The organism is Nocardiopsis sp. M1B1 (genome assembly GCF_052466615.1).
In genome coordinates, this window is the sequence record NZ_CP196194.1 from 2,181,349 (window position 1) to 2,237,794 (window position 56,446).

The following is a 56,446-nucleotide window of genomic DNA, read 5'->3' on the forward strand; positions in this document are numbered from 1 at the left end:
GCTGGAGCTGGAGACCGTGTCCACCCTGGACGCCCTCTACGACGCGGTCGCCCGCGCCGCCGCGACGCTGCCCGAGGACACCTGGATCGTCGGCTCCGGCTACGACGACGCCCTGCTCGGAGCCCACCCCGACCGCCACGGCCTCGACCGGGCCGGAGGCGGGCGACCCGTCTGGCTCAAGCACCGCTCCGGCCACATGTGCACCGTCAGCAGCGCGGTCCTGCGCCAGGCCGGGATCGACACCGCCGTGTCCGACACCGCCACGGCCGACCCGGACGGGGGAGTGATCGTCCGCGACGGCGCGGGCGCCCCCACCGGCCTGCTCCAGGAGCGCGCGCAGGAACTGGTGACCGCGCTGGTCATGCCCTACCCGGTGACCGAACTCGCCGACGCGCTCGCGCGCGCCTCCCGGGTCTACGCCTCCGAGGGCCTCACCCACGTCGTGGAGGCGGGCATCGGGCGCGGGCTGATCGGTCGCACCCCCGTGGAGGCCGCCGCCTACCAGCTCGCCCGCGACCGGGGCGAGCTGCTTCCCCGGGTCGAGCTCATGGTCGCCGCCGACAACATGCACCCGCTGGGCGGGCACGCCGACGACGGGATCGACACCGGCATCGACCTGGGGCTGCGCACCGGCTTCGGCGACGACCGGCTGCGTCTCGGGCCGATGAAGATCTGGCTCGACGGGTCCCTCATCGGCCGCACCGCCGCCGTCACCGAACCGCTCTGCGGGCACGGACACGGCGTGTACCAGAACTCCCCGGAGGAGATGCGCGCGCTGGTCGTGGCCGCCCACCGGGCCGGATGGCGCGTGGCCGCGCACGCCATCGGCGACGACGCCGTCGACGTCGCCCTGGAGGCGTTCGCCGAGGCCCAGCGCGCGCTGCCGCGCCCCGACGTGCGCCACCGCATCGAGCACGCGGGCGTGGTGCGCCCGGACCAGCTGCCCCGCATCGCCGAGGCGGGCCTGGTCCCCGTGCCCCAGCCCCGGTTCCTGTACGCCCTGGGCGACGGCATGGCCGCCGCCGTGGGCCCGGACCGCGTGCCCTGGCTCTACCGGCACCGGTCCTTCCTCGACCACGGGCTGCGCGTCCCGGGCAGCTCGGACCGGCCGGTCGCCCCGGGGGCGCCGCTCCTGGGCATGGAGTCGATGGTGGAGCGTGTGACCGCCTCGGGGACCGTTCTGGCCGCCGACGAGCGTGTCAGCGCCGAACAGGCCCTGCGGGCCTACACGATGGACGCGGCCTGGGCCAGCCACGACGAGCACCGCAGGGGCAGCCTGACCCCGGGCAAGCTCGCCGACCTGGTGGTCCTGGACCGCGACCCCGTGGACACCGCGGAGGAGGGCATCGGCACGATCCGCGTCCTGGCGACCCTCGTCGGCGGGGAGTGCGTGCACGGGGCGGACGTTCTCGACGGTCTGACCTGACCCGGCCCGGCCGGACCGAAGCGGTCCGGCCCGAACCGGCCTGACACGGCTGCCGGCCCGGTCCCACCCGGCCGGGCCCCGCCCGTGTCCGACGGGCGGCACCGGGCGAACGCCCGCCCGGCCCCGTCCCATCCCCTGAACACCGCGCCGCCGCCGGCGCGGACAGCGAATAGGAGAAACCAACCATGAGTGACCTCGACCCAGAGGCGACCGAGGAGCGCCCGGCACGCGGCGGGCCGGTGGTGAGCGGTCGCGAGGCGGGCCGGATCGCTTTCGCGGCCTTCGTCGGAACCGCGCTGGAGTGGTACGACTACTTCCTCTTCGGCACGGCCGCCGCGCTCGTGTTCAACCGGCTGTACTTCACGACGCTGGACGCCACGGCCGCCACCCTGGCCGCGTTCGCCACCTTCGGCGTCGGCTTCGTCGCGCGTCCGCTGGGCGCGGTGCTGTTCGGCTGGATGGGCGACCGGATCGGACGGCGACCAGCGCTGCTGATCACCGTGGTCTCCATCGGTGTGGCCACCGGCCTCATCGGCCTGCTGCCCGACTTCGCCTCGATCGGCATCGCCGCTCCGCTGCTGCTGGCCCTGCTCCGGCTCGTGCAGGGCGTCGCGGTCGGCGGCGAGTGGGGCGGCGCGGTGACCATCGCCGTCGAGCACGCCCCGCCGGAGAAGCGCGGGCGCTACGCGGCCCTGCCGCAGATCGGGTCACCCGTGGGCACCCTGCTCTCCTCGGGCGCGTTCTCGCTGGTCCTGCTCCTGCCCGCCGACCAGTTCGACTCCTGGGGCTGGCGCCTGCCGTTCCTGGCGGCCTTCCCGCTGCTGCTGGTCGCGGTCTACATCCGCCAGAAGGTGGAGGAGTCGCCGGTCTTCGAGGAGATGGAGAAGCAGGAGGCGCGCTCCAAGGTCCCCGCGATCGACGTGTTCCGCCACGCGTGGGGCAGGCTCCTCATCGCGATCGCGTCCGCCATGCTGGGCGTCGGCGGCTTCTACGTCATGACGACGTTCGCCATCAGCTACGGAACCGACACCCTCGGGCTGTCGCGCAGCCTCATGGTCAACGCCACCCTGGTCGCCGCGGTGGTGCAGATCGGCGTGATCGTCTACTTCGGGCGCCTGGCCGAGAAGCTCGGCCCCGGACGCGTCACCATGTGGGGCGGTATCGCCACGGCGGTGATCGCCTTCCCGGTGTTCTGGCTGATCGACACGGCCTCGCCGGTGCTCGTGGTGCTGGCGGTGGCCGGCGGCGTGGGCTTCCTGTCCATCGCCTACGCGGTCTCCGGCGCGCTGCTCACCGAGCTGTTCCCGGCGAACCTGCGCTACAGCGGCGTCGCGCTGGCCTACAACCTGGCCGGTGCCCTGAGCGGCTTCCTGCCGTTCATCGCGACGGCCCTGCTGGAGAGCGCGGGCGGCCGGTCCTGGATCGCCTCGGCGCTGTTCCTGGGGATCGCCCTGATCACGGCGGTCGGCGGCTTCTACGGCGAGCGGCTGCGCGTGCGCGACGACGTGGTGGTGCGCTGACACCGCGGGGAGGAACGCGACGGGCGGTGACCGGGGGGCTCCCCGGACACCGCCCGTTCCGCCGTCCGGGCCCGTTCCGCGCCGCGCACGGGGAGCCGGCGGGTACCGCGCCGCCCGATGGCGGGGGCGGCCGTCCTTCCCGGCGCCGGGGCTCCGTGTCCGGTGCTTCGCCCCGGACGCGGCGAGGGGCCCGCGCGACGCGCGCGGACCCCTCGCCGTCCTCCGGCTCAGCGGCCGGGCGGTGCGCTCACGCGCGTCCGGGCGTGTAGGACCCGTCGGAGGCCAGCTCGCCCGCGCCGAGCCGCCGGACCACGTCGGTGAGCACCGCCAGGCCCGCGACCAGGTCGGCGTCCTCGGTGTACTCGCCCTCGTTGTGGGACACGCCCCCGACCGAGGGCACGAAGAGCATGACCGTGGGCACGCGCTCCTTCATGTTGATCGAGTCGTGCCCGGCCACGGTCATGACCTCGTCGCTGCTCAGCCCCAGGCTCCGGGCGCTGGCGCGGGCCAGGGCCACGCCCTCGGGCTGGTAGGGATTGACGCCCCAGGCGTGGGAGAGGGTCTGCTCCACGGTGACGGAGGCCGCCGCCTCGATGCGGGCGACCTGCTCCTGGAGCAGCCGGTCGGCCTCGGCGAGCACCTCCTCGTCGTGCGAGCGCAGGTCGAGCAGCAGCTCGACGCGCGAGGGCACCACCACCGGCGAGTTCGGGTAGACGTCGAGCTGCCCCACGGCCGTGTGCAGGACCCCGGGGAACCGGTCGGCCAGCTCGCGCGCGGCCACGACCAGCATGGAGGCGCCCACGAGCGCGTCGCGGCGGTCGGCCATCACGGTCGCCCCCGAGTGCGCCTGCTCCCCGTGGACGGTGATCGCGTACTTGCGCGCGGCCCAGCTCGCGCTGACCAGGCCGATCGTGGTGGAGGACTCCTCCAGGACGCGTCCCTGCTCGATGTGGATCTCGGCGCAGAAGGCGGCCTCGGGGCCGTCGCCCTCGCCCAGGAAGCCCGTCGGGGCCAGGGCCTCGGCCACCGTGACCCCGTCCGCGTCGCGCGCGGCCAGCGCCGTCTCCAGCGGGAGCGCGCCGGTGTAGACGGCGCTGCCCATCATGGAGGGCGTGAAGCGCGAGCCCTCCTCGTTGAACCAGTTCACGACCGCGAGGTTGTACACGGGCGCGGGGGCTCCGGCGGCGGAGCCCTGCTCGGCGATCCGGAAGACGGCGTGGGCGGCGGCCAGCACGCCGTAGGCCCCGTCGTAGCGCCCCGCCGTGGGCTGGGAGTCCATGTGCGAGCCGACGACCACGTAGGGGGCGCCCGGCACCCGCTCCAGCAGGCCGAACTGGTTGCCGACGCGGTCGTAGACCACTCGCAGCCCCCGCTCGGTCAGCAGACCCTCCAGCCACCGCCGCTGGGCGATGTCGGGCCCGGTGGCGGCCTGCCGGTCGACGCCCCCCGACGGCGTGGCGCCGAAGGCGCTCATGGCCCGGAAGTCCTCCAGGAAGCGGGCGTCGGCGGATGCCGCGTCCTGCGACGGGCCCTGTTCGTGTGCGGTCAATTCGGTGTTCCTCTCGGAGAACGTCGGGTCGCGGGGGGCCGAGCGTGGGCCACGTCCATCCTCGCCACGCGCCCCGCGCCGCTCAATCGTCATCCACACAAGATTCCCCGGGGGTGCTGTGCATGTGCACATAGACTCGGTACCGGATGCCGGATGCCGGATGCCGAGCCCCGCACGCAGGGCCCCGCACGCCGAGCCCCGCTCACCGGAAGCCGGAAGCCGTCGAGACGCACGAAGGGAGGCGGCCGTGACGGACCCTGCGGAGCAGGTCCCGCCCGCCGACGAGCCCCGATCCTGGGCGGGCATGGTCGAACTGCTCGCCGAGGACCGGGAGAACCTCGTCGAGGACTTCCTCCAGCGCCTGGCGGCCCTGGGCAACTACACCGACGGCATGGTCCCCGACTCCGACCTGCGCCAGAGCGCCACGGAGACCTTCGACATGCTCACCCGGCGGATCGCCGGAGTGCCCCTGCCCGACCACCTGCGCGACCTCTCCACACGCCTGGGCGTGCGCCGGGCCCGCCAGGGCGTGGCGCGCGAGCACCTGCTGGAGGCGGTCCGGCTCGACTTCCGCGTGCTCTGGGCGGGTCTGGTGCGCGCGGGCGGGCCCGGGTCCTCGCAGATCCTCGTGCTGCACGCCGAGGAGATCCTCACCACGGTCGAGCAGTACATCAGCGACGTGCAGGCCGCCTTCCTGGAGGAGCGGGCCGCGCTGGAACGCGACTCCCGGGCGGCGGCGGCCCAGGCGTTCTCCCGGCTGCTCAACTCGGGGAGCCGGGCCGCCGCCGTGGCCTCCGAGGTGGCGGGCACCCTGGGGCTCCCCGAGCACGGGACCTTCGACGTGGCCTTCGTCGTGCCGCCCCCGGAGCGGGAGCAGCGGCCCGCGGCCCGGGTCCGCGAACGCGGCGGTGGGCTGGCGTGGGAGTTCGACGACGGCGTCGCCCTGGTGCGCGAGACCGCCCGGACGCCGTGGCCGGACCTGCCCTCGGGGGCCTCGGGGGGACTGGTCGCGCGGGTGCGTGGGCTGGCGGCGGTCCCGGCCTCCGTCGAGGCGGCCCGGGTCCTGTCCGGCTACGCCCCGACCGGCGGCGGGTTCGTGCGGGAGGAGGACGTCTGGTCCGCCATCGCCCACGACCAGCTGCGCGGCCTTATCCCCGGTTTCGGACGCGACCGGGTGGAGCGCTTCGAGCGGCTGGACGGGGACAGCAGGGCGCGGCTGCTGGAGACGCTGACCCACTACGCCGCGACGGGATCGGTCAAGGCCACCGCCGAGGCCCTGTACTGCCACCGCAACACGGTGGTCAACCGGCTCCAGGCCTTCCGCGAGACCACCGGCCTGGACCTGACCGTCCCGGCCGAGGCGGCCCAGGCCCTGGTGCTGTTCTCGGGGCGTTAGCGCAAGGATCGGCCGCGCACAGAGCACGTGCGGCCCGGGAGGGGTTCCGGGCCGCACGTGGCAACCTCCGTGCTCTGGCGCTCGTACTCCGACGCTGTCTGGGGGGTTGTTCCGAGGGAGGCGTGTGGGGACGCCGTTACTTCACGCTCACCGCCGTGAAGACCTCGGCCTTGTCTCCGTCCTCCTCCACGGTCTTTCCGGTGGAGGCGAAGTCGAAGGAGGCGTCCTCACGCTTGAACCGGTAGCTCTTCTTTGGGGAGGCCACCTTGGTGAAGGTCCCGTCGAGGTCGCGGATGCCGACGAAATCGACGGTGTCGGGCACGACCAGCTTGATGCGCTTCATGCTCGGCTGGATGATCCGCATGCTTCCTCTTTCTTTCTCGGTACTCCTCCTGTGTGACGGCAGCACTCTCCGTCTGGTGTCCAGGTCATTCCCCATAACGGAACGATAAAAATCAGGACAGCGATTTTCGTGTGTCCCGTGTCGCTCCGGCGGTGCGCGCCGAACCCGGGTGAACGTGGCGAAAGGAGTGTGTGAACTGCGGGAACACCCTCTGGAGGTCGGTGCGGGGCCGAGTCCCGAATCGGGCGATCTACCCAGGGCCACAAAGGGGCTTCTTTCCCGACCGAAATCCTCCAGGGAGGGCGTCCGCGGCGTACGGGCCCTCAGCCGCCCGTGTTGAGCCACCAGACGGAGAGGTTGAGCGCGGTCGCGAACACCGTCCAGGCCCAGTAGGGCACCAGCAGGGCCGCCGCCCAACGGGACCGGCGGGCGAACAGCACGATGGTCGCCGTCAGCGCCACCACCAGCAGGCAGATGTCGACCAGGGCCACCCCGCGCAGACCGGCGGCGAAGAACAGCGGGGTCCACGCCGCGTTCAGTGCGAGCTGGACGAAGTAGAGCGTCAGCTCGGTGCGGGCGCCGCGCCAGCCGTTGCGGCGCCAGACCAGCCAGCCCGACACGGCGATCATGGCGTACAGCGTGGTCCACACCGGGCCGAACACCCAGGAGGGCGGGGCCCACGAGGGCTGGCGCAGGGCGGCGTACTCCGCGGCGGTGCTGGTGCTGGAGAGCACCCCGACGAGCGCGGCGGCGGTGACGGCGGCGGCGAACCCGACCAGGCCCAGCAGGGACGCGCGGGTGGAGGGGGTGTGCGAGGCGGTTGCGGCGGTCATGGCTTCTCCCCGGGGTCGGCGGTCGGCTTCTGGTCGGTGCGGGCGCCCGGTCCGCGACCGTGTGCCCGTACCGCTACCTCCGTTCTTCCCTCACTAAACAAGTATCTTGGAAAGCGTGAAGAAAAAGAACCGGGAACGCGGCCGCGCCGCGAAGGCGCTGGGGATCGCCGCTCTCGCCCTGACGCTCCTGCTCGTCCTCGCGGTCGGCGGCTTCGCCGTCTGGGCGCTCAACCCCTACCAGGCGGAACCGCGGGCGCTGCGCGAGGCCGTCGCCGCCCCCGGCGTCGAGGTGGACGTGACCGACGACGCCGTGGTCGTCAGCTCCACCCACGCCCCGCCCGAGGCCGGAGTCGTCTTCTACCCGGGCGCGCGCGTCGCACCCGAGGCCTACGCCGCGCCCTGGGCGCTGGTCGCCGCCGACACCGCCGTGCGGGTGGTCATCCCGAGGATGCCGCTGAACTTCGCGGTGTTCGACACCGACCGGGCCGACCGCGCCATCGCCGACCACGGTGACGGAGTCGACGCGTGGTACGTGGGCGGGCACTCGCTGGGCGGCGCGATGGCCGCCTCCCACCTCGGCGCACGCACGGACGACACGGTCGTCGGACTGGTCCTGTGGGGCTCCTACGCCGCGGAGGGCGCGGGCCTGGCCGGGCGCGAGGACCTCGCCGTCATCTCGGTCTCGGGCAGCCGCGACGGCCTGTCCGATCCGGCGACGGTCGAGGAGAACCGCCCGAACCTGCCGCCCGACGCGCACACGCACCAGGTCCAGGGGATGAACCACGCCCAGTTCGGCGCCTACGGGGACCAGTCGGGGGACCTGCCCGCCGCCATCGGCGACGCCGAGGCCCACCGCCGCCTCGCCGAGGTGACGGGCGGCTTCCTGGGCCGGTAGGCCCCGCACGTGCCAGGAGTCCGTACCCCCGAGGCGGTACGGACTCCTGGCACGAGGGGGATACTCGCCTCACGCGGCGGCGGAGCGGGAGCCGCGCACCAGCACCACGGCGGCCAACAGGGCGTCCTCCGCCTCCTCCAGCGCGGCCTGGACGTGGTGTCCGTCCGGAGCCGAGTGCACCGCGATGAGCGCGTGCGCCGCGCACATCGCCGCCTCGGCCGCCGCACCCGGCCGTGAGGGGTCCGGGTCGGTCGCCCACTGCCAGTCGCTGACGGTCCGCTCCATCCTGCGGTACAGCAGGGCCTGACCCACCTCCCGGTCCTGTACCGCGTGGGCCCAGGCGTTCGGCGCTCCCTCGGCGGGGCGCACCGATTCCGGACCGGCCTGGATCTCCGCCGCGGCGATCAGGCTCTGCGCGAGCGCGGGCACGTCCTCCTCGTGCGCGCCGCCGCTGCGGTGCATGGGATCGAACACGGGAGGGAGTCCCAGAGCGGTCAGCGCGCGCACGATCGGTCCGGGGTCGCCGATACCCTGCGTCATCTCAACCTCCGGCTGTCTGCTTCGGCACATCTCCAGCCCTCTACCCAGTCATCGGCTACTTCCCGAACGCATTCCCAGCGTTTTCGTCGAAAAACTCGGATGAGTGCTACGGAGGTGCAACGACACGGCCCCGGGTCGGGTTCCTACTGTCCGTCGCGAATCACGCGGGTTCCGGGGATGCCGGGGCCCTCCACCCGAGCCGACCCCGGGGAGTGGAGACCGCGGGAGGGGGAGGCTCACCCGGTGAGGAAGCCGCCCAGGGCCGCGGCCAGCTCCTCGGGGGCCTCCTCGGCGACGTGGTGGCCCGAGTCGATGCCGTGGCCGCGGACGTCGTCCGCCCAGGACCGCCAGACACGCAGCGGGTCGCCGTACAGCTCCTCCAGGTCGTCCCGCAGCGACCACAGGACCAGCGCGGGACAGCGGACGCGGACCCCGGCGGCGCGGTCGGCCTCCTCGTGGGCCCTGTCGACGGTCAGACCGGCGCGGTAGTCCTCCAGCATCGCCCGCACCACTTCGGGGTCGCGCACCGCCCGCCGCCACTCCTCGTGGTTCTCCCGGCCCATGCTCTCCGGGTCGCCGGTGTACCAGCGGTCGGGGTCGGCGTTGATGACGCGCTCGGGGACCTCCGGCTGGGCGAAGAAGAACCAGTGCCACCACCGCGTGGCGAACTCGGGCGTGATCCGGGACAGGTGCTCGCTGATGGGCAGGCAGTCGATGAGCGCCACCCGGGAGACCAGTTCGGGGTGGTCCAGGGTCAATCGCAGGGCCACGTAGCTGCCCCGGTCGTGGCCGACGAGCGCGAACCGGTCGTGGCCCAGCAGGCGCATCACCGCCGCCATGTCCGCGGCGACCGCGCGTTTGGAGTGGTTGGCGTGGTCCGGCGAGGGCGCGGGTCCGCGCGAGCGCCCGTAGCCCCGCAGGTCGGCGCAGACCACGGTGAAGCCCCGTTGGACGAGGAGGGGCGCGACGCGGTGCCAGGTCGCCGAGGTGCGGGGGTGGCCGTGCAGCAGCAGCACGGCCGGTCCCCGGCCGCCGTGGCGCACGAAGACGGTCGCGTCGCCGAGCGGGACGTACTGGGAGGTGAAGCCCTCGAACATCGCCCCAGTATCCCCGCCGCCGCCCCGCCGGTACAGGGCCCGGCGCGGACGGGAGCGGGGCAGGACGGAGAAGGGGCCGCCGGGGCGGAGGGGAAGGGCCGCCCCTGTTGGGGCGGCCCGGCGGATCGGGACCGCGTTACGATCGCGGTCCCGGAACGCGGCGGACCCGGCCGGGCGTTCCGCTCAGTCCTCGGCGTTGATCCTCGCCACGAGCGCTTCGAGCTCGTCCAGCCCCGTCGGGCCGAAGCTCGCCAGGCGGCGGATCGGGATCGAGGCCATCATCCGCGCCATGTCCATCCCCATGGCGTTGTCGGAGCCCTCGGCCGCCGCCGGAGGTGTGAAGGCCTGGGCGAGGAGGGCCGCCGCCCCGGGGTCGGCCATGACCTCGCCCAGCGTGGAGTCGAGCGTCACCGGCAGGCGCAGCGCGTCGCCCTCGACGGCGACCGCCGCCGTGGCCCGCAGGTCGCGGCTCGAAGCGCCCGCCGACACCACGTACTCGCCGCCCTCGACCACCCAGCGGTCGGCCCGCACCTCCCAGTACGCCAGGTCCTCGCGCGGCAGCAGGACGCTGACGCGCTCGCTGCTGCCGGGCTCCAGGGTCACGCCCGTGAAGCCCTTCAGCTCACGCGGCGCCCGCGACACGGCCGAGTCGGGCTTGGCGACGTAGAACTGCACGACCTCGCGTCCGGCCCGGTCCCCGGTGTTGGTCACGGTCAGGTGCGCGGTGATCCCGGCGCCGTCCTGCTCCAGTTCGAGGTCGGAGTAGGCGAAGCTCGTGTACGACAGGCCGTGCCCGAAGGGGAAGGCCACCTCCATGTCGCGGGCGTCGTACCAGCGGTAGCCCACGTACAGGCCCTCGCCGTAGAGAACCGCGGAGTTCTCCCCGGGGAAGTTGAGGTAGGCAGGGGTGTCCTGCAACCGGACCGGCACCGTCTCGCCGAGCCGCCCGGACGGGTTGACCCGGCCGAACAGCACGTCGGCGACCGCGCCGCCGCCCGCCTGGCCCAGGAGGGCCCCGTCCAGGACCGCGGGGGCCAGGTCGGCGACCGGGGCGAGCCGCAGCACGCCTCCGTGGGAGAGCACCACGACCGTGCGGGGCTGCGCCCGCACGACGGCAGCGAGCAGGTCGAGCTGTTCGGCGGGGAGTTCGATGTGCTCCCGGTCGAAGCCCTCGGACTCCTGGTGCTCGGCCAGGCCCAGGAAGACCACGGCGGTGTCCGCGTCGGTCGCGGCGCGCACCGCCTCCTCGCGCAGCTCCGTGGCGTCGCCCGGCTCCGCGTCTCCCCGCGCGTCGGCGGCGTACCCGGCGGCGAAGGCGACCGCGCCGGAACCGGCCAGGGCGCGGATCTCCTCCAGCGGGACGTCCACGCGCGTGGGGTTCACGTGGGAGCTGCCGCCGCCCTGGTAGCGCGGGTTCCGGGCGAAGCCGCCGATCACCGCGACGGACCCGCCCGGCGCGAGCGGCAGGAGCGCGCCGTCGTTCTTGAGCAGGACGACGCACCGCGACGCCACCTCGCGGGCGAGGGCGTGGTGGGCCTCGACCTCCCGTGCGCCGACCTCCGGGGTGGGTGCGGAGTCCGCCGCGCGGTCCCGGCGGGAGCCGCGCGCCCTGGCGGCCAGTGCGGCCACGCGGGAGGCGGCCGTGTCCACGTCCTGCGCCGAGCAGGCCCCGTCCTCCACGGCCGCGAGGAGCCGCGCGTCGCTCGCGCCGCCGTCACCGGGCATCTCCAGGTCCAGCCCGGCGGCGACCGCGGCGGGTCGGTCCTGCACCGCGCCCCAGTCGCTCACGACCACGCCGTCGAAGCCCCACTCCTGGCGCAGCACCGTGGTGAGCAGCCAGTGGTTCTCCGAGGCGTAGACGCCGTTGATGCGGTTGTAGGAGCACATCACGGTCCACGGGGCGGACGTGCGCACGACCTTCTGGAAGGCGCGCAGGTAGATCTCGCGCAGCGTGCGCGGGTCGACGTCGGAGCTGGAGCGCATCCGGTCGTGCTCGGCGTTGTTGGCGGCGAAGTGCTTGAGCGAGGCGCCCACGCCGGTGCTCTGGAGGCCGCTCACCCAGGCGCCGCCCAGGACGCCGGTGAGGACGGGGTCCTCGGAGAAGTACTCGAAGTTGCGCCCGCCGCGCGGGTCGCGCTTGATGTTGATCCCCGGGCCCAGGAGCACGTCCACGCCCAGTGCCCCGGCCTCGGCGCCCAGGGCCGCGCCCACCCGTGCGACCAGGTCGGGGTCCCAGCTCTGGGACAGGCCGACGGCGGGCGGGAAGCAGGTCGCGGGCAGGCTCTCGGACAGGCCCAGGTGGTCGGTGGCACCGGCCTGTCGGCGCACGCCGTGCGGCCCGTCGGTGAGCACGAGCGAGGGGACGTCCCCCACGGCCTTGGTCGTCCAGAAGTCGGCGCCGCTGCTCAGCGAGGCCTTCTCCGCCGGTGTGAGCCCGCTGAGGTCGGGATTCGGGTCGTGGGTCATGGGTGCTCGCTCCTGTCCGGGGGAACGCGGGTCGGTGGCGCGTCCGTGCGAAAACAGTACGCCATGCGGTTTTCGCGCGGCAAGTGCTACAGTCGCGCCATGGCACGACGAGGCTCCTACGCGAAGGGTGTGGCCAAGCGCGGGGAGATCCTCGACGCGGCGCTCGCCGTCATCGGACGCGACGGGTACAGCCGCGCGACGGTGCGCGAGATCGCCGACGCGGTCGGACTCAGCCAGAACGGCCTGCTGCACCACTTCGGGAGCAAGGAACGGCTCTTCGTCGAGGTGCTGCGCCACCGCGACGAACTCGACGTGCTGGTCTACGGGGAGGGTGCGCGGCAGCGCTCCGGCGCCGACGACGGGCCTCCCGGGGCCGTCGGCGAGCGTCCTGAGGCCGCCGACGAGCGCCCCGGCATCGGAGAGTCGCTGGTCCGGCTGGTCCGGCACAACGCCGAGGTGCCCGGCCTCGTGCAGCTGTACTCGCGCCTGTCCACGGAGGCCGCCGAGGAGGGGCACCCCGCCCACGGCTTCTTCCGAGAGCGCTACGCCACGGGACGCGAGGCCATCGCGGCGGAGATCCGGCGCCTCCAGGAGGAGGGGAAGCTTCCGGCCGAGCACGACGCCGACCGCCTGGCGGTCCTGGGCCTGGCCCTCATGGACGGCCTCCAGGTGCAGTGGGCCTACGACTCCGGCGTGGACATGGCCGACCACATGGCTTACTTCCTCGGCCTCGTCGGCCTGCGGTCCGCCGGGCCGGACCCGGAGCGGGAGGGGCGGGTCTCCGGGGGCGCGGCCCCTGACGGCCCGGTTCCCGGGGGCTCCACCGCCGAGGGGTGAGCCGGGCCCGTTCCGTTCGGGTCGGGGCGTCCGCCCGCGGATGCCGGGGCGGCTCCGCCCGAAGCGCGGGCCGGTCGTACGCGGGCGGGCCGCGGCGCCGGGACCGCGCGCCGGGGCTCGGCGGCCTCAGTCCGACGCGCCGCCTAGTGAGTACCCGTCCTCCTCGGTCCAGGGAACCTCGGCGTCCTCGACCCGCACGCTCCAGCGCGCGTTCGGCAGGGCCCAGCGCAGCCGGGTGAGCGCCCCCAGGTAGTGCCGCAGCTGGCACAGGAGCGGTTCTACTCCGCAGGAGTGGTGCGGCAGCTTGCTGGAGCCCGCCAGCACCTCGCCCTCCGACAGGTGGCGGCCGTCGTACAGGAAGAGTCCCTCGAACACCTCCTCCGGCCGCCGGTGCGTCTCGGGCACCTCGCCCGCGGCGTGCCACCGGGGCAGCAGTGCGGCGGCCTCCTCCATGAGCGCCCGCTCGCCCTCGGCGAGCGCCTCGGCGGCCAGGGCGTGCTCGTGCGCGTCCAGGGGGGTGGCGCGCGTGGCGCTGTAGTGGAGCGAGACGCCCATGGTCCTGCCTCCGTGGCGGGGGGTGAGTGTGCGGGACCGAGCGTAGGGCCGTGCGCCGACGTTCGGGTCCTCCGGGGGCGGCCGCAGCTTGCCCGTAGACCTCAGGGGAGCGGATTCCGGTGCGGTTCGGGAGTTTTTGAGGTGATACGGGGGCGACCGTGGTACGGTTATGAAAATCATTTCCATGCAGTCTGTGTCACATGACCGGAGGCCCGTGACGTGTCTGGAGGCAGGCGACGGCGCCGCGCGCCGGGGGCGGCGGGCACGCCGTTCACCGTGAGGACCGACCGGACGGCTGCCTGAGATGCCCCGGGTGTCCCAGTACGACGACGTCGTCCTCAAGGCCCTGGGGCGGAGCACGCGCTTCCGCAGCTGCCAGGAGATCCACCTCGCCCTCTCCGGAGGGCGCTCCCGCGCCCGCAGGCCGCCCAGCCTGTCCACCGTCTACCGCACGCTCCACCGTCTGGCGGAGGAGGGCGTCCTCGACACCCTCCACTCGCCCGAGGGGGAGCGCCTCTACCGGCTGTGCAGGACCTCCTCCCGGCACCACCACCTGCTGTGCCGGGTCTGCGGGCGGGTGGAGGACATCGCGCAGGCGGACGAGCTGGGGAGTGTCGTCGAACGCATCCGCGAGGACAGCGGTTACGGCTCCCTGGACTACTCCTTCGAGCTGTCGGGCGTGTGTCCGGGCTGCACCTAGGCACCGCTCTTCGGGCCCGCGCCCTCCGGACACGTGCTCTCGGCCCCGCGCCCCGGTCCGCGCCCGGGCGTCCGCACCGTTCCGACGGGTGGGGGCCGGTGCGGGCGACGGGCGACGGGCCCGCGCACGACCGCCTGAGCCGCACCCCCGCCGCACGGGACTACGCGATCGTCCCGGCGGCGGGGGTGCTCCCCGGCCCCCGGCCCAGCACCCCCGACCACGCCGCAGAACCCGGAGGACACCATTTCCGCCATCGACGACCACTCACCGGAGACCGGGTCCTTCGACCCCGTCGGCCACCGGCACAGGGTCACCAGCACACCCGCTCCACGCGCGACGACGAACGGCCCGGACACCGCGCACGGCCCCGTCGTCGACGAGTACGACCGGGAGGCCTCCGGCGTCGAGCGCCTCGCCGAGGAGTCCGGCCTGTCCGTGCGGCGCCTGCCCGGGACCGGCCGCGAGGCCGACCCGGTGACCGGGGTGCTGGTCCGTTGAGCACCGCACAGGACACCGCACCGCGCGCGCAGGCCGCGCCGGAGACGGGGACCGAGCGCACGCCCTCCCCGCTCGACGTCCTCCTGGAGCCGGTCAGGGGACGCGTCCGCGCGGCCGTGGCCCTCCAGGGCCTGGCCGGCGCGCTCGGCCTCGTCCCCCTGATCTGTCTGGCCGAGGCCGCGGCGGCGCTGCTGGCCGACGGGCCGACCGACGCCGCCCTGGTGTGGACGCTGGTCGCGGTCGCGCTGGCCGGAGCGGTCGCCGCCCTGGCCGCGGGCACCGCCTCCACCCTGGTCGGGCACCTGGCCGACAACGACATGCAGCTGTCCGTGCGGCGCGCCCTGGCCCGCCACCTGGGGCGGGTCCCGCTGGGCTGGTTCTCCGGCCGCGGCTCGGGCCGGGTCAAGAAGGCCCTGCACGACGACATCGAGGACGTCCACTCCCTGGTCGCCCACACCCTGCCCGACCTGGCCGCCGTCGTGGCGGTCCCCGTGGTCGCCCTGGCCTACCTCGCCTCCGTGGACTGGCGCCTGACCCTGGTCGCGGTGCTGCCCGTGGTCGCGGGCGTGCTGCTGTTCGCGCGGGCCATGGCCGGGTCCATGAAGAAGATGGCCGAGTACGCCGAGGCGATGGGCGCGGTCAACACCGCGGCCGTGGAGTTCGCGGACGGCATCCAGGTGGTCAAGCACTTCGGCGGGCACCGAAGGGCCCACGAGCGCTTCACCCGGGCCGCCGACGCCTTCGCGGACTTCTTCGTCTCCTGGTCGCGCGCCACCACCCCGGCCACGGTCGCCTCCTTCCTGGCGCTGTCGGCGCCCACGGTCACCGTCACCGTCGTGGTGGCGGGGGCGGGCTTCACCGTCCTGGGCTGGAGCGAGCCCGTCTCGGTGGTGGCCTTCGCCCTGCTGGCCCCGGCGCTGTGCGCGCCGGTGAACGTGATCGGCGCGCGGGTGCAGCAGATCCAGACGGCGCGGGCCGCCGCCGGGCGGGTCCGCGACCTGCTCGCCACCCCGCCCCTGCCCGAGGGCTCCGGCGGGGGACCGCGGGGCGCCCGCGTGGTCTTCGACGGGGTGCGCTTCGCCTACCCGGCCCAGGGCGGCGCCGAGGGGAGCGGGGCGGGCGAGGAGGTCCTGCGCGGCGTGGACCTGGTCCTGGAGCCGGGCACCGTGACCGCCCTGGTCGGCCCGTCCGGCGCGGGCAAGACCACCCTGGCCACCCTGCCCGCGCGCTTCGCCGACGTCACCGCGGGCGCGGTCACCGTGGGCGGGGCGGACGTGCGCGACATCCCCGCCGAGGAGCTGTACCGCACGGTCGGCTTCGTGTTCCAGGACGTGCGGCTGCTGCGGGAGACCGTGGCCGACAACATCGCCATGGGCCGCCCCGGGGCGACCCGGCGGGAGGTGGAGGAGGCCGCCCGCGCCGCCCGCGTCGCCGAACGGATCGAGGCGCTGCCGCGCGGCTACGACTCCGTGGTGGGCGAGGACGCCGACCTGTCCGGCGGCGAGGCCCAGCGGGTCTCCATCGCCCGCGCCCTGCTCGCCGACACCCCCGTGCTGGTGCTGGACGAGGCCACCGCGGCCGTGGACCCGGTGTCGGAGGCGGATATCCAGGACGCCCTGAGCGGACTGGCCCGGGGCCGCACGGTCCTGGTGATCGCGCACCGGCTGAGCACCGTGGCCGGGGCCGACCTCATCGCGGTCATGGAGGAGGGCCGCGTGGTGGAGCGCGGCACCCACGGCGGACTGCTGGCGCGCGGCGGCCGGTACGCCGACCTGTGGCGCGCCCAGCACCCGCGGGACGGTGACGCGGACGCACCCGCCGGGGGCGTTCCGGGCACGGACGTTCGTGACGAGGACGCACGAGACGAAGAACCGGGAGCAGACCAGTGATCCGCGCCTTCCTCAAGGCCCTGGGACCCGAGCAGGTCGGGCCCATGCGCGCGAGCCTCGCGCTCACCACCGTCGTCTCGGCCCTCCAGGGTGTGCTGTTCGCCCTCCTGGTGCCCGTGCTGTCCCACCTCCTGGGCCCCGACCCGGACCGGGCCTGGCCCTGGGCGGCGGTCCTGCTCGCCGCCACCGCCGTCTACGCGGTCCTGCGCGCGGGCAGCCTCTACCTCAACTTCCGTGTCGGTGGCGCACTCTCGCGGGGCCTGCACCACCGGCTCGGCGACCACGTCGTCCGCCTGCCCCTGGGGTGGTTCACCGGAGGCCGGGTCGGGGAGCTCAACCGCCTCGCCACCGACGGCGTCTCCCGGGCCACCAACCTGCCCGTGCACCTGTACCCGCCCCTGGCCGACGCGGTGGTCACCCCCGTCGTCGCGGTCCTGGCCCTGTTCGTGTGGGACTGGCGGATCGCGCTCGCGGCCGCGGCCTGCCTGCCGCTGCTGTGGATGGTCTTCACCCTGTCCGGTGAGGCGGTGGGGCGCAACGACGCCGCTCGCGACGCCGTCACCGACGAGGCCGCCGACCGTGTGCTGGAGTACGCCCGCGCCCAGACCGTGCTGCGGGCCTTCGGCCGCACGGACACGGGCGGCCGGAGCCTCGACGCGGCGCTGGAGGCCGAACACGGCGCCGCCCGGCGCCTGCTGCTGCGCACGGTCCCCGCCCTGCTCTGCTACTCCTTCGCGGTGCGGCTGGTCTTCGGCCTGCTCCTGGTGGCCACCGTGTTCCTCACTCTCGGCGGCACCCTCGACGCACCTCTGGCGGTCGCGCTGCTCGTGCTCGTGGCCAGGTTCGTCCACCCCCTCTCCGGCGCGGCCGACCAGGGGGCCGCCCTGCGGATGGCGACGAACGGGCTCGACCGGATCAACGCCGTGCTGGAGGCGCGGCCCCTTCCCGAACCGGACGCGCCGGTGCCGCCCCGGGGCGCGGACGTGGAGTTCGACGACGTGTCCTTCTCCTACGACCCGGACGGGCCCCGCGTCCTGGACGGGGTCTCCTTCCGGGCCGAACCCGGGACGCTCACCGCCCTGGTCGGGCCCTCGGGTTCGGGCAAGACCACGGTGGCCCGGCTGCTGGCCCGCTTCCACGACGTCGACGCGGGCAGCGTGCGCCTGGGCGGGGTGGACGTGCGCTCGGTCGGCAGCGAGGAGCTGTCCCGGCACGTGGCGATGGTCTTCCAGGACGTGTACCTGTTCGACGCGAGCATCGCCGAGAACGTGCTCCTGGCCGACCCCGGGGCCGAGCGGGAGGACCTGGACCGGGTGGCCGCCGCCTCCGGCCTCGACGCGGTCGTGGCCGAGCTCCCCGACGGGTGGGACACCCGTGTCGGCGAGGGCGGCGCCTCGCTCTCGGGCGGGCAGAAGCAGCGGGTCTCCATCGCCCGCGCCCTGCTCAAGGACGCGCCGGTCGTCGTCCTGGACGAGGCCTCGGCCGCCTTGGACGCGGAGAACGAGGCGCTGCTGACCGCGACCGCCGTCTCCCTGGCGCGCGAGCGCACGGTGCTCGTCATCGCGCACCGGCCCGCCACCGTGGCCGCCGCCGACCGGGTGGTCTTCCTCGACGCCGGACGCGTCGCGGAGGCCGGAACCCCGGCCGAACTCCTCGCCGCGGGAGGGCGCCACGCCGAGTTCGCCCGTGCGCGCGAGCGGGCCCGGGGCTGGAGGCTCACCGCCGAACCCTCCTGACCCCGAGCGGGTGGACGGTCCGCTCGGTCCCGTCATCGTGCCGCGTCCGTCCGCGGCGGGAAACGCCTGGCCTTGTGCACCGTGTACAGGGCGAACCCGGCGCGGGCCGCGACCAGGACCAGCCACAGGGACAGCAGGTTCAGGAGCCCGGTCAGGGCCAGCAGCGCGATCACCGGCAGAGCGGTGCACCACAGCAGGACGACGAGGCCGCGCACGGTGGCGTGGGGTGCGACGACGATCTTGAGCACAGACGACAGGAAACCCGCCCAGGGTTCCAGCAGCAGTTGGACGCCCACCAGCCGCACACCCCAGAGCACCAGGGGCTCCTGTTCCAGGCCCAGCCGTGCGGCGATCGGGCCGGGAGCGGCCAGGAACAGCAGCGCGACCGGCCACAGCGCGAGGGCCATGGACGCGGTGAACAGGCGCAGCCGGTGCGCGCGGTCCTCGGGAACGCCTTCGGAGGCGCGCAGGAGACGGCCCGCCACCATGCCGTAGGGCTTGAGCGGCACCACCAGTGTGCGGACGACCGTGATGAGGGCGACGGTGGCGGCGGCCTGGGCCACCGGTAGGGAGGTGGCGATCTGCGCGACCAGGGCGAAGGTCACCACCAGCACGAGGACGTCGAACGATCCCGAGAAGGAACCCGGAACGGAGCGCATCACGTGCGCCGAGAACATCCTCCGGGCGCCGGTGCGCACCGCCCTGACGGCGGCGGCCCTCGCCTCCGGCTCGGTGCGCAGCACGGTGCGGACGAGCGTCGCGAGGTCGATCAGGGAGCAGCCCGCGCCGACCACCGCCAGCGCGACCACCGGCGGCGGCTGCCACAGGAACACGGCGGCGGCGAGTACCGCGTAACCGGCGAAGTTCTCCACACTCGTGCGCAGGCGCACGCCCTCCTGGCCGGTGACCACCAGGATCCCCCCGGCGGCGTGCATCAGGGGAGCGATGAACACGGACGGGAGGCAGGCGAGGTAGTAGGCGGCGAACAGGGCGGGTGAGTGCTGGAAGAAGAGGGCGCCGCCGCCCGCCACGAGTGCGGCTGCGGAGAGGAACACGGAGCCGGCCAGCACCACGGCGGCGAGGGCGGCCGGTTCCTCCGTGTCCCGCAGGAGCGTTTCCCCGCGCAGGCGGGCGACCACGAGGATCTGGTGGGCCGTGCCCAGGGACATGACCACCAGCAGAAGGGAGAGCGTGCTCCCGTAGGACGCCGCGACCTCGGGACCGTACGCGCTCAGAGCGGAGAAGAAGACCAGGACCCTGGCTCCGGTGAGGAACACGGCCAGGGCCGTCTTCGTGCCGCGTGACAGGAAGTCCCGTGTGACTCCGCCTTTTCCCTCGGCGGGTTCTTCTGGCATGGGTTTTCAACTCGACGGTGCCGGGGGGCTTGTGAAAAACACCGTGAGATTAGCAGGGAACTCCGGTGTGGCGCCAAGGGGCGGCCGTTCTCTGGAGCGGTTTCCGAATCGGATTGAAACCGCTGTTCAGGGGGCTGACGGATTCACGGAACGGCACGGGTTCATGTCCGGTTCCGGCCATTTCCAGGAGTCGGTGCGCGGTGGCGTGGAAAACGAGTAGTTCCGCCCTCGCTCGAATGCGCGGGCGGGCGCGGTCCCCGCGTTCACCGAGGCGCCCGGACTGTCCGGCGGCGGAGGAAGGCGCCCCGAGTTGCCGAGCACCGGGGCCAGGGCCGGGGAGACGTACGGGGGAGTGGCGGGCCTCACTGCCTTGCGTGGCGTGGGCCTCCCGCGCGGTACCCGGCCCGCCCGCGGTCCCGGCTGTCGAGCCCTCAGGACAAAACGGGTATCCCTTTCCACGCCGGGCTTCCGTGCCCCCCAGTGCGTCGGTCCGGCGTGCCCCTCCGTCCCGCTTCGTCCCTGTTGGGCGGGGCGCGGGGGATCAATAATGAAAACGGTTGTCATATGCTGCTCTGGTCCGCCGAGGCGTCCGCGCACCGCGGCGGCCTCCCCGCCCCCGACCCGGAAGAACCGCCGTGCACCTGCGCAAGATCCCTCCCGGCGCCTGCCTGGCCGCCGCCTCCGCCCTCCTGCTGACCGCCTGCTTCCCGTCCGGCGGCGACACCGCCACCGCCGACGAGGAGGGGCGCATCGCGGTGGCGATGATGCAGCCGCCCAGGTCGGCCCTGTCCCCGCTCACCGACGACGCCTTCAAGCTCTCGCGTTGGAGCACCGCCGAGACCCTCGTCGTCCTGGACGAGGTCGGCGACCCCCAGCCCGGCCTGGCCACCGAGTGGACCCAGGTCGACGACACCACCTGGACCTTCACCGTCCGCGAAGGGGTGACCTTCCACGACGGCACGGAGCTGACCGCCGACGTGGCCGCGCACTCCCTGGAGTACGCCGCGCAGGCCTCGCCCAAGCCGCGCATCCTCGACGGCGTCGAACTCGGGATCGAGGCCGAGGGCGACACCGTCACCGTCACCACCGCCGAGTCCGACCCGCTCGTCCCCCAGCGCCTGTCCTCGCCGCAGCTGTCGATCCTGGCCGAGAGCGCCTACGAGGGCGACACGGTCAGCCCGATCGGCACCGGCTCGGGCCCCTTCGAGCTGGTCGAGGTCAACGGCACCACCTCCGCCCGCCTGGACCGCTACGACGGCTACTGGGGCGAGGCCGCCCTGGCCCCGGGCATCGATGTCAGCTTCGTACCCGACGGCACCGCCCGCGCCGCCGCCCTGCGCACCGGCGAGGCCGACATCGTGGAGGCCGTGCCCACCTCCCAGGCCGCCCTGCTGGACCCGGAACTCATCACCGAGGTGCCGATGCCGCGCACCAACACCCTCTACCTCAACACCCAGGACGGGTCCTTCACCGACCCCGGCCTGCGCGCCGCCGCCCGCGAGGCCATCGACCGGCAGGCCCTGGTGGACGGCGTCTACGAGGAGCGCGCGGACGTGGCCGAGGGCCTGCTGGGCCCCGCGCTGCCCTGGGCCGCCGACCGCCCCGAACGCCCGGAGGCCGCCGAGGCCGCCGACCCCGACGGCGCCGCCATCACCCTGGCCACCTTCACCGACCGCGCCGAGCTGCCCGAGGTCGCCACCGTCCTGGAGCAGCAGCTGGAGGACGCCGGGTTCGAGGTCGAACAGGTCGTGCGCGAGTACGCCAACATCGAGGAGGACGCCCTCAACGGCGAGTTCGACGCGTTCATCCTCTCCCGCGCCACCGTCCTGGACTCCGGCGACCCCGCCGCCTACATGACGAGCGACTTCTCCTGCGAGGGCTCCTTCAACATCGCCCAGCTGTGCGACGAGGAGGTGGACGCGGCGCTGGAGGAGGCCGAGCGCACCCCCGCGGGCGACGAGCGGCGCGCCGCGATCCTGGAGGCCGAGGCCGCCGTCCTGGCCACCGACGCCGCCATCCCCATGCTGCACGAACGCGTCATCCAGGGTGACGCCGCCAACGTCGTCGACTCGGCCAAGGACCCGCGCGAGCGCCTGCTCGTCACCCCGCGGACCCGGCTGAACTGATGGCCGCCGCCGCTCCCGACCGCACCGGCGCCCCCGGTCGCACCTCGCCACCCGGCCACCCCGAGCCCCCCGGGCGCACGGCCGCCTCCGACCGCGCCGACGCCCGCGGGGCCGGGTGGCTCCTGCCCCTGGTCTCCCGCGTCGCCGCCCTGGTCCTGGTCACGGTCGTCGTCGGGCTCCTGCCCTGGCTGTCCGGGCGAGACCCCGCCCTGTCGGTGCTGCGCGCCCGCTCGGCCGAGCAGGCGCCCACGCCCGAGGTGCTCGACGCCATCCGCGAGGACCTCGGCCTGGCCGACGGCCCCGCGGTGACCCTCGCCCGCTGGTTCGGCGGCGTCCTCCAGGGCGACCTCGGCCGATCCTGGGTCTCCGACGCGCCCGTGCTGCCCTCGGTCGTCTCGGCCATGGGCGTGTCCCTGACGGTCATGGGCGCCGCGCTCGCCGTCGCCCTGCTCGTCGCGGCCGTGCTGTGCGCCCCCACGCTGGTGCGCGGGGCGCGCGGCACCCTGCGCCCGGGCGGGTCGGGCAGCGGGGCCGCCGCCGCGATGCTCACGGCCCTGCCGGAGTTCCTCGTCGCCGTCCTGCTCATGGTCGCCCTCTCGGTGTGGCTGGGCTGGCTGCCGCCCTACGGCTGGCAGGAGCCGGTGAACCTCGTGCTCCCGGCGCTGGCGCTGGGCCTGCCCGCGGGCGGACTGCTGGGACGGCTGCTCGACGACGCCCTGCCCGCCGTCCTCACCGAGCGCTGGGTGGGGCTGTGGACGGCCTCGGGCTGCTCCCCGGCCGCCATAGCCGCCGCGGCCCTGCGCCGGGCCACCCCCGCCCTCATCCCCCAGTTCGCCATGGTCGTCGTCGGCCTGACCGGCGGCGCCGTCGCGGTGGAGACGGTCTTCGCCGTCCCCGGGATCGGCCGCACCGCCCTGGGCGCCGCCCAGTCCCAGGACCTGCCGCTGCTCCAGGGCGCCGTGCTCGGCCTCGTGCTGCTCGGCACCGCGGCCGGGATCGCCGCCCAGGCCGCCCGTCGCCTCCTGCTGGGCCCCGGCCTGCACGACGCGGCCCTGACCCTGCCCCCGCCGCCCACCGCCCCCGCAGGAGCCGTGCGCCGCGCGGTGCCCGCGGTGTGCGCGGCGCTGATCCTGGCGGTGTGCCTATGGGGCCTGACCCGCGACGCCATGACCGTCGAGGTGGCCCAGCGCCTCGCCGCCCCCTCCTGGGACCACCCCCTGGGCACCGACGCGGTCGGCCGCGACGTCCTGGCCCGGCTCGGGCACGGCGCCCTGGCCACCGTGGGCACCGCGGCGCTGGTGTGCCTGGCCAGCCTGGCCGTGGCCCTGTTGATCGGGTTCGTTCCCGCGCTGTCGGCGGGCGCCTCGGAGATGGCCAACGCCCTGCCCCCGGTGATCGCCGGAATCCTGGTGGCCGCCATCGCCGGGCCCGGACCCCTCGGCGCCGCCGTGGCCGTGGCCCTGGTCTCCTGGCCCCCGCTGGCCGCGCACACCTCCGCGCTGGTCCAGGAGACGCGCGCGGCCGCCTACCTGACCGCGCAGCGGGCCCTGGGCGCCGACCCCCGCTGGATCCTGGTCCGGCACGTGCTGCCCGCGGTCCTGGGGCCGGTTACCCGCCACGCCGTGCTGCGCCTGCCGGGCATCGCGCTGGCCATCGCCTCGCTCGGCTTCCTCGGCCTGGGCTCACAGCCGCCCTCGGCGGAGTGGGGACTGAGCCTGTCGGAGTCCCTGGCCTACGTGGAGCGCGCGCCCCTGGCGGCGCTGGCCCCGGCCGCCATGCTCCTGCTGCTGGCCGCGTTCGCCGTCTCCTCGTCCACGCTTCCCCAGGGCTCGTGGACACCCCCGTGGCGCCGGGGCTCCCGGTCGGTCGCGACCGCGACGCCCCGAGGAGCCCTGACGTGACCCGCGAAGAAGGCGGGCTCCCGCCCGAGGGCCGCGCGGGCGCGGCGGGCGGCGACCCGACCCGGGCGCGCGGCCGCCTCCGCCGCCCCGCTCCACGGTGCCCGGTTCCCCTCTCCGGCCCGAAAGCCGAACCCTCCCCGGAAGGACGCAGATGAGCGACGAGGCCCTGCTGTCGGTCCGCGACCTGCGGGTCACCCTGCCCGGACGGCGAGGGGGCGGGGTCCGCGCCGTGCGCGGACTCTCCTTCGACGTGCGCCCCGGCGAGGTGCTCGCGCTCGTGGGGGAGTCCGGCGCCGGGAAGTCGGTCACCGCCCGCGCCGTCCTGGGCATGGCGCCCCACGGCGCCTCCGTCACCGGAAGCGTCCGCCTGGACGGACAGGAGCTGGTCGGCGCCCCGCCCGCCGTCCTGCGGCCCCTGCGCGGGCGTCGGATGTCCCTGGTACCCCAGGACGCGCTCGCCGTGCTCAGCCCCGTGCACACCGTGGGCGCCCAGCTCGTGCGCGCCCTGCGCTCCGTGCAGCGGATGAGCCGGGCCGCGGCGTGGGAGCGGGCGGTGGCCGCCCTGGACCGGGTCGGCATCCCCGACGCCGCCCGGCGCGCGCACGCCTACCCGCACGAGTTCTCCGGCGGCATGCGCCAGCGGGCGGTCATCGCGATGGCCACGGTCAACGAGCCCGCCCTGGTGTTCGCCGACGAGCCCACGACCGCCCTCGACCCCAGGATGCAGGCCCGGACGCTGGAACTGCTGTGCGGGCTGCGGGAGCTGACCGGCACCGCGGTCGTCCTGGTCACCCACGACCTGGGCGTCGTCGGCGGCTACGCCGACCGGGTGGTGGTCGTCTATGCCGGGCGCCATGTCGAGTCGGGCCCGGTGGGACCGGTCCTGACCCGGCCGCGCGCCCCCTACACCGCCGGCCTGGTCGCCGCGCTGCCCCGGCCCGGGGCCGGGGACCGCCGCCTGCCCGCCATCGCCGGGACGCCCCCCTCGCCGGAGGCACTGCCCGGCGGCTGCGCCTTCGCGCCCCGCTGTCCGCTGGCGGAGGATCGGTGCCACGCCGAGGAGCCCTCACCGGCTTCGGCGGGGGAGTCGGGCAGGCTGGTCTCGTGCCACCGCTGGCAGGACCTGCCCGACCCGGCGTCCTCCCTGTTCACGGACACCGCGCACACGCCACGAGGAAGGACGACATGACCACCCCACCGCTGCTGAGCGTGCGCGACCTGGTGGTGCGCTACCCGGGCCGCACCCGGCGGGCCGCCCCGGTGACGGCCGTCGACGGCGTCTCCTTCGACATCGGTGCGGGGGAGACGCTCGCCCTGGTCGGGGAGTCGGGGTGCGGCAAGTCCAGCACCGCCGCGGCCGTGATCGGACTGCGCCGCCCCCAGGGCGGAACGGTGCTCTTCGAGGGCCGGGACCTGACCGCCATGGCGGAGGGGGAGCTGCGCGCCCTGCGCCCCGCGATCCAGCCGGTGTTCCAGGACCCCTACGGTTCGCTCAGCCCGCGCCTGCGTGTGCGCGACGCCGTCGCCGAACCCCTGCGCATCCACGGCCGCTGGGACCGCGCGACCGGTCCCGGTCGGGTGGCCGGACTCCTGGAGAAGGTCGGACTGGACCCCGCGCACGGCGACCGGCTGCCGCACGAGCTCTCCGGCGGGCAGTGCCAGCGCGTGGGGATCGCCCGGGCGCTGGCCTGCGAGCCGCGCCTGCTGGTCCTGGACGAACCTGTGTCGGCCCTGGACTCCTCGGTGCGCGCCGGGGTGCTCAACCTGCTCACCGGCCTCCAGGACGAACTGGGACTGGGCTACCTGTTCATCTGCCACGACCTGGCGCTCGTCGGGCACGTCGCGCACCGCGCGGCGGTCATGCGCGCGGGGCGGCTGGTGGAGACCGGACCCGCCCACCAGGTCTGCTCCGACCCCGCCGACCCCTACACCCGCGAACTGGTGGAGGCCGTCCCGGCCCTCCCCGGCGCCTCCGGGGACCGGTCGCTGCCGAGCGCCCCGTGAGCCCGGCACGGCCGCCCTGCGGGAGCGGGAGCGAGAGCGGACACGGGAGTGGAAGCGGGCACCAGAACAGGGACGGAAGCGGATCCGGGAACACGGCCGGGACCGGGCTCGGGAACAGGGGCGCGAACGTCCTGTCCCGGACCACCGCGCGCGGGGCCGCGGCGCTGCGCGACGTGTGCGGCCTGCCCGCGCTGCCCCTGCTGCTGATCGGCTCGCAGTTCGCGTTCAACGTCGGCTTCTTCGCGGTCCTGCCCTACCTCGCCGACCACCTCGGCGGCGCCCTGGGCCTGGCCGGATGGCTGGTCGGCCTCGTGCTGGGCCTGCGCACCTTCAGCCAGCAGGGCCTGTTCGTGGTGGGCGGCACGCTCACCGACCGGTTCGGTGCGCGCCCGGTGGTGCTGGCGGGCTGCACGCTGCGCGTGGCCGGGTTCTGCTGGCTCGGCTTCGCGCAGGGCACCGCGTCGGTCATCGCCTCGGTCCTGCTCATCGGTTTCGCCGCCGCGCTGTTCTCCCCGGCCGTGGAGACCGAGATCGTGCGCCAGGCCGTGCGGCACGAGCGGAGGACCGGTGAACCCCGCACCCGGATGCTCGCCCTGTTCTCCGTCGCGGGCCAGGCGGGAACCCTCGTCGGCCCGCCGCTGGGCGCCCTGCTGCTGCTCGGCGGCTTCCGCGCCGCCTGCCTGGCCGGGGCCGCGGTCTTCGCCGCCGTGCTGGCCGGGCACCTGCGGCTGATGCCCCGCACGGCGCCGGGCGCGCCCGCGTCGGCCGACCGGGGGACGCCGCGTCTGCGGGAGGGGCTGCGGCTGCTGCTGGGCAACCGCCGGTTCCTGGCGCTGAGCCTGGCCTACAGCGGCTACCTGCTGGCCTACAACCAGCTCTACCTGGCCCTGCCCGCGGAGGTGGAGCGGGCGACCGGCTCCCAGACCGCGCTGGGCTGGCTGCTGGCCTGGGCATCGCTGCTCTACATCGTCACGCAGATGCCGATGCTGCGCTGGGCCTCCGCGCGTCTGACGCGGCGCGCGACGCTGGTGTGGGGGCTGGTGCTGATCTGCCTGGGCTTCGCCGGGGCCGCCGCGTCCATGCCGGTCGGCGCGCTGGGCGGGCTCGTGCCCTCCGCTGTGTTCGTCACCGCGCTGACCCTGGGCCAGGTGCTCATCGTGCCCACGGTGCGTGCCTGGATCCCCGACCTGGTCGAGGACCGCCACCTGGGCCTGTTCACGGGCGCGCTGTCCTCGCTGTCGGGGCTGGTGGTGCTCCTGGGCAGTGTGCCCGCGGGGGCGCTGCTGGACCTGGGCGGGCCGCTGCCCTGGCTCCTGCTCGCTCTGGTGCCGCTCGCCGGAGCGGCGTTGGTTCCCGGCCGGGGCCGCCCCTGACCCGGGCCGGCGCGGCTCCGCTCCACCGTGCCGACGGGTGCCCCGGACCGGAACACCCGTCGGCACCGCCCTCACCACGGCGCGGTGTCGCCCACGGGTTCGGTGTTCTCCTGGCACCATCCGATCATCCGCTCGATCGTCGGCCCCCGGTCATTGACGCTTCGGTCCCAGACGATCTCCCGCAGGCCCGGCTCCGCGTCATCCTTGCGCGCTTCCAACATCGCCTCCACCTCCATGACGATGACCTGGTCCCTCTCCACTTCGGACAGGGAGTCCTCGCGCGCCAGGTACGCGTCGCGCAGGCGCAGCCTCTCGCAGACGGACTGCGCCGAGTGCCGATTCACCTCGGTCGACGGCGATGCGGACGGGGAGGGAGAGGGGGACGGGGACTCCGAGGCGGTCGGTGCCGGAGCGGCGGATCCCTCCTCGGCGCCAACGCCGGTGGAACATCCGCACACCATGAGCATCAGAACGGCGCACGCCAGCGCACACGAGAGCTTCATCGCAACACTTTCAGAAGGGGGAAGGAGACGCCGCGGACGGCGGCTCGGAAGGTCTCCAGTCTTTCACCAGCGGCCGTTTCCCCGGGGGAGAGGGCAAGAGGGCGGCCGGGCCCGGCACGTCCGCGGACGCCTCCGCCGCTGCCGTTCCCGCGCGTGCGGCTCTGCGGCGTGAGCCGGAGCGGATGCTGTTCGGAGCCCTTGGAAATCGCTTTCCCCTCAGGGGTGTCAGGAGGGGTGCTCCGTCATGCCGGGAGTGCCTGGCGATCCCGTGCTGCCTCCGGAACGCGCGGCTCGCCGTGGCCCTTCGCGCCCGCTCGTGTGGCTTCTGTGGCCGAAGGGGGCGCCGTTGTGGCGAGGCGGTCCACCAGGCGGTCCATGGATGTGAACCATTGACACCCATGTGAACGCGGTGCTAAAAACTGACCATTGTAGTCCTTGGATAGCGCTTACCAGTCCACTTCGAGCCGTTTCTTCCCTGTGTTCCCACGCACACGTCCGTGTCCGCGTCCCCCGGACGGCCGGGCGCGGACGCCCCCACCGAAGCCACAGCCGTCACCGGCGCGAGCCGGAAGCCGAAGGGAAACACCACCATGCGCGTACCCCCGGGCCGAGGGCGCCGACACGGCCGCCGCGGCACCGCCCTGTCCGCGACCGCCGCGGCCGCGGCGACGGTCCTGCTCGCCTCCGCCTGCTCGGGCTCCGACGACGGCACCGTGGAGCTGCGCTTCTCCTGGTGGGGCTCCAACGAGCGCCAGGCCACCATGCTCCAGGTCATCGAGAACTTCGAGGCGGACAACCCCGACATCCGGATCACGGCGGAGACCACCGACTGGTCCGCCTACTGGGACCGCCTGGCCACCACCACCGCGGCCAACGACTCCCCGGACATCCTCATGCAGGAGGAGCGCTACCTGCGCGAGTACGCCGACCGCGGCGCCCTGCTCGACCTGAGCGAGGCCGAGGGCCTGGACCTGTCGCTGATCGACCCGCTGGTCGCCGAGAGCGGCCAGCTGGACGGGCAGACCTTCGGCGCGGCCAGCGGAGTCAACGCCTACTCCGTCCACGCCGACCCCGAGGCCTTCGCCGCCGCCGGGGTGGAGATGCCCGACGACGACACCTGGACCTGGGCGGACTACGTCGAGATCGCCGGGCAGATCAGCGAGGGCACCGGCGGCGATATCGCCGGCGCCCAGAGCATGAGCTACAACGAGGCCGGTTTCCAGGTCTTCGCCCGCCAGCACGGGGAGGCGCTCTACAACGAGGACGGCAGCCTCGGCTTCTCCCAGGAGACCCTGGAGGCCTGGTACGAGATCACCCAGGACCTGCTGGAGAACGGCGGCCAGCCCAGCGCGGCCCGGAGCGTGGAGATCCAGGCGGGCGGCATCGACCAGTCGGTCGTGGCCACCGGAGAGGGCGCCATGGCGCACTTCTGGAGCAACCAGCTCGGCAACGTGGTCGAGGCCTCCGGTCGCGAGATCCAGCTCCTGCGCTACCCCGGCGAGACCGAGTTCGACCGGACCGGCCTGTTCTTCAAACCGGCCATGTTCTACTCGATCTCCGCGGGCTCCGAGCACCCCGCGGAGGCGGCCCGCTTCGTCGACTACATGCTCAACGACCCGGCGGCGTCCGAGCTGCTCCTGGCCGACCTGGGCCTGCCCGCCAACACCGAGGTCCGCGAGGCCATCCTCGACGACCTGCCCGAGTCCGACGCCCGGATGGCCGAGTTCATGAGCGAGATCGAGGGCACGATCGTGGACGGCAACCCGCCCGCGCCGATCGGCGCCGGGCAGGTAGTGGACATCAGCAGCCGCGTCAGCGACGGGCTCGCCTTCGGCGACCTCACCCCGGCCGAGGCCGCCGAGCAGTTCATGACCGAGGTCGAGGCGGCCATCGAGACCTCCTGAGCGGTTCGGCGCGGCCTCCGGCACGAGCGGGCGCCGCGCCGGACGCCGCCCGGTGGGCCCGCAGGCCCACCGGCCGCGCCCGCGCACGCACGAACACGGGCACGGGCGCGGCGAGGACGAGGGCATGCGCCTGTTCGCCGGTTCCCGGGCGCGGGCGCGGCTCCGCCACGGCGGACGCCCGCCATCGCCGTACACGCACGCATCCGCATACGCACACGTGCACGCCCGTGCGCACACACGTCCGTATTCGTAACCACATACGCACACGACCCACACGTGCACGCCCTCTACGCACACGTGCACGGCCGCACACGAGCACGAGAAAAGGACGTCCATGACCCCGCACGCCGGAGCGGCCACGCAGGACCGCATCACCAGCGTCACGATCTCCTCGGTCACCCTTCCCCTGGACACGCCCATCAGCGACGCCAAGGTCCTCACCGGGCGCCAGCGGCCGATGACCGAGGTCGCGATGCTCTTCGCCGAGATCACCACCGAGGCCGGTCACGAGGGCGTCGGGTTCGGCTACTCCAAGCGGGCGGGCGGCCCGGGGCAGTTCGCCCACGCCCGGGAGGTGGCCTCCGTCCTGCTGGGGGAGGACCCCAGCGACACGGGCAAGATCTGGGACAAGCTCGTCTGGGCGGGGGCCTCGGTGGGCCGCAGCGGGCTGGCCACCCAGGCGATCGCGCCCTTCGACATCGCCCTGTGGGACCTCAAGGCCAAGCGGGCGGGCCTGCCGCTGGCCAAGCTCCTCGGCAGCTACCGCGACTCGGTGCGCTGCTACAACACCTCGGGCGGCTTCCTCCACGCCCCCGTCGAGGAGGTCATGGAGAGGTCGGCCGCGGCGGTGGCCGACGGCATCGGCGGCATCAAGCTCAAGGTCGGCCACCCCGACAGCGCCACGGACCTGGCCCGGGTCGCGGCGGTGCGCGAGCACCTGGGCGACGGCGTGCCGCTGATGGTGGACGCCAACCAGCAGTGGTCGCGCGCCGACGCCCAGCGCATGTGCCGGGCCTTCGAGGAGTTCGGGCTGGTCTGGATCGAGGAGCCGCTGGACGCCTACGACTTCGAGGGCCACGGACGCCTGGCCGCGACGTTCGACACCCCCATCGCCACCGGGGAGATGCTCACCAGCGTCGCCGAGCACGCCGAGCTGATCCGGCACGGGGGCGCGGACATCGTCCAGCCCGACGCGCCCCGGATCGGCGGCATCACGCAGTTCCTCCAGGTCATGGCTATGGCCGACCGGCGCAACCTCCAGCTGGCCCCGCACTTCGCGATGGAGGTCCACATCCACCTGGCCGCCGCCTACCGGCACGAGCCGTGGGTGGAGCACTTCGAGTGGCTCGACCCCCTCTTCAACGAGCACCTGGAGATCTCGGGCGGGCGCATGCATCTCTCCGACCGGCCCGGCCTGGGGGTGACCCTGAGCGACCAGGCGCGCGCGTGGACGGTCGACACCCACCGGGTCGAGGCCTGACCGCGACGGTGCGCGGGCCGGGGGAGGCCCCGGCCCGGACACCGGCCCGCGGGTCCCGGCACGGACCGGCGCTGCTGGCCTCCGGAGAGCACGCCCACCCGGCGGTCGAGGAAACCGGTGAGCCGGAGCGCGTCGGCGACCTCGTCCACCGCCGTTTCCAGGGAGCGGCGGCGCAGACCGTGCAGGCCGCCGAACAGGCGCAGGGTCCCCCGGGGCGTGAGGGTCGGGTACAGAGCGAGGTGCTGGGGCGCCAGGCCCAGGAGGTGGCGGGCGGCCCGGGGAGACTCCCCGCCGAGCTCCCGGAGGCGATGCGGGTCGTGGACGCGCTCTACGCGGCGCTGCTGGACGCGGGTGTGCCGGACGCGCGGGTGGCGGCCCTGGAACGGATGATCAGCACGTTCGTGCTGGGCTTCGCGGTCTCGGAGGTCAACGGCCGCTTCGGGGAGGGCAACCTCGGCACGCGCGGGCGGCGCGAGCTGGCGGACCCGGCGCTGGTGCCCGCGCACCACCGGCTCGGCGAGGTGCTGGACCGCCCGGTCGACTGGGACGCGGAGTTCGAGGAGGGGCTGCTCCGGCTGCTGGAGATGGTCGAGGGGGCGGCGCGGGCAGGGGAGGAGCCTTCGGCGCCCGGTCGGCCGTAGGCGGCGCGCGGACGGCCTCCCCGAACGCTCGGCCTGCGCCCACGCGCGCGGACGGCCTCCCCGAACGAGCGGGCGACGCCCCCGGGCGTGCGGGTGACACGGGCCGGGGAGCAAGGTAGAACAGCACGAGCGCCCCGAGAGCACCGGAGCCCGCCCGGCCGAGGACCCCGACGCCGCGGAACCCGGCGCGTCATCCACAGCTCCGCCGCACACCACCGCGGGGGAGCGGGGCCGGTACCGACGAACGAGGAGCACGATCCTTGACCGACAACCCGTTCCTGTCCCCGAGCGAGCTTCCCTACCGGCTCCCCGACTTCGCCGCCGTCCGCGAGGAGCACTTCCTGCCCGCGTTCGACAAGGGCGTGGCCGAGCACCTCGCCGAGGTGGACGCGATCGTCCGCGATCCGCAGCCCCCGACCTTCGACAACACGATCGCGGCGCTGGAGCGCTCCGGAGCGCTCCTGGCCAGGGTGGAGACGGTCCTGCACACCCTGGCCGGGTCCGACGCCACCGACGGCATCGAGGAGATCGAGCGGGAGATCGCCCCGAGGGCCGCCCAGCACCGGGACGCCGTCTCGCTCAACCGGGACCTGTGGGAGCGCGTGCGGCAGGTCACCACCTCCGACCCGCAGGAGGCCTGGCTGCTGGAGCGGTACCGCCTCGACTTCGTCAAGGCGGGCGCCGACCTGGACGACGACCAGCAGGCCCGGCTGCGCGAGCTCAACGCCGAACTCGCCGGACTGAGCACCGAGTTCTCCCGCAACGTGGTCCGGGCCACCCGCGAGGCCTCCCTCGTCACCGGCGACGTCTCCGACCTCGACGGCCTGGACGGGGCCCACATCAGCGCGATCGAGCGGGACGGGGAGTACGTCCTGCCCCTGCTCAACACCACCGTGCAGCCCGCGCTGGCCCAGCTCACCGACCGCGCCACCCGCGAGCGGCTCTACACCCTGAGCGCCGAGCGCGCCCCCGAGAACCTCGGCATCGCCGCGCGCATGGCAGTCCTGCGCGCCGAGCGGGCCGCGCTGCTCGGCTACCCCGACCACGCGGCGTACACCGTCGCCGACCAGACCGCCAAGACCGTCGACGCGGTCGAGGAACGGCTCGGCCAGCTCGTCGGACCCGCCCGGCGCAACGTCGAGAAGGAGGCCCGGGCCCTGGCCGAGCACGCCGGGCACGACATCGAGCCCTGGGACTGGCCCTTCTACGCCGAGCAGGTGCGCAGGGAGCGCTACGACTTCGACGACAGCGTCCTGCGCCCCTACTTCGAACTCGGCAGGGTGGTCGAGGACGGCGTCTTCCACGCCGCCACGCTGCTGTACGGGATCACCTTCGCCGAGCGGCCCGACCTGCGCGGCTACCACGAGGACGTGCGGGTGTGGGAGGTGTTCGACCGGGACGGCTCGCCCCTGGGGCTGTTCCTGCTGGACCCCTACGCCAGACCGACCAAGCGCGGCGGCGCGTGGATGCACAACCTGGTCGACCAGTCCTTCCTGCTGGACGAGCGGCCGGTGGTGGTGAACAACCTCAACATCACCAAGCCCGCCTCGGGTCCCACCCTGCTCACCTTCGACGAGGTCGAGACGGCCTTCCACGAGTTCGGCCACGCCCTGCACGGGCTGCTGTCGGCCGTGCGGTTCCCGCGCGTGCAGGGCACGAGCGTGCCGCGCGACTTCGTGGAGTTCCCCTCCCAGGTCAACGAGATGTGGGCGACCTGGCCGGAGGTCCTGGCCCACTACGCCCGCCACCACGAGACCGGTGAGCCGGTGCCAGCCGAACTCGTGGAGCGCCTGACGGCCGCCCGCCAGTTCAACCAGGGCTTCGCGACCTTCGAGTACCTGGCCGCCGCGCTCCTGGACTGGTCCTGGCACCGCCTGGCCCCGGGCGAGGCCGTGGAGGACCCGGCCTCCTTCGAAGCGCGCGCCCTGGAGGCCGCGGGGGTCCTGCACCCCCTGGTCCGTCCGCGCTACCGGTCGGCGTACTTCATGCACGTGTTCGCCAACGGCTACAGCGCGGGCTACTACTCCTACGTGTGGAGTGAGGTCCTGGACGCCGAGAGCGTGGAGTGGTTCACCGAGAACGGCGGCCTCACCCGGGAGGGCGGCGACCGCTTCCGGGAGAGGGTGCTGTCCGTGGGCGGCGGCGTGGACCCCATGGAGGCGGTCCGCGACTTCCTGGGCCGCGAGCCCCGGATGGAGCCCCTGCTGGTCCGCCGCGGGCTGGTCTGACCCGCAGCCGGGCACACCGGGAGGCGGTGTGCCCGGCCCCGCCGCCCGTGCGGCCGGCCCCGGGAGGGCGGGGCCGCACGGGCGTCGGGGACCCGACGGGCCCGCCGGAGCCGCCCGCCCGGGAGGGGGTGCGCGCCCGCCTACGAGCCCTACTCCTCGGCCTCCTCCCGGAGCAGCTCCGCGTAGGCCTCGGCGTCGAGCAGCCCGTCCACCGCGCCCGGGTCCGAGGGCCGGGCCCGGTAGAGCCAGCAGTCGTAGGGGTCGTCGTTGACCTGCTCGGGCTCCTCCGTGAGTTCGGTGTTGACCTCGACCACCTCGCACCCGAACGGCGCGTAGAACTCCGACACGGCCTTGACCGACTCCACCGTGCCCACCGCCTCTCCGGTGTCGAAGCTGTCCCCGACCCCGGGCAGCTCCAGGTAGACCACGTCGCCCAACTGCCGCTGGGCGAAGTCGGTCAGTCCGACGGCGACCGTGCCGCCGGGCTCCCGGCTGACCCATTCGTGGGTCGTGGTGTAGAGCAGGTCGCCCGGAATGCTGGCCATGGCAGAACCCTTCGTGTCTTCGCGTGTCCGAAGCGCGATCGCCGCTGGTGGGCGACCGGCAAGGCCAGTGTGCTGGACCGGCGGGCGCGCGGGGGCGCCTTTGGCGCAACCGGGGGAGGGGAGTCGGCCCGACGGTTTGCGCCGCACGCCGCGCGCGTGGTGCGGGCGATTCCCCGCGCCCGGTTCGTCCGTTTCCTCTGGCCTCGGCCGCGCGCGGGTTGGGGAGGGGCGGTCGCCCGCGGGTGGCCTACCCAGCGGTAACATCGTCGCCGGTCACACCGAACGCACGGGAAGGCGTCAGATGAGCGAGGAACTGTCCGTCCGCCTCGACGGCCACGTCGCCGTCCTGGAGATCCACCGGCCGCCCAACAACCACTTCGACCACGCCCTCCTCAAGGAGCTGGCGGACACCGCCGAGGAGCTGGCCGCCACCGGTGACCACCGTGCCCTCGTGCTGTGCTCGGAGGGCAAGAACTTCTGCGCCGGGGTGGACTTCGCGGCGGGCGGGGTCGGCGACACCCCGGTCCGGACCCTCAGCGCCATCTACGGTGAGGCGCTGCGCCTGTTCGCCCTGCCGGTGCCCGTGGTGGCCGCCGTCCAGGGCGCGGCCGTGGGCGGCGGCCTGGGCCTGGCCTGCGCGGCGGACTTCCGGGTGGCCGCACCCTCCACCCGCTTCCACGCCAACTTCGGACTCCTGGGCCTGCACCAGGGCTTCGGGCTGAGCGTGTCCCTGCCCGCGATCGTCGGCCGCCAGAAGGCCGCCGACATGTTCTACACCGCCCGCCGGGTGACCGGCACCGAGGCCCACGCCACCGGCCTGGCCGACCTGCTGGTGGACGAGGCCGCCCTGCGGTCGGCGGCCGTGGACCACGCCCACCGCATCGCCGCCTCCGCCCCGCTGACCGTGCGCTCGATGAAGGCCACGCTCCGCGCCGACCTGCTCGCCGCGCTGCCCGCCGCCCTGGACCGGGAGGTCGTGGAGCAGAACAAGCAGCTGGGCACCAAGGACCACGAGGCCGGGGTCAGCGCCTCCCTCGCCCGGGTCAGGCCCGCCTTCACCGGCGAGTAACCGCGGCGGCCCCGTCCCGGGCGTCCGCCGCCCGCCCCGCTCAGACGGACGCGCTCTCCCAGACGAAGCCGTCCGGGTCGGTGAAGGGTCCGGCGCCGCCGCCGAGCACGATGCGGTGCGACCCGGTGCCCTCCTGGGAGACGCCGGTGTCCTTGGCGAGGGCGCGACGCGGGTAGAGCGCCAGCGTGACGGACGACGAGGGGGTGTCGAACTCGACGTACTTGCCGCCGAAGCTCTTGGCCACGCTCAGGCCGCGTTCGACGTAGAAGCGCCTGCTCGCCTTGACGTCGGCCACTCCCAGCAGGAGCGCGACCCGGTCCACCCTCCGGGCGGCGGGGCCGCTGTCCTTCTTGCTCGATGACGCGATCTTGCAGACCGTCCCGTCCGGGGTGCGCACGGCGCCGCCGTAGCCCCAGAAGCTCTTCGCGGCGGGGTCGAGCGTCGTGGCCCCGGCGTCGAGGGCGGCGCCGACGAGGGCGTCGACGTCGCCCGGCTGGGACGCGACGAGGGACAGCGCGAACCCGCGGAAGCCGGTCGTCGGCGCGTCCGACGCGCGCACGTCCACGTACGCGCCCAGTCCGAGTGCCTCGTAGAAGGCCTGCGCCGACGCGGGGTCGCCGACTTCGAGGGTGAGGGAGGTGAAGGGGGCGAGGGAGGTGGAGGAAGTGGAGGAGGTCATGTCGGGCCCTTCGTGTGCGGTGAGGGTGGTCCTCGCGGGCCGCATCGACCCGCTGTCCGTGTACGCACAGCCTCCCGTCCGGCCCCGCCGGTCGGCATCCGTGGTGACCACGGAAACCCTCCACGGACCCGGACGCGTGGTGGCCCGGACGGGCCCACCAGCGACCAGGGGAGCTTCCGGCCGGGGGCCGGTCCGACGGGCGCGGCGGTCCCGGACCCGGGCGCGGACTCCGGATTCCCGGCCTCGCGGCGGCTTCCGGTCACTACACTGGTGCGACTCGGATCAGCTTGCGGACAGGGGGTCGCGATGGGTGCACCCGATGTGACGGCGTCCACCCAGTGGTGGCAGGGGCTCAACGCGGCCAAGGCCACCTCCACCCCCGCCGACCGGGTCCGGGCCCTGGTCAGGGAGCACCAGCGCTGGTACCCCAAGGCCGACGTGGCGCTGCTGAGCCGGGCCTACGCCGTGGCCGAGCACCTGCACAAGGAGCAGAGGCGCAAGAGCGGCGAGCCGTTCATCATCCACCCGGTCGCCGTGGCCACCATCCTCGCCGAGATGGGCCTGGACACCGCGACGCTGGTCGCCGCCCTCCTGCACGACACGGTGGAGGACACCCCGTTCAGCCTGGCCCACCTCGCGGCGGAGTTCGGCACCGAGGTCGGCGTCATGGTGGACGGCGTCACCAAGGTGGACCGGTCCATGTACGGCAGCGCGGCGGCGGGGGAGACCTTCCGCAAGATGGTGGTGGCCGCCCGCGACGACCTGCGCGTGCTGCTGATCAAGCTCGCCGACCGGCTCCACAACCTGCGCACCCTCCAGTTCCAGCCCCCGCACAAGCGCGTCAAGATCGCCCAGGGCACCCGGGAGCTCCTCATCCCCCTCGCGGAGCGGCTGGGCGTGTACCGGCTCAAGCGCGACCTGGAGGACCTGTGCTTCGAGTACCTGGAGGGTGAGGACTTCGAGCGGGTCAGCACCCGGGTGGCCCGGGTCCGCGAGAACTCCGCCCACGAGGTCGACGCGCTGCGCGTCTCCCTGCGCGACGGCCTGGCCTCCTTCCGGGTCAAGGCGCGGGTGGAGGTGCGCCCGCGCCACCCGTACTCGGTGTTCACCTCCGGAACCGGCCTGACCGGCGACCCCGACCCGCTGGACACCGTCCGGTACGTGGTCGTGGTCAAGGGCGACGAGCGCAACGCCTACCTGGCCCTGGGTGCGGTCCACGGCAGGTGGAAGCCCTACCCGGCCAAGTTCCGCGACTTCATCGCCACCCCCCGGTACAACCTGTACCGGGCGCTGCACACCACCGTCCTCACCGAGTCCGGCCGCCGCGTGCAGATCATCATCTGCGACTCCCACGCCCAGCGGGTCTCCGAGTACGGCATCATCGCCGACATCCGCCAGGCCACCGGCAGGGACGGCCGCCTGACCACCGAGCGCACCACCGACCCGGAGTGGCTGACCCGGCTGCTCGGGTGGCAGGAGCAGGCCTCGGCCGAGGAACTCCTGGAGGGCGTGCGCACGGACCTGGCCGACAGCATCACCGTGCTCACCGGGCAGGGCCAGGTCCTCACCCTCCCCGAGGGGGCCACGCCGGTCGACGTGGCCTACGCGCTCGGCGCCGACACCGGCGACCGCTACTCGGCGGCGGCCATCGACGGCCGCCTGGTCAGCCCCGCGACCCGGGTCCGCGAGGGGGACACGGTGCACATCATCACCAAGTCCGTGCCCGCCCCCGACCGGGGGTGGCTGGAGTCGGTCAGGACCGGCAGGGCGCGGGTCGCGATCGCCGCCTGGCACCGCACGCGCGCCCACGAGCAGGCCGAGCACACCGGCCGGGAACGGATGATCGCCCTGGTGGGGGCGGACCGGCTCATCGAGGCCGAGTCGTCGGGGGCGATGACCGGGGTGGCGCGCCGTTCGGGGTACCCGTCCCTGGAGGAGCTGTACGTGGCCCTGGGATACGAGCAGGTCGACTCCGAGGACGTGGCCGCCCTCCTTCCGGCGTCGGCCTGAGTACGACCGGCTCGACGGTGGTCGGGCGGGGATGGCGCTCCGGACGTCCCGGGCGTCCCGGGGGTTCCGGGACGCCCGGAGCGGTTACGGCTGACGCGTTCGTGGGCGGCGCCCGTCACGGGTGCCGCCCACGAACGGGTTCTCCGCAGTCGGGAGCGCAGGGGAAGAACGCTCCCGGCACCGGTCCCGCCGGAGCCCGCCGAAGGCCCCCGGCGGGTTCAGGGGCGGCGGACCCGGAGCCGTGCGCTCCGGGCCCGCGGAGCTCTGCTCCACCCGGTTCAGGCTCCGCTGGCGGCGCGCGGGTGGCCGACCGCGTAACCGTACTGCTCGGGCCAGTGCGACTCCGCGCCCAGCTCATCCGCGGCGCGGTGGGCCCAGTAGGGCTCGCGCAGCAGCTGCCGTCCCAGGAACACCGCGTCGGCGCGGCCCGAGGCGACGATCTCCTCGGCCTGGGCGGGTTCGGTGATCGCCCCGACCGCGCCGGTGGGCAGACCGGTGGCGCCGCGCACCCGCTCGGCGAAGGGCACCTGGTAGTTCGGGCCCACGGGGATGCGGGCGTCGGCGACCAGGCCGCCGGTGGACACGTCGAGCAGGTCCACGCCCCGGGCCTGGAGCTCCTTGGCGAGCAGGACGGTGTCCTCGCCCGTCCAGCCCTCGCGCTCGTCGGTCTCGTCCTCCGTCAGCCAGTCGGTGGCCGAGGTGCGGAAGAACACCGGCAGGTGCTCGGGCCACACCTCGCGCACGGCCTCGACGACCTCCAGCGCGAAGCGCATCCGGTTCTCGGGGCTGCCGCCGTACTCGTCGGTGCGGTGGTTGGTGACGGGCGACAGGAAGGAGTGCAGCAGGTAACCGTGCGCGCCGTGCACCTCGACCACCTGGAACCCGGCGGCCAGGGCCCGCTCGGCCGAGGCCGCGAAGTCGCGGACCAGCTGCCGGATCCCGTCGGCGGTCAGCTCGGCCGGCGCGGCGTAGCCGGGGAAGGCCTCGGTGCCGGGGCCCACCGTCGGCCAGCCGCCCTCGGACTCGGGGACGTACCGTCCGCCCAGCCAGGGTTTGTCCGTCGAGGCCTTGCGCCCGGCGTGCGCGAGCTGGATGGCCGGGACCGCGCCGTGGGCGCTGATCGCGGCGGTCACACGCGCGAAGGCCTCCTGCTGGCGGCTGTTCCACAGGCCGAGGTCCCAGGGGCTGATCCGCCCGTCGGGCCGCACGCCCGTGGCCTCGACCATGACCAGGCCGGTGCCGCCCGCGGCCCGGTCGGTCAGGTGCGCGAGGTGGAAGTCGGTCGGGGCGCCGGTGTCGGGCCCTTCGGAGGCGGCCGAGTACATGCACATCGGGGACATCCACACGCGGTTGGGGATCTCCAGCGACCTCAGCTTCAAGGGGGTGAACAGCGTGCTCAAGGGGTGTCCTTCCGTCTGCGGCAGGTGGTCGGCTTCCATCGGGGAGCGGGTCCGGCGCACGGCGGCCGGGCTCTAATACGATGGGTGTCGTACTACGGTAAGCAACGTACTACGAGGATTGTCAAACTACGACCGCCCTCGTACTTTGTGGTGGAAGTCGCACGGCGCACGGCAGCGGAGGTTATGGCATGCCCGGCAGGGAACGAAGGACCGGAGGCGGTCGCCGACTGGAGCACCCGCCCGCCGAGGAGATCCGGGTGGAGACGGTCATGCACGCCCTGGCCGACCCCGTGCGCCTGCGCATCGTGCGCGAACTGGCCCGGGGCCACGACGACATGGCCTGCATCGCCTTCGAACTTCCGGTGAGCAAGTCCACCTCCACCCACCACTTCCGCGTGCTGCGCGAGGCGGGCGTCATCCGCCAGTACTACGAGGGCACCTCGCGCATGAGCTGCCTGCGCCGGGAGGACCTCGGCGCGCGCATGCCCGGGCTCCTGGAGGCGGTCCTGCGGGCCGCGCACATCGCCGAGGGCGACGCCGCCGCGAGCGGGTCCGCCGAGGCGGGCCCCGACGGGGCCGCCGCCGAGGCGAGCCCCTCCGGCCCGGTGTCCTGAGCGGAAGGGGCAGGGCGGGTGGCCACGGTCGGCGGGCCGCGGGCCCGCCCGGCCGATCCCTCCTTCGAAGCAGTGGCGCCGCCTCCTAGGCAGCAGCGCCGTGAGCGTGTTTCGGCCAGGTGAGGGCCCCGCCCTCCGGGGACGCCGGAGGACGGTCCGGCGTCCCCGGAGGGCGGGGAGGGTTCAGTCCGCGACGTGCCACCGCGCCTCCGGTCGGGTGGGGAGGGTTCAGCTCGCGACGCGCCCCCGTGCCTCCGTGGTGCCGAGGGCGGCGCGCGCCGCCGCGGCCGCCCCCGCGTCGGCGGCGACCAGGTCCGCGTTGAGCGCGGCCCCCGCCTGGGCCCCCGACGCCGCCGCGACCGGGACGTTCGCCATCACGTCGGCGACGTTGCCCGCGGCCCACACCCCCTCGACACCGGTGAACCCGCCCGCCTCCACGGCCAGCTGCGCGCCCATCCCGGTCGGGTGCTCCGTCAACGCCAGCCCCAGGTCGGCCAGGAAGGCCGTGCGGGCCGCGAACCGCGGCGCCACCGCCAGCGTCCGCACCGCGAACTCCCGGCCGGAGGCCAGGCGCACACCCGCCAGCCGCTCCCGGTCGTCGACCTCCAGGCCGCGCACCTCGCCCTCGACCACCCCGACGCCCAGCGCGGCCAGCTGCTCCCACTGCTCGTCTCCCAGGTCGACGCCGGTGTGCAGGAACAGCGTCACCTCGGACGACAGCTGACGGAACATCAGCGCCTGGTGGAACGACCCCGGACCGGTCCCCAGCACCCCGACGGCCGTGTCGCGCGCCTCCCAGCCGTGGCAGTACACGCAGTGCACCACGTCCCGCCCCCACAGCCGCGCGAGGCCGGGGACGTCGGGCAGCTCGTCCACCAGCCCCGTGGTCAGCAGCAGCCGCCGGGCCACCGCGCGGCCCCCGTCCTCGGTGCTCACCACCAGGTTCCCGTCCTCCCGGCGCACGCCCGAGACGCGGCCGGACACGATCCGCCCGCCGTAGGAGGCGACCTCCTCCCGCCCCAGCCGGAGCAGTTCCAGCGGCGGAATCCCGTCCCGGGACAGCAGGCCGTGCGCCCCGGCGGCTGGCGCGTTGCGCGGTTCCCCGGCGTCGACGACCAGCACCGAACGGCGGACCCGGGCCAGCGTCAGCCCGGCCGACAGACCCGCCGCACCGCCCCCGACCACCACGACGTCCCACGCCTCACCGGATGCCCGTACCAACTCGTTCTCGTTCATACCGCCACGATGCGGCCGGGGCGCCGGACCGCCAAAGTCCTTTGCCGGTCCGGCAAAAACCCGGCGGACCAGAGGACCGCGGGACCCCGGGCCACGGCTGCGGACCGCCGCGCGCCGGTGGTGTTTTCCCGGGAAAAACGGCATCCTGGCGCGATGACGGATACGTGGTACCGCGGCTCACCGGGCAGGCCCGCCTGGTCGGATCGTTGCAGTACCCACTCGTCACCGGTGACGACGGCGCGGCCGCTGCGGTTCTACGGGACCTGGCCCCCACCTACGGGGTCCTGCGCGACCAGCTGGCCGGGTTCCGGAACCGGGAGGGCGCGTCTACCGCCGCTCCGGGCGGGTCCGGCGGTAGATGAGCCGACGGAGTAGGAACTCGGCCGGGCCGGGGCGGCCGGTGCGCTCCAGGGCGTAGGCCGCCACGACCGTGACCAGCCACACGGCCAGCGCGAACGCCGCCATGGACGCGCTGTTGAGGTGGGCGCCCAGCCCCAGACCCCAGGCGGCGAGCAGCGGCGAGAAGAGCAGCGAGTGGGCCATGTAGCCCGACATGGAGCGCTTGCCCAGCGCCGCGACCGCGGTCACCGTCCGGCCCGGGCCCGTCCGGCCGACGCCGCCCCGCCGCGACAGCCGGTGCGCGGCCAGCGCGAACAGCGCCACGTAGCCCAGCCCGCAGGCCAGCCCCGTGGCGTCCTGGACCGCGGGCAGCGGCCCCCCGTCCCCGATCGCGCCCGGGGCGGCCTCCACCAGCCCCGCGTGGACCAGCGCCGACGGCAGCCCGCCCAGCCAGCCGACCGGTATCCCCACCGCCGCCGTCCAGCCCAGCAGCCGCAGGTGGCGGTGCGGCTCCTCCAGGATGCGCCGCCGCGCCGCCCAGAAGCCCAGCAGGATCATGGTGAACCCGCCGAAGGACAGCAGGCCGCCCGCCAGGGTGACGAACGCCCAGGTGACCAGCCGTGTGCCCGCCGCCGCCAGCGGGTCCTCCTCCTGGGCCGCGTAGGCGAGGTAGGACGGCTCGGCCCCCGCGCCGCTGACGCCCTCCAGGCTGTGCGCCGCCAGGCTCCACACCCCTTGGACGGCGGGTACCGCGATGAGCACGGCGAACACCGCGGCCGCCGCCAGCAGCACCCGGTTCCCGCGCCGGATGAACAGCCACACCAGCAGCAGGCTCGCCACCCCGTAGGAGCCGATGATGTCGCCCGCCATGAGCAGGGCGGCGTGCGCGAACCCGAACACGATCAGCCACAGGCTGCGCCGCCGCAGCAGGGCCACGGCCGTGCGTTCGGAGGTCCCGTGCGCCCTCTGCCGCAGGAACAGCTGCATCATCCCGTAGCCGAACAGGAAGGCGAACAGGGGATAGGCGCGCAGGTCCAGACCGACGATCATGGCGAACCGGACCGCCCGGTCCGGCCACGAGCCGTCCACCGGGTGCCAGCCGGAGGGGCCGTGCTGGGCCGCCCACAGGTGGAACGCGGTGTTGGACAGCACGATGAGCAGCAGCATCATCCCGCGCGCCAGGTCCGGGGCCAGCGCGCGCTCACCCGGCAGGACGCCGCCGCGCGGGACGCGTTCCGCGCCGCCGGGGCCGCCGGGGTCGTCGTCCCTCCGCCTCCGGTCCTGCGCCGCGCCCCCGGCGCCGCAGTGTTCCTCTTCGTCCGTGGATCCGCGCATACCGCGACCCTAGGAACCGGGCCCGGGCCACCGCCTCGGCCGATCGTCCCGGTTCCGCCGCCGTTCGGCCGCTCTCGGGGGCCGGGAGTCGGAGGCGGCCGCGTCCCGGACCCGACCTCCGGCCACCGCTCCCCTGCGCCGGACACACCCGTGCCGGAGCCACCCGGCCCTCCTTCCCGGCCGTTCGGCTCCGCCGCCACCGCTGACGCGACGGGCACGGGGACGCCTCCTCTTTGCCCGCCGGTGGTATTTCCGCGCGCGCCGTCCGGGTAGCCGACGGGAGTCCGTCGCACCAGCACGCGAGACCGGGAGGAACCCATGGCCGACCTCAACCCCATCGAACTGCAGAAGGCGCTCAAGGGAGCCGAGTACCCCGCCAGCCGCGACGACCTGGTGTCGCTGGCCAAGGGCAACGGCGCGGGCGAGGACCTGGTCCGGAAGCTCTCCGACGCCGGTACGAGCCGGTTCGACGGTCCCGACGACGTGCAGAAGGCCCTCTTCGGCAAGTAGCGGCGCCGCCGACCGGGGCCGCCGGGGAGCCGCCGACCCGCGCGGCCCCCGGCTCCCGCCGCTCAGGCGTGGGAGAGCGCGAAGGAGACCAGGAACCCGCAGACGGTGATGACGCCGATGGCCAGGTGGGTGTCCTCGAAGGCCTCCGGGATCATCGTGTCGGCGATCATCGCCAGGATGGCCCCTGCCGCCACGGCCGTCACCGTCGCCACCACGAACGCGGGCAGCCCGCCCACCACGGCGTAGCCCACCATGGCCGAGACCGTGCTGGCGGCGGCGATCGCCCCCCACACGCCGAAGACGTACCCCTTGCCGCGACCCGCCCGCCGCATGCCCGCCGAACTGGACAGCCCCTCGGGGATGTTGCTGATGAACACCGCGGCCACGGTCACCGTGCTGACCGCGCCGCCCTGGGCCAGGCCGACGCCGATGACCGCTGACTCCGGAACGCCGTCCAGCAGCGCCCCCAGCGCCAGCGCGAGGCCCGACCCGGCCTGCTGGCCCTCCGAAGGCTGCTTTCCGGGCTGGCCGGACCGCTTGCGGTGCCGCGCCCCCCGCCTGGCCAGCGCGATGTTGCCCGCGGTGTAGGCGGCCGCGCCCGCGAGGGTGCCGACCACCGCCGGGAGCAGCCCGGCCTCCGCGTGCGCCTCGGCGATCAGCTCGAACGAGACCGCCGACAGCAGCACCCCGGCGCCGAAGGCCATCACCGAGGCGATCACCAGGCGCGGAATCCGCAGGGCGTACCCCAGCACCGCGCCCACCAGCAGCGCCGACCCGGCCAGCAGCCCCCAGGCGCCCGCCTCCACCACTCCCGACATTCCCAGCCCCTCCCGCTACCGGCGCACCGCCCGGCGGCGCGCCTCCCCTACGGGTGGTAGCAGGAGGAGGTGCCGCGGGCGGCACGGCGCGCCGCGGATCCGGTCGCGGCGGTCCCCGACCACATCGCCGCGCCCCCCGGATCGCCTCGCGGCGGTCCCGCCCGCAACGGTCGCGCGAAAGCCCCGCCGGGTGTTCCCGAGCGCGGGGGCGCGCCGTGTCCGAAGGCGCGCCCCGCACGTCCGTGAACGCCCGTGAACCGGGGGAAGGCGGCCCGTCGGCGTCGGGGGAGCGGGCGCGAAACTGTACCGGATGTAAGGTAAATTTCGGCCCATGGGCTCACATCAGACGCACGCGACGGCCATGACGGCGACACGCCGGTGGCTGCTGCTGGTGACCGTGGCGGCCGGACTGCTGCTCGTCACCGTGGACAACACGATCCTGTACACCGCCCTGCCGACCCTCACCGCTCAACTGGGGGCGACCGGCGCGCAGAGCCTGTGGATCATCAACGCCTACCCGGTCGTCATGGCCGGTCTGCTGCTGGGCAGCGGCACGCTGGGCGACCGGATCGGCCACGTGCGCATGTTCGTGGTCGGGCTGGTGGTCTTCGGCCTGGCCTCGCTGGTCGCCGCGTTCTCCCCCACGGCCTGGGTCCTCATCGCCTCGCGCGCGCTCCTGGCGGTGGGCGCGGCGGCGATGATGCCCGCCACCCTGGCGCTGATCAGGATCGCCTTCCCCATCGAACGCGAACGCAACATCGCCATCGCGGTCTGGGGCAGCGTCTCGGTGGTCGGCGGCGCGCTGGGGCCGATCGTGGGCGGGGTCCTGCTGGAGTTCTTCTGGTGGGGCTCGGTCTTCCTCCTCAACGTTCCCGTGGTCGTCGCGGCCCTGGTCGCGACCGCGCTGATCGCGCCGCCCAACGTCCCCGACCCCGGCAAGCACTGGGACCTGGTCTCCTCGCTCCAGGCCATGGCCGGCCTGGTCGCCTCGGTGCTGGCGATCAAGGAGCTGGCGCACACGCCGCCGCGCTGGCCGATCTTCGCCGCCGCCGTGGTCGTGGCCGTGGTGGCCTTCGTCCTGTTCACGCGCCGCCAGCGCCGCCTGGAGGACCCGCTGCTGGACTTCGCGGTCTTCCGCAACCCCGCCTTCACCTCCGGCGTGCTGGCCGCGGCGTTCTCGATGTTCGCCATCGGCGGCATCCAGCTCGTCACCACCCAGCGCTTCCAGCTGGTCGTGGGCTTCACGCCGCTGGAGGCCGGGCTGCTGGTGGCCGCCGTGGCGGCGGGTTCCCTGCCGACCGCGCTGCTGGGCGGCGCGTTCCTGCACCGGACCGGCCTGCTGCCCCTGATCGCGGGAGGGCTCGCCGCGGGCGTGGCGGGTGTGGTCGTCTCGGTCCTGGGCTTCCAGACGGGCATCGGCTGGCTCGTCGCGGGGCTGCTGCTGACCGGCGCCGGGCTGGGCGCGGCGATGTCGGTGGCCTCCACGGCGATCATCGGCAACGCGCCCGCCAGCCGCGCCGGGATGGCCTCCTCGGTGGAGGAGGTCTCCTACGAGTTCGGCAACCTGACCGCGGTGGCGCTGATGGGCAGCCTGGTCACCTTCGTCTACGCGGCGGCCGTCCAGCTGCCGCAGGGCGCCCCGGCCGCCGCCGGGAGGAGCCTGGCCGACGCCCTGGCCTCGGCCGGGGGCGACGGCGCGGTGGTCGCCGCGGCCCACGACGCCTTCGACACCGGCTACCTCGTGGTCATGGTCGTGGTCGCGGCGGTCCTGGCGTGCGGCGCGGCCCTCACCTGGCGGCTGCTGCGCCACCATGGTCCCGGCACGTCCTCGTCGGCGTACGCGGACCACTGACCCCCGGGGGAGAGCATGCGCAAGAGCAACCGGACACAGATCCTGGACGCGGCCTTCCGCGTCGTCCAGCGCGACGGCGTCACGGCCCTGACCTACGAGTCGGTGGCGGCCGAGACGGGTCTGACCAAGGGAGGGCTGCTCTACCACTTCCCCTCGCGCGAGGCCCTGCTCCAGGCCCTGCACGAACACCTGGCCCAGGGCTGGGACGACCACCTGGCGGAGGCCGCCGGGAGGGGCGCGGACCGGGCCACGTCCCGCGAGCGCCTGGCGGCCTACGCCCGGGTGGCCGCGCACAGCTCCACGCGCGCCGAGCTGCTGCTCCTGCTGGAGACCGCGAACGAACCGGCCACCCGCGCCCCCTGGGACGAGGTGATGAGGCGCTGGACGCCCGAGCCGTCCGCCGGGCCGCTGACGCCGGAGGAGATGGAGCTGTTCGTGCTGCGCCTGGCCGCGGACGGCCTGTGGCTGTACGAGTCGCTGTCCAGCGGCACGCTCCCGCCCCCCACGCGTCGCCAGGTCGCCGAGCACCTGGCCCGCGCCATCGCGCCCGAGCAGGACCGGGACACGGAACCGGACCGGGACGCGCCGGTTCCCGGTCCGGACGCTCCGCACACCTCGGACGCGGACCCGGGCGCCGGGGCCCGCTGACCGGGGGCCGGGGCCGGGTTGACGTTCCCACCGGCCCCACTCGCCCCGCGACATCCAGGCGTGCGCTCCGCACCGGGGAGCGCACGCCGGTCCGCCGCCCCTCAGGCCCCTCCGCTCACCAGGGCCTCGCCCAGCGGCGTGCGCGCGTGCATCACCCGTGTGCCCTCCCGGCGGCCCCCCACCAGCCCCGACCGCCGCAGGATCGACAGGTGGTGCGAGGCCGTGGAGACCGCCATCGCGCAGTCCCCGGCCACCTCCGACGTGGACCGGGGCCCGTCCAGGGCCAGCAGGACGCGGGCGCGCCCCGACCCGAGCAGTTCCTCCAGCGCCTCCGCGGCGGCCGTGCCCTCACGCGTCCACGACGCCGACAGCCCGTGCACCGGGTAGAACAGCGTCGGCTGCACGGGCGGCTCGGTGAGCACCGAGCAGTGCGGCACGCTCATCACGGAGGGAGTGAGCACCACGCCGCTGCCCTCGCAGGCCACGTCCTCGTTGTGCCTGCGCATCCCGACCTCGATCGCGTCCCGGTGCCAGCCCACGGACTCGTGCAGCGTGCCCACCATCGCCGCCACGCCGCCCGCGCCCATGCGCCGCACCCGCAGGTCGATGTCCGCGCCCAGCAGGCGCCGGATCTGCGGCCAGTGCGGGGCCAGCGCGGCCTCCCAGACCGCCGTCCAGGCCTCCGAGACCAGCGCGCGGGTGCGCTCGGGGTGGGCGAACATGTCCGCCACCAGGGCGTGGCGGCGCCCACGCGAGCGCGCGAGCACCTTGGTCAGGTCGGCCCGGACGGCTTCGGGCGGCACGCGCCGCAGGCGCTCGGCCTCCTCCTCGGGGGTCATGTCCCAGGACGGGGCCGCCGTGAGGAAGTCGGGGAAGTAGCCCTCGCGGCCGATCACCGTGGCCAGGTACTCGAACGGCCGCCTCGGCAGCGACCCCCGCACCGCGCGCAGCCAGCCCCACTGGAGCGGGTGGCCCGAGGGGTCGAGCAGGACCCGGACCGCGTGGCACAGCTCGTGGCCCGGCGAGACGCCGAACCGGATCGCCGAGACGTCGGCCGCCCCGATCCGGAAGCGGACCCTGTTTCGACGCACATCGAAAGTGTAGAGCGCGGCGCGCCCGCCCGGCCATGGTGGAGCCACACCGAGACGGGCACACCGAAGGGACACCTCGATGAGGTTCGCACCGCTCCACCACCACGATCCGGCCGCCTCCCCGGGCCCGACGCCGACCGGGTACCGCGTCACCGACGCGGCGGCAGGGCGGGCCGCGCGCGTGCCCGCGGCGGCCCGCGGGCCCGTCGAGGTCCGCCGCGTGACCGGGTTCGGGGAGTGAGCGCCGTGGAGAGCACGACACACGACCGCGTGGTCCCCGCCGACGAACTCCGGATGGGCGACTCGCGCACGCTGCGCTTCGAGGGCCGCCCCCACGGCTCGGGGATCTCGTTCTTCCTCGTGGACAACGACCCCGGGCAGGGGCCCGGCCTGCACCGCCACCCCTACACCGAGACGTGGACCGTCCTGGAGGGCGAGGCCGCGTTCGCCGTCGGCGACCGCAGGCTCACCGCCGCGGCGGGCGACACCCTGGTCGTCCAGCCCGGGGTGTGGCACGGCTTCACCAACACCGGCACGGGGCGGCTGCGCGTGATGTGCGTGCACGCCTGCGACACCATGATCCAGGAGTGGAAGGACTGATCCCGGCCGGACGACGCGCGCCGCCGGGCCCCGGGACCGGCGGCGCCTCAGCGCGCGGCGGCGTCGAGCCGCTCGACGTAGGCGTCCATGGCATGGTCGCGCACACAGTCGGCTCCGGGGGAGAACAGGTCGGCGGTGTGCCCCCGGAAGGAGTCCGCCAGCCCGTCCAGCAGCGGCATCCGCCCCTCGCGCAGGCGGCCCCGCGCGTCGATGTAGCGCATCTCGGAGACGTGGCGGTACAGGGGCTCGGGCGGCACCTGGGCGACGATGTCGTTGTTGTTGACGAAGCGGAACATCCGGCCCCGGAACGCCTCGTCGTAGGCCCCGGCCAGGGCGGCGTCGCAGGTGCGCGGCTGGCCGAAGGTGTAGACGCCGTCGGCCAGGACTCCGTCGGAGAAGTACAGGCGCGCCGCGGCCAGCATGGCCAGCGCGCCGCCCAGGCTGTGGCCGGTGAACCACACCGACTGGCCGTTGGCGCGCATCTCGCCCACGGCCGCGTGGATCGCGGGGTAGACCGCCTCCAGCGCCTGGTTGAACCCCCAGTGCACCATCCCCCGGTTCGCCTGCCCGGGGGCCAGCGGGGCGTTGGCGTCGGAGAGCCAGTCGCGGATCTCGGTGGGCTCGGTGCCGCGGAAGGCGGTGATGATCATGTCGTCGCTGGCCATGGTGTAGGCCTGGGTGTCCTCCAGCGGGAAGGGCGGGCGGAAGGCCACCTGGAAGCATTCCACGCGGTCGAACCCCCACGCGGCCGCCTGGTCCCGGACCCGCGCCTCGTCCTCGTAGGCCAGCCGCGCCGCGTGGGCCAGGCACCGCGCGTGCGGCAGCCGGTAGCCGCTGGTCGTGTGGTCGAAGACGATCTCGGTCATGCGCGTGTTCCTCGGCTCGGCAGGGTCCGTCACTGTGCGTAGCAGATCTGTCCCATGCCCGGGCTCGGCAAACACGCCGGGTCGCGGCGCCCCGGCGTGTTTGCCGAAAAGGCCAGCTCAGAGGGGGTGTGGGGTGGCGGGCGGTGGCCGGTCCGGCGCCGCTCTCGCTGCCGGTCGCGGCGGCATATCCGGCATAAACGGACAAAAGTGAATCTACGCCGTAAAGGAGTAGCGTTTCGGGTGGAACCAACAGCGTGACGACGGGATCACGAGGACAGGTAGCCGCCCACCCACCGCTCGAAGGACTCGCCGTGGCGGTCCCGCGCGCCCTCCAGCACGGCGTCGACCTCGGATTCCGTGGGCAGGCCGCGTCCGAAGTGCTCCTGGAGCCAGGCGCGGTACCGGGCGCGCCGGGGCCCGTCCTCGTCCTGGGGCTCCCCGCGCAGGTAGGGCGGGTAGCCGTGGTCGACGCCGATCTCGGAGTCCGCCCCCAGGAGCAGGACCAGCCCGCGGGGATTCTCGGCCACCACCGCCACGGCGCCCTCGTCGCCGAGGACGATGACGGGCAGGTCGGCGGGGTTCTCGCGGTCGTCGCAGCGCCACAGGGCGTAGACGGAGCCGGAGCCGTTGGCCAGGGCGAAGGGGATGAGGCGGGACCGGAACGCCGGGTCCTCCGGCCAACCGGTCAGCTGTTCCGGGTCGCCGTAGTCGAGCGTCTCGAAGCCGTCCGCGACGAAGTCACCGTCGGCCCGCTCCTCCAGCTCCCTGAGCAGGTTCAGTTCCGGCACGGGCGAGTAGTGGGCCACGTCTCCTCCTGGGCGGTGCGGTGCGCGGGCCCGAAGAACGTACCGCGCCGCCACGACACCGGGGCGGACCGGCGGCGCGGACCGCCGGGGGAGGGGCGCGGAGCCCCTTCCCCCGGAGCGGACACGGCGTGCGCGGACCCGGCCGGACCGCGGGCCCCGCTGGGCCGCTGGGTCCACCGGAGAGCGGAAGCCCTGTCCCGCCGCGCCTACCGGGGCGCGGGACGGAACCCGGCGATGGGGTTCTCCAGGGTGCCGACCAGTTGCAGGCCCGCGGACGGGTCCTCCAGATCGACCATCTGGCGGTTGTTGCGCAGTTGCAGCCGGTTCAGGCACGAGAGCGCGAAGCGTTCCGCGAACAGGTCGTCGCGCGCGAAACGGTCGGCCAGGTGGGGCGCCGACGCCTGGTAGTCGGCCACGCACGCGGCCACGGTGCGCCAGAAGTCGGTCTCGGACAGGACGCCCTCACCGGCGAGGATGCCGTTGAGGAAGCGCAGGAAGCAGTCGAAGACGTCGGTGAACAGCGACAGCACACGCATGTCCTCGGGCACCGCGCCCTGGACCCGCTCGACCCCGGCGGGCAGTTCGGCGTCGTCGTTCATCACCGCGATCTCCTCGGCGATGTCCTTGAGCAGGACCCGCTGGGGCACCCCGTCGCGCAGGACGAGGATGACGTTCTCCCCGTGCGGCATGAACACCAGGTCGTGGGCGTAGAAGCAGTGCAGCAGGGGGACGAGGTAGGCGTCGAGGTAGCGGCGCAGCCAGTCCGCGGGCTCCAGGCCCGACTCGGCGATGAGCTCGGCGGCGAGGGATCTCCCCTGCGCGTCGGTGTGCAGCAGCGAGGCCATCGTGGCCAGGCGCTCGCCCGACCGCAGCCGTGTCACCGGGCTCTCGCGCCACAGCGCGGCGGTCATCTTCAGGTAGGGCGACTTCTCCGTCGAAGCCTGCGCGTAGTGGGTGGTGCGGTAGCCCACCGCGGCCAGCTCGCGCAGGATCTCCACGCGCGTGCCGCGCAGGACGGGGTCGTCGGCCACGACCGAGGCGACCCAGTCGTTGATGGCCGGGGTGGCCTCCATGTACCTGGCGGACAGCCCGCGCAGGAAGCCCATGTTCAGCACCGACAGAGCGGTCTTGACGTAGTGGCGCTCGGGGGCCGAGGTGTTGAAGAAGGTGCGGATGGACTGCTGGGCGCGGTACTCGTCGGGGCCGTGGCCCAGGCACACCAGGTCGCGGCGGGCGACGTCGGCGGCGAAGGTGACCGCCAGCCGGTTCCACCACTGCCACGGGTGGACCGGGATCAGGTGGTAGTCGCCGGGGCCCAGGCCCATGTCGGTCAGCCGCGCGTCGAAGACGGCCAGGGCCTGGGCGCCGAGTTCGCCGCGTAGCAGTTCCTCGCGGTCCAGGTCGGCCGAGCAGCTGAACGTCGTGCGCTCGCGCCGGGCGGCGACCCACACCAGCCGCACAGGGGCGGCGGCCTCGGGGGCGTAGGCGCGGTACTCCGCGGCGTCGAAGCCCAGCCGCCCGTTGTTGGCGACGAAGCAGGGGTGGCCCTCGGTCATCCCCGCCTCGATCTCCTGGAACCCGGCGCGCGCCAGCTCGGCGGCGCTCGGCTGCGCGTCCGACATGCGGTAGGCGCTGCTGGCCAGGGTGCTGGTGATCTCCTCCAGGTAGACGGGCAGGACGTCCTCGTCGAGGGCGAGCGTCTTGCGCAGGTCCAGGATCAGGTCGAGGGCGTCCAGGGGCAGGCGCGCGCCGTCGCGCCGCAGGTCGCGGCGGACGATGCTGTCGGCCTCGATCCGCCAGTGGTCCAGGGCCATGACGCGGGCCGCGAACCGGTACTCGACGTCGCCGTCGTCGCTGGTGACCGAGAAGAGGCCGTCGGGGCCGGGTTCGGGGCTGAGCAGCCGTTCGTGGGCGAACTCGGCCAGGGCCTTGCGCACGAGCAGCCGGTTGGCGCGCTCCCAGGTCCGGGGGTCCAGGTGGCCGACCGCGTCGCGGGGGTCCTGGAGGCGGGGCCCGTGGGTGTCGGGTCGGGTGGTGGGCGTGGTCATCGGCCGATGCCTCCTGTGGTCGGGGCCGCGGCGACGGCGGCGCGGAACTGGTCGCGGGTGCAGGTGCTCAGGTGGGCGTCCTTGTCCTTGAGGGTCACGGTGGTGAGGACCCGGAAGCCCATGGCGGTGTTGAGGGTGTGGACGGCGGTGTTGCGCACGTCCGGTTCGACGACGACGCGTCGGGCGGCGGGGTCGGAGAAGAGCAGTTCCATGACGGTGGTGATCACGGCGCGGGTGAAGCCGTGTACGGGCGTGTCGGTGGGCGCCACCAGGAAGTGCATGCCGGTGTCGCCTGGGAGTACGGGGTAGTGGGCGGCGAGTTCGCTGTGGCCGGGGTCGTAGCGCTCGACCAGGAACCGGGGGGTGCCGCGCCACTCGCCGACGTAGGCGTGTTCGTGCGGGGAGGCGGCCATGGCGCGGTAGTCGCGGGCGACGTCGTCCTCGGTGGCCTCGGACATGAGCCAGAAGTGGGATCTGGGGTGGGTGAGCCAGCGGTGCAGGAGGGGGACGTCGGCGTCGGGGTCCACGGGCCGGACGCGGAACTCGCCGAGTTCGGGGTCGGTGCGGGTGAAGACGGCCGCGGCGGCCCGGTCGGGCGCGGTGTCCTTGCCGGTCGCGGTCCCGCCGTCGGGTGTCCTGCTGCGGCCGGACACGTCGCCCGGGGCCGGTGCGTCGTCGGCCTGGTCGGGCGCGGCCGGTGCCGGTGTCTGGTCCCTCATCGGCGCGCCGCCTTCCGGGCCGGTCCGGAGGCCGGGAGGGCCGTCTCCACGGTGTCTTCCTGGTTCGGGCCTTCGTGGTTCTGGCCTTCCCCGGTCGGGCCTTTCCCGTCCCGGGCGTCGGCGTCCGGCGCGCCCTGCCCGGGTGCGCCGAACTCCTGGAAGGCGATCGAGCGCTCGACGGCGTAGGGCTCGCGGCCCAGCATCGCGCGCAAAATGCAGGAGTTGCGGTAGGCGCCCATGCCCAGGTCGGGGGCGACGAAGCCGTGCGTGTGCAGTTCGGCGTTCTGCACGAAGACGGCGCCCCGGGCGAGCTCCGGTCCGCGGCCGTCGTCGGGGGAGCCGTCCGCGCCGGCGGTCGGCGCCCCGCGGTCGACGCGGTAGTCGCGGCGCACCGCGAAGCGCCCGGACCCGTCCCAGGCCAGGCGGTCGGTGATGGGCTCCAGGAAGTCCGGCATCCGGTACTGGTAGCCGGTGGCGAGCACCAGGCCCTCGGTGTCGAGGGTGAAGTCGCGCCCCTGGTCGGTGTTGCGCAGGTCCAGGGTGTACGCGCCGCTCGCCGCGTCGTGGCGGGCGCCGGTGACCTCGGTGCCGGTCATCAGGCGTACGGGCGGCGGGCCCAGGCGGCTCTTGACGTAGAGCAGGTCGTAGATGGCGTTGATGAGGTCGGAGTCGATCCCCTTGTACAGGTTCTTCTGCGAGGCCACGAGGCGGTCGCGGGTGGGGGCCGGGAGCGCGTGGAAGTGGTCGGCGTACTCGGGGGAGGTCATCTCCAGGGTGAGCTTGGTGTACTCCAGCGGGAAGAAGCGCGGGGAGCGGGTGACCCAGTTGAGCTGGTAGCCGTGTCCGTCCAGGTCCTGGAGCAGGTCGTGGAAGATCTCCGCGGCGCTCTGTCCGCTGCCGACGACCGTCACGCTGCGCTTGTCGCGCAGCCGCCGCGCGGCGGGCAGGTAGCCGGAGCTGTGCACGGCGTCGCCGGGCAGGTCGCGGCAGGGTTCGGGCAGGTAGGGGGGTGTGCCGGTGCCGAGCACCAGGCGCCGTGCGCGGTGGGTGTGCCGGGCGCCGGTCGCGGTCTCGGTGCTGTGCAGCAGGTAGAGGGCCTGGTCGGGGTCGTACTCCACCGAGTCCACGCGCTGGCCGAAGCGGACGGCGTCGCCCAGGCGCCGGGCGGCCCAGCGGCAGTAGTCGTCGTACTCGGCGCGCAGGGGGTAGAAGCGCTCGCGGATGTAGAAGGGGTAGAGCCTGCCTGTCTCCTTGAGGTAATTGAGGAAGGAGAAGGGGGAGGTGGGGTCGGCGAGGGTGACCAGGTCGGACATGAAGGGGGTCTGGAGTTCGGCTTCCTCCAGGAGCATGCCGGAGTGCCAGGAGAACTCGGGTTTCTCGTCGAGGAAGAGGCCGTCCAGGCCGGGGATGGGCGCGGTCAGGCAGGCCAGGCCGAGGTTGAAGGGGCCGATGCCGACGGCGGCGAAGTCGTGGATTCGGCCGGGGTCGGCGGCCGGGGCGGGGTGGCGGCTGGTGGTCAACGGGACCTCCCGGTGGTGGTCGGCAGGGCGGGGGCCGTGTGGGCCTCGGGCGGGGCCGTGTGGGCCTCGGGCGGGGCCGGGTGGTCGGGCGTGTGGTGTGCGTTCACGAAGTGGTCGACGTGCGCGGCGATCAGGTCCAGTACCTCGGCGACGTCCTGCGGGGTGGCCCTGGGGTTGAGCAGGGTGAGTTTGAGGTGGGGTCTGCCGTCGACGGTGGTGCGGGCCACGAAGGCGCGGCCCGAGGCCAGCAGCGCCTCGCGTGCGTAGCGGTTGGCGGCGTCGGCGGTGTCGGGGTCGGCGCCGGGTACGGCGCAGCGGAAGACCAGGGTGCTGAGGCTGGGCCGGGTGACGACGGTGAAGCGCGGGTCGGCGTCGAGCAGGGTCCAGGCGGCGGCGGCCAGGTCCAGGACGCTGTCGAAGAGGGCGCCCACGCCGTCGGCGCCCATGACGCGCAGGGTGAGCCACAGTTTGAGGGCGTCGAAGCGGCGTGTGGTCTGGAGGCTCTTGTCGACCTGGTTGGGGGAGAGCAGCGGGGTGCTGCCGTCCGAACGCGAGTTGAGGTAGTCGGCGTGGTAGGTGACGTGGCGCAGGACGTCGCGGTCGCGGACCACGATCGCGCTGGAGCTGACCGGCTGGAAGAAGGACTTGTGGAAGTCCACGGTGACGGAGTCGGCGCGTTCGACGCCCTCCAGAAGGTGGCGGTGGCGCGAGACCAGCAGGCCGCAGCCGTAGGCGGCGTCGACGTGCATCCATACGCCGCGCTGTTGGCACAGGTCGGCGATGCGGGGCAGGGGGTCGATGCTGCCGAAGTCGGTGGTTCCGGCGGTGGCGACGACGGCGATGGGCAGGAGTCCTTCGGCGCGGCACCTGCGCAGTTGGGCGGCGAGGGCGTCGGGGCGCATGCGCCGTCTGTCGTCGCAGGCCACGGTGATGACGGATTCGTATCCCAGGCCGAGGAGGGCGGCGGACTTGGCGACGCTGAAGTGTCCGGCCTCGGAGGTCAGGACGCGCATCCTGGGCAGGAGTTCGGCCAGGCGGGTGTCCTGTCCCTCCTGCGCCTTGGCGCGTTGGTGGGCCTCGTCGCGCGCCATGAGCAGGGCCTGGAGGTTGGACTGGCTGCCGCCGCTGGTGAAGACGCCGTCCGCGGTCCCGCCGAAGCCGACGCGTTCGCACGTCCAGTCGATGAGCCGCTGTTCGATCAGGGTGCCCCCGGCGCTCTGGTCCCAGGTGTCGAGGGAGGAGTTGACGGCGGACAGGACGGTCTCGCCGAGCAGGGCGGGCAGGACCACGGGGCAGTTGAGGTGTCCCATGTAGCGGGGGTGGTGGAAGTAGACGGCGTCGTCGAGGTAGACGCGTTCGAGTTCGTCCAGCGCCGCGGTGGGGTCGTGGAGCGGCTGGTCGAGGTCGACCTTGTCGATCTGGGGGCGCAGGTCCTCGGCCGTGGCTCCGGTGAGCGGCCGGTCGGCTCCGGCGATGCGCCGGGCGACGCGGGCCGCGGCTTCCCCGGTCAGGTCGCGGTAGTGTTCGGCGCTCCGGGCGTCGAACAGCTGTGTCCGGGGGTCGTCGGGGTCCTGGTCGGAGGGGGGTGTCGGCTCGGGCCTGGTGCCGAGGGCACCGGCGTTCCCGTGCAGCGGGCCCGGTGCGGACCGCGCGAGGGAGCTCATGGATCATCCTCCTGGAAACGGGCATGCCGACAGCATCCGCAAAGCGGATGTGGGCATAGGGTGAGGAACTTCGCGAACACTCTTATGTAGGGCGCCCTAACTAAGGGGAGGCTAGCCTAAGCGTCCGGGCCCGTACAGTGTGAGGAGAGTTACAGTGGCGACCGTGCTTGTCACTTAGGGTAACCAAAAGTCGCTGACCAGGGCGAACCGACGTTACGAAGAGTGATGCGGCCTTCGCGGGAGCCCCACATCCGACACGGCGGGCTTTTCTCGCGAGATCGG

The 56,446-nt window shown here is 74.1% G+C and carries 47 protein-coding genes (1 of these 47 cut by a window edge); 25 read left to right on the forward strand and 22 right to left on the reverse strand.

The annotated features are described in order from the left end of the window. Together ACSTA4_RS09375 and ACSTA4_RS09380 are read left to right on the forward strand one after the other, a co-directional pair. Positions 1-1,426, forward strand: partial view of an amidohydrolase gene (locus tag ACSTA4_RS09375; protein WP_444963192.1) — the 3' portion only. It extends 221 nt beyond the left edge of the window; only the last 1,426 of its 1,647 coding nucleotides appear in the window; its start codon lies beyond the left edge, outside the window; it ends in the stop codon at positions 1,424-1,426. 185 nt (positions 1,427-1,611) lie between these two features. Continuing rightward, positions 1,612-2,946 (forward strand): MFS transporter, encoded by a 1,335-nt coding sequence (locus ACSTA4_RS09380; protein ID WP_444963193.1) that lies wholly within the window; start codon positions 1,612-1,614, stop codon positions 2,944-2,946. A 247-nt stretch (positions 2,947-3,193) separates the two neighbouring features. Here ACSTA4_RS09380 and ACSTA4_RS09385 read toward each other — a convergent pair whose 3' ends face one another. Then, positions 3,194-4,495, reverse strand: coding sequence for a M20 family metallo-hydrolase (locus tag ACSTA4_RS09385; protein WP_444963194.1), 1,302 nt, complete (start codon positions 4,493-4,495; stop codon positions 3,194-3,196). A 247-nt stretch (positions 4,496-4,742) separates the two neighbouring features. Between ACSTA4_RS09385 and ACSTA4_RS09390 the strand changes: the two genes are divergently transcribed. Beyond that, complete coding sequence (locus tag ACSTA4_RS09390; RefSeq protein ID WP_444963195.1) at positions 4,743-5,891, forward strand: helix-turn-helix domain-containing protein; 1,149 nt, start codon at positions 4,743-4,745, stop codon at positions 5,889-5,891. A gap of 136 nt (positions 5,892-6,027) precedes the next feature. Here ACSTA4_RS09390 and ACSTA4_RS09395 read toward each other — a convergent pair whose 3' ends face one another. Then, positions 6,028-6,255, reverse strand: a complete 228-nt coding sequence (locus ACSTA4_RS09395; RefSeq protein ID WP_416028932.1) for a hypothetical protein — start codon at positions 6,253-6,255, stop codon at positions 6,028-6,030. A 302-nt stretch (positions 6,256-6,557) separates the two neighbouring features. Then, positions 6,558-7,067, reverse strand: coding sequence for a TspO/MBR family protein (locus ACSTA4_RS09400; RefSeq protein WP_444963196.1), 510 nt, complete (start codon positions 7,065-7,067; stop codon positions 6,558-6,560). 115 nt (positions 7,068-7,182) lie between these two features. Here ACSTA4_RS09400 and ACSTA4_RS09405 point away from each other — a divergent pair, with 115 nt between their 5' ends. Beyond that, on the forward strand, positions 7,183-7,962 hold the full coding sequence (locus tag ACSTA4_RS09405; protein ID WP_444963197.1) for an alpha/beta hydrolase: 780 nt from the start codon (positions 7,183-7,185) through the stop codon (positions 7,960-7,962). 69 nt (positions 7,963-8,031) lie between these two features. Here ACSTA4_RS09405 and ACSTA4_RS09410 read toward each other — a convergent pair whose 3' ends face one another. From ACSTA4_RS09410 to ACSTA4_RS09420, 3 genes are all read right to left on the reverse strand, one after another. Further along, entirely contained in the window at positions 8,032-8,502 is a 471-nt protein-coding gene (locus ACSTA4_RS09410) for a hypothetical protein (protein WP_444963198.1), read from the reverse strand. A 236-nt stretch (positions 8,503-8,738) separates the two neighbouring features. Continuing rightward, positions 8,739-9,599 carry an alpha/beta hydrolase gene (locus ACSTA4_RS09415; RefSeq protein ID WP_444963199.1) on the reverse strand — a complete coding sequence of 287 codons (861 nt, stop codon included), beginning with the start codon at positions 9,597-9,599 and terminating at the stop codon, positions 8,739-8,741. 183 nt (positions 9,600-9,782) lie between these two features. After that, complete coding sequence (locus ACSTA4_RS09420; RefSeq protein ID WP_444963200.1) at positions 9,783-12,065, reverse strand: glycoside hydrolase family 3 C-terminal domain-containing protein; 2,283 nt, start codon at positions 12,063-12,065, stop codon at positions 9,783-9,785. 99 nt (positions 12,066-12,164) lie between these two features. Here ACSTA4_RS09420 and ACSTA4_RS09425 point away from each other — a divergent pair, with 99 nt between their 5' ends. Further along, positions 12,165-12,902, forward strand: a complete 738-nt coding sequence (locus tag ACSTA4_RS09425) for a TetR/AcrR family transcriptional regulator (protein ID WP_444963201.1) — start codon at positions 12,165-12,167, stop codon at positions 12,900-12,902. Between the two features lie 126 nt (positions 12,903-13,028). Here the strand turns inward: ACSTA4_RS09425 and ACSTA4_RS09430 are convergent, their stop codons facing one another. Further along, a complete protein-coding gene (locus tag ACSTA4_RS09430) occupies positions 13,029-13,457 on the reverse strand; it encodes a hypothetical protein (RefSeq protein ID WP_444963202.1) in 429 nt (142 codons plus the stop codon). A 304-nt stretch (positions 13,458-13,761) separates the two neighbouring features. On the opposite strand from ACSTA4_RS09430, the gene ACSTA4_RS09435 reads away from it, so the two are divergent. The 3 genes from ACSTA4_RS09435 (at position 13,762) to ACSTA4_RS09445 (ending at position 18,280) form a co-directional block, all read left to right on the forward strand. Further along, a complete protein-coding gene (locus tag ACSTA4_RS09435) occupies positions 13,762-14,157 on the forward strand; it encodes a Fur family transcriptional regulator (protein ID WP_013152074.1) in 396 nt (131 codons plus the stop codon). 494 nt (positions 14,158-14,651) lie between these two features. Further along, positions 14,652-16,544: an ABC transporter ATP-binding protein gene (locus ACSTA4_RS09440; protein WP_444963203.1), complete on the forward strand. Its 1,893-nt coding sequence runs from the start codon at positions 14,652-14,654 to the stop codon at positions 16,542-16,544. After that, positions 16,541-18,280: an ABC transporter ATP-binding protein gene (locus tag ACSTA4_RS09445; RefSeq protein WP_444963204.1), complete on the forward strand. Its 1,740-nt coding sequence runs from the start codon at positions 16,541-16,543 to the stop codon at positions 18,278-18,280. The genes ACSTA4_RS09440 and ACSTA4_RS09445 overlap by 4 nt, the downstream gene beginning before the upstream one ends. A 32-nt stretch (positions 18,281-18,312) precedes the next feature. On the opposite strand, the gene ACSTA4_RS09450 is transcribed toward ACSTA4_RS09445, so the two are convergent. Next, positions 18,313-19,635, reverse strand: coding sequence for a hypothetical protein (locus ACSTA4_RS09450; protein ID WP_444963205.1), 1,323 nt, complete (start codon positions 19,633-19,635; stop codon positions 18,313-18,315). Between the two features lie 635 nt (positions 19,636-20,270). On the opposite strand from ACSTA4_RS09450, the gene ACSTA4_RS09455 reads away from it, so the two are divergent. The 5 genes from ACSTA4_RS09455 to ACSTA4_RS09475 all read left to right on the forward strand — a co-directional run bounded on the left by ACSTA4_RS09455 (position 20,271) and on the right by ACSTA4_RS09475 (position 27,039). Next, positions 20,271-21,761: an ABC transporter substrate-binding protein gene (locus ACSTA4_RS09455; RefSeq protein WP_444963206.1), complete on the forward strand. Its 1,491-nt coding sequence runs from the start codon at positions 20,271-20,273 to the stop codon at positions 21,759-21,761. Continuing rightward, positions 21,761-23,662 carry an ABC transporter permease subunit gene (locus ACSTA4_RS09460; protein ID WP_444963207.1) on the forward strand — a complete coding sequence of 634 codons (1,902 nt, stop codon included), beginning with the start codon at positions 21,761-21,763 and terminating at the stop codon, positions 23,660-23,662. The genes ACSTA4_RS09455 and ACSTA4_RS09460 overlap by 1 nt, the downstream gene beginning before the upstream one ends. 151 nt (positions 23,663-23,813) lie before the next feature. Further along, entirely contained in the window at positions 23,814-24,851 is a 1,038-nt protein-coding gene (locus ACSTA4_RS09465) for an ABC transporter ATP-binding protein (protein WP_444963208.1), read from the forward strand. Beyond that, positions 24,848-25,666, forward strand: coding sequence for an ATP-binding cassette domain-containing protein (locus tag ACSTA4_RS09470; RefSeq protein ID WP_444963209.1), 819 nt, complete (start codon positions 24,848-24,850; stop codon positions 25,664-25,666). Before ACSTA4_RS09465 ends, ACSTA4_RS09470 begins: the two co-directional genes overlap by 4 nt. Positions 25,667-25,839: 173 nt before the next feature. Further along, positions 25,840-27,039, forward strand: coding sequence for an MFS transporter (locus ACSTA4_RS09475; RefSeq protein WP_444963210.1), 1,200 nt, complete (start codon positions 25,840-25,842; stop codon positions 27,037-27,039). 71 nt (positions 27,040-27,110) lie between these two features. Here ACSTA4_RS09475 and ACSTA4_RS09480 read toward each other — a convergent pair whose 3' ends face one another. Next, on the reverse strand, positions 27,111-27,383 hold the full coding sequence (locus ACSTA4_RS09480; RefSeq protein WP_444963211.1) for a hypothetical protein: 273 nt from the start codon (positions 27,381-27,383) through the stop codon (positions 27,111-27,113). A gap of 749 nt (positions 27,384-28,132) precedes the next feature. Here ACSTA4_RS09480 and ACSTA4_RS09485 point away from each other — a divergent pair. The 4 genes from ACSTA4_RS09485 to ACSTA4_RS09500 all read left to right on the forward strand — a co-directional run bounded on the left by ACSTA4_RS09485 (position 28,133) and on the right by ACSTA4_RS09500 (position 33,795). Beyond that, positions 28,133-29,446, forward strand: a complete 1,314-nt coding sequence (locus ACSTA4_RS09485) for an ABC transporter substrate-binding protein (protein WP_444963212.1) — start codon at positions 28,133-28,135, stop codon at positions 29,444-29,446. 334 nt (positions 29,447-29,780) lie between these two features. Beyond that, on the forward strand, positions 29,781-30,926 hold the full coding sequence (locus ACSTA4_RS09490) for an L-talarate/galactarate dehydratase (protein WP_444963213.1): 1,146 nt from the start codon (positions 29,781-29,783) through the stop codon (positions 30,924-30,926). Next, a complete protein-coding gene (locus ACSTA4_RS09495; protein ID WP_444963214.1) occupies positions 30,893-31,567 on the forward strand; it encodes a TetR/AcrR family transcriptional regulator C-terminal domain-containing protein in 675 nt (224 codons plus the stop codon). Before ACSTA4_RS09490 ends, ACSTA4_RS09495 begins: the two co-directional genes overlap by 34 nt. A 260-nt stretch (positions 31,568-31,827) precedes the next feature. Then, the gene (locus ACSTA4_RS09500; protein ID WP_444963215.1) at positions 31,828-33,795 is read left to right on the forward strand and encodes a M3 family metallopeptidase; all 1,968 of its coding nucleotides are present in this window, start codon (positions 31,828-31,830) and stop codon (positions 33,793-33,795) included. A gap of 149 nt (positions 33,796-33,944) precedes the next feature. Here ACSTA4_RS09500 and gcvH read toward each other — a convergent pair whose 3' ends face one another. Next, on the reverse strand, positions 33,945-34,340 hold the full coding sequence (gcvH, locus tag ACSTA4_RS09505; protein ID WP_444963216.1) for a glycine cleavage system protein GcvH: 396 nt from the start codon (positions 34,338-34,340) through the stop codon (positions 33,945-33,947). A 301-nt stretch (positions 34,341-34,641) separates the two neighbouring features. Between gcvH and ACSTA4_RS09510 the strand changes: the two genes are divergently transcribed. Then, the gene (locus ACSTA4_RS09510) at positions 34,642-35,409 is read left to right on the forward strand and encodes an enoyl-CoA hydratase/isomerase family protein (protein ID WP_444963217.1); all 768 of its coding nucleotides are present in this window, start codon (positions 34,642-34,644) and stop codon (positions 35,407-35,409) included. 40 nt (positions 35,410-35,449) lie between these two features. On the opposite strand, the gene ACSTA4_RS09515 is transcribed toward ACSTA4_RS09510, so the two are convergent. Beyond that, entirely contained in the window at positions 35,450-36,088 is a 639-nt protein-coding gene (locus ACSTA4_RS09515; RefSeq protein ID WP_444963218.1) for a glyoxalase, read from the reverse strand. Positions 36,089-36,394: 306 nt separating this feature from the next. Here ACSTA4_RS09515 and ACSTA4_RS09520 point away from each other — a divergent pair, with 306 nt between their 5' ends. Then, the gene (locus tag ACSTA4_RS09520; protein ID WP_444963219.1) at positions 36,395-38,098 is read left to right on the forward strand and encodes a RelA/SpoT family protein; all 1,704 of its coding nucleotides are present in this window, start codon (positions 36,395-36,397) and stop codon (positions 38,096-38,098) included. A gap of 278 nt (positions 38,099-38,376) precedes the next feature. On the opposite strand, the gene ACSTA4_RS09525 is transcribed toward ACSTA4_RS09520, so the two are convergent. Next, positions 38,377-39,498, reverse strand: a complete 1,122-nt coding sequence (locus ACSTA4_RS09525) for an NADH:flavin oxidoreductase/NADH oxidase (protein ID WP_444963220.1) — start codon at positions 39,496-39,498, stop codon at positions 38,377-38,379. A gap of 188 nt (positions 39,499-39,686) precedes the next feature. Between ACSTA4_RS09525 and ACSTA4_RS09530 the strand changes: the two genes are divergently transcribed. Then, positions 39,687-40,112 carry an ArsR/SmtB family transcription factor gene (locus tag ACSTA4_RS09530; protein WP_444963221.1) on the forward strand — a complete coding sequence of 142 codons (426 nt, stop codon included), beginning with the start codon at positions 39,687-39,689 and terminating at the stop codon, positions 40,110-40,112. A 228-nt stretch (positions 40,113-40,340) separates the two neighbouring features. Here the strand turns inward: ACSTA4_RS09530 and ACSTA4_RS09535 are convergent, their stop codons facing one another. Together ACSTA4_RS09535 and ACSTA4_RS09540 are read right to left on the reverse strand one after the other, a co-directional pair. Beyond that, complete coding sequence (locus ACSTA4_RS09535) at positions 40,341-41,348, reverse strand: NAD(P)/FAD-dependent oxidoreductase (RefSeq protein ID WP_444963222.1); 1,008 nt, start codon at positions 41,346-41,348, stop codon at positions 40,341-40,343. Positions 41,349-41,675: 327 nt separating this feature from the next. Continuing rightward, a complete protein-coding gene (locus tag ACSTA4_RS09540; RefSeq protein ID WP_444963223.1) occupies positions 41,676-43,022 on the reverse strand; it encodes a DUF418 domain-containing protein in 1,347 nt (448 codons plus the stop codon). Positions 43,023-43,340: 318 nt separating this feature from the next. Here ACSTA4_RS09540 and ACSTA4_RS09545 point away from each other — a divergent pair, with 318 nt between their 5' ends. Then, complete coding sequence (locus tag ACSTA4_RS09545; RefSeq protein ID WP_444963224.1) at positions 43,341-43,532, forward strand: DUF2795 domain-containing protein; 192 nt, start codon at positions 43,341-43,343, stop codon at positions 43,530-43,532. Positions 43,533-43,594: 62 nt separating this feature from the next. On the opposite strand, the gene ACSTA4_RS09550 is transcribed toward ACSTA4_RS09545, so the two are convergent. After that, complete coding sequence (locus ACSTA4_RS09550) at positions 43,595-44,350, reverse strand: ZIP family metal transporter (RefSeq protein ID WP_444963225.1); 756 nt, start codon at positions 44,348-44,350, stop codon at positions 43,595-43,597. A 361-nt stretch (positions 44,351-44,711) separates the two neighbouring features. Here ACSTA4_RS09550 and ACSTA4_RS09555 point away from each other — a divergent pair, with 361 nt between their 5' ends. After that, on the forward strand, positions 44,712-46,202 hold the full coding sequence (locus ACSTA4_RS09555; RefSeq protein ID WP_444964135.1) for an MFS transporter: 1,491 nt from the start codon (positions 44,712-44,714) through the stop codon (positions 46,200-46,202). A gap of 15 nt (positions 46,203-46,217) precedes the next feature. Beyond that, positions 46,218-46,850 carry a TetR/AcrR family transcriptional regulator gene (locus ACSTA4_RS09560; protein WP_444963226.1) on the forward strand — a complete coding sequence of 211 codons (633 nt, stop codon included), beginning with the start codon at positions 46,218-46,220 and terminating at the stop codon, positions 46,848-46,850. A 101-nt stretch (positions 46,851-46,951) separates the two neighbouring features. Here the strand turns inward: ACSTA4_RS09560 and ACSTA4_RS09565 are convergent, their stop codons facing one another. Beyond that, on the reverse strand, positions 46,952-47,941 hold the full coding sequence (locus ACSTA4_RS09565) for a DUF5937 family protein (RefSeq protein ID WP_444963227.1): 990 nt from the start codon (positions 47,939-47,941) through the stop codon (positions 46,952-46,954). A 79-nt stretch (positions 47,942-48,020) separates the two neighbouring features. Between ACSTA4_RS09565 and ACSTA4_RS09570 the strand changes: the two genes are divergently transcribed. Next, positions 48,021-48,182 (forward strand): hypothetical protein, encoded by a 162-nt coding sequence (locus ACSTA4_RS09570; protein WP_444963228.1) that lies wholly within the window; start codon positions 48,021-48,023, stop codon positions 48,180-48,182. Between the two features lie 5 nt (positions 48,183-48,187). Beyond that, on the forward strand, positions 48,188-48,541 hold the full coding sequence (locus ACSTA4_RS09575) for a cupin domain-containing protein (protein ID WP_444963229.1): 354 nt from the start codon (positions 48,188-48,190) through the stop codon (positions 48,539-48,541). Between the two features lie 47 nt (positions 48,542-48,588). Here ACSTA4_RS09575 and ACSTA4_RS09580 read toward each other — a convergent pair whose 3' ends face one another. From ACSTA4_RS09580 to ACSTA4_RS09605, 6 genes are all read right to left on the reverse strand, one after another. After that, positions 48,589-49,407 carry a lipase family protein gene (locus ACSTA4_RS09580; RefSeq protein WP_444963230.1) on the reverse strand — a complete coding sequence of 273 codons (819 nt, stop codon included), beginning with the start codon at positions 49,405-49,407 and terminating at the stop codon, positions 48,589-48,591. Positions 49,408-49,673: 266 nt separating this feature from the next. Continuing rightward, positions 49,674-50,213 carry a hypothetical protein gene (locus ACSTA4_RS09585; protein ID WP_444963231.1) on the reverse strand — a complete coding sequence of 180 codons (540 nt, stop codon included), beginning with the start codon at positions 50,211-50,213 and terminating at the stop codon, positions 49,674-49,676. Positions 50,214-50,419: 206 nt separating this feature from the next. After that, positions 50,420-52,261, reverse strand: a complete 1,842-nt coding sequence (locus ACSTA4_RS09590; RefSeq protein WP_444963232.1) for an IucA/IucC family protein — start codon at positions 52,259-52,261, stop codon at positions 50,420-50,422. After that, complete coding sequence (locus tag ACSTA4_RS09595; protein WP_444963233.1) at positions 52,258-52,980, reverse strand: GNAT family N-acetyltransferase; 723 nt, start codon at positions 52,978-52,980, stop codon at positions 52,258-52,260. Before ACSTA4_RS09595 ends, ACSTA4_RS09590 begins: the two co-directional genes overlap by 4 nt. Next, on the reverse strand, positions 52,977-54,500 hold the full coding sequence (locus ACSTA4_RS09600) for a lysine N(6)-hydroxylase/L-ornithine N(5)-oxygenase family protein (protein WP_444963234.1): 1,524 nt from the start codon (positions 54,498-54,500) through the stop codon (positions 52,977-52,979). Before ACSTA4_RS09600 ends, ACSTA4_RS09595 begins: the two co-directional genes overlap by 4 nt. Continuing rightward, positions 54,497-56,164 carry a pyridoxal phosphate-dependent decarboxylase family protein gene (locus ACSTA4_RS09605; protein ID WP_444963235.1) on the reverse strand — a complete coding sequence of 556 codons (1,668 nt, stop codon included), beginning with the start codon at positions 56,162-56,164 and terminating at the stop codon, positions 54,497-54,499. Before ACSTA4_RS09605 ends, ACSTA4_RS09600 begins: the two co-directional genes overlap by 4 nt. Between the last annotated feature and the right edge of the window lie 282 nt (positions 56,165-56,446).

What these genes read in the sequence shown, in the direction of transcription:
- ACSTA4_RS09570 (WP_444963228.1), top strand. Translation starts at nt 48,021, where the DNA reads ATGAGGTTCGCACCGCTCCACCACCACGATCCGGCCGCCTCCCCGGGC.
- ACSTA4_RS09420 (WP_444963200.1), bottom strand. Translation starts at nt 12,065, where the DNA reads ATGACCCACGACCCGAATCCCGACCTCAGCGGGCTCACACCGGCGGAG.
- ACSTA4_RS09410 (WP_444963198.1), bottom strand. Translation starts at nt 8,502, where the DNA reads ATGACGCAGGGTATCGGCGACCCCGGACCGATCGTGCGCGCGCTGACC.
- ACSTA4_RS09555 (WP_444964135.1), top strand. Translation starts at nt 44,712, where the DNA reads ATGACGGCGACACGCCGGTGGCTGCTGCTGGTGACCGTGGCGGCCGGA.
- ACSTA4_RS09395 (WP_416028932.1), bottom strand. Translation starts at nt 6,255, where the DNA reads ATGCGGATCATCCAGCCGAGCATGAAGCGCATCAAGCTGGTCGTGCCC.
- ACSTA4_RS09450 (WP_444963205.1), bottom strand. Translation starts at nt 19,635, where the DNA reads ATGCCAGAAGAACCCGCCGAGGGAAAAGGCGGAGTCACACGGGACTTC.
- ACSTA4_RS09510 (WP_444963217.1), top strand. Translation starts at nt 34,642, where the DNA reads ATGAGCGAGGAACTGTCCGTCCGCCTCGACGGCCACGTCGCCGTCCTG.
- ACSTA4_RS09605 (WP_444963235.1), bottom strand. Translation starts at nt 56,164, where the DNA reads ATGAGCTCCCTCGCGCGGTCCGCACCGGGCCCGCTGCACGGGAACGCC.
- ACSTA4_RS09545 (WP_444963224.1), top strand. Translation starts at nt 43,341, where the DNA reads ATGGCCGACCTCAACCCCATCGAACTGCAGAAGGCGCTCAAGGGAGCC.
- ACSTA4_RS09530 (WP_444963221.1), top strand. Translation starts at nt 39,687, where the DNA reads ATGCCCGGCAGGGAACGAAGGACCGGAGGCGGTCGCCGACTGGAGCAC.
- ACSTA4_RS09465 (WP_444963208.1), top strand. Translation starts at nt 23,814, where the DNA reads ATGAGCGACGAGGCCCTGCTGTCGGTCCGCGACCTGCGGGTCACCCTG.
- ACSTA4_RS09560 (WP_444963226.1), top strand. Translation starts at nt 46,218, where the DNA reads ATGCGCAAGAGCAACCGGACACAGATCCTGGACGCGGCCTTCCGCGTC.
- ACSTA4_RS09550 (WP_444963225.1), bottom strand. Translation starts at nt 44,350, where the DNA reads ATGTCGGGAGTGGTGGAGGCGGGCGCCTGGGGGCTGCTGGCCGGGTCG.
- ACSTA4_RS09540 (WP_444963223.1), bottom strand. Translation starts at nt 43,022, where the DNA reads ATGCGCGGATCCACGGACGAAGAGGAACACTGCGGCGCCGGGGGCGCG.
- ACSTA4_RS09415 (WP_444963199.1), bottom strand. Translation starts at nt 9,599, where the DNA reads ATGTTCGAGGGCTTCACCTCCCAGTACGTCCCGCTCGGCGACGCGACC.
- ACSTA4_RS09580 (WP_444963230.1), bottom strand. Translation starts at nt 49,407, where the DNA reads ATGACCGAGATCGTCTTCGACCACACGACCAGCGGCTACCGGCTGCCG.
- gcvH (WP_444963216.1), bottom strand. Translation starts at nt 34,340, where the DNA reads ATGGCCAGCATTCCGGGCGACCTGCTCTACACCACGACCCACGAATGG.
- ACSTA4_RS09430 (WP_444963202.1), bottom strand. Translation starts at nt 13,457, where the DNA reads ATGGGCGTCTCGCTCCACTACAGCGCCACGCGCGCCACCCCCCTGGAC.
- ACSTA4_RS09425 (WP_444963201.1), top strand. Translation starts at nt 12,165, where the DNA reads ATGGCACGACGAGGCTCCTACGCGAAGGGTGTGGCCAAGCGCGGGGAG.
- ACSTA4_RS09520 (WP_444963219.1), top strand. Translation starts at nt 36,395, where the DNA reads ATGGGTGCACCCGATGTGACGGCGTCCACCCAGTGGTGGCAGGGGCTC.
- ACSTA4_RS09400 (WP_444963196.1), bottom strand. Translation starts at nt 7,067, where the DNA reads ATGACCGCCGCAACCGCCTCGCACACCCCCTCCACCCGCGCGTCCCTG.
- ACSTA4_RS09490 (WP_444963213.1), top strand. Translation starts at nt 29,781, where the DNA reads ATGACCCCGCACGCCGGAGCGGCCACGCAGGACCGCATCACCAGCGTC.
- ACSTA4_RS09435 (WP_013152074.1), top strand. Translation starts at nt 13,762, where the DNA reads ATGCCCCGGGTGTCCCAGTACGACGACGTCGTCCTCAAGGCCCTGGGG.
- ACSTA4_RS09590 (WP_444963232.1), bottom strand. Translation starts at nt 52,261, where the DNA reads ATGACCACGCCCACCACCCGACCCGACACCCACGGGCCCCGCCTCCAG.
- ACSTA4_RS09535 (WP_444963222.1), bottom strand. Translation starts at nt 41,348, where the DNA reads ATGAACGAGAACGAGTTGGTACGGGCATCCGGTGAGGCGTGGGACGTC.
- ACSTA4_RS09460 (WP_444963207.1), top strand. Translation starts at nt 21,761, where the DNA reads ATGGCCGCCGCCGCTCCCGACCGCACCGGCGCCCCCGGTCGCACCTCG.
- ACSTA4_RS09470 (WP_444963209.1), top strand. Translation starts at nt 24,848, where the DNA reads ATGACCACCCCACCGCTGCTGAGCGTGCGCGACCTGGTGGTGCGCTAC.
- ACSTA4_RS09595 (WP_444963233.1), bottom strand. Translation starts at nt 52,980, where the DNA reads ATGAGGGACCAGACACCGGCACCGGCCGCGCCCGACCAGGCCGACGAC.
- ACSTA4_RS09515 (WP_444963218.1), bottom strand. Translation starts at nt 36,088, where the DNA reads ATGACCTCCTCCACTTCCTCCACCTCCCTCGCCCCCTTCACCTCCCTC.
- ACSTA4_RS09380 (WP_444963193.1), top strand. Translation starts at nt 1,612, where the DNA reads ATGAGTGACCTCGACCCAGAGGCGACCGAGGAGCGCCCGGCACGCGGC.
- ACSTA4_RS09485 (WP_444963212.1), top strand. Translation starts at nt 28,133, where the DNA reads ATGCGCGTACCCCCGGGCCGAGGGCGCCGACACGGCCGCCGCGGCACC.